This window comes from Micromonospora sp. WMMA1923 (assembly GCF_049179195.1).
In the GTDB taxonomy this organism is placed as follows: domain Bacteria; phylum Actinomycetota; class Actinomycetes; order Mycobacteriales; family Micromonosporaceae; genus Micromonospora; species Micromonospora yangpuensis.
Genome location: NZ_JBMHLZ010000001.1, coordinates 2,400,319 through 2,457,989 on the forward strand (window position 1 = coordinate 2,400,319; position 57,671 = coordinate 2,457,989).

General features: G+C 72.2%; 48 protein-coding genes and 4 CRISPR repeat arrays (2 of these 52 only partly in view). Of the genes, 31 read left to right on the forward strand and 17 right to left on the reverse strand.

What is annotated here, in order from left to right:
* Nucleotides 1-589, forward strand: partial view of a GntR family transcriptional regulator gene (locus tag ACN28G_RS10730; RefSeq protein WP_421479013.1) — the 3' portion only. It extends 203 nt beyond the left edge of the window; 589 of the gene's 792 nt are visible here — the last part of the coding sequence; the start codon falls outside the window, past its left edge; its stop codon occupies nt 587-589.
* Between the two features lie 289 nt (nt 590-878).
* A CRISPR array of direct repeats spans nt 879-1,700; the repeat unit is 28 nt; unit sequence GGATCACCCCCGCCTGCGCGGGGAGCAC.
* Between the two features lie 86 nt (nt 1,701-1,786).
* On the opposite strand, the gene ACN28G_RS10735 is transcribed toward ACN28G_RS10730, so the two are convergent.
* From ACN28G_RS10735 to istA, 3 genes are all read right to left on the reverse strand, one after another.
* Nucleotides 1,787-3,355 (reverse strand): ISL3 family transposase, encoded by a 1,569-nt coding sequence (locus tag ACN28G_RS10735; RefSeq protein ID WP_421479014.1) that lies wholly within the window; start codon nt 3,353-3,355, stop codon nt 1,787-1,789.
* A gap of 132 nt (nt 3,356-3,487) precedes the next feature.
* A CRISPR array of direct repeats spans nt 3,488-5,106; the repeat unit is 28 nt; unit sequence GGATCACCCCCGCCTGCGCGGGGAGCAC.
* Nucleotides 5,107-5,213: 107 nt separating this feature from the next.
* The gene (gene istB, locus ACN28G_RS10740; RefSeq protein ID WP_421478111.1) at nt 5,214-6,005 is read right to left on the reverse strand and encodes an IS21-like element helper ATPase IstB; all 792 of its coding nucleotides are present in this window, start codon (nt 6,003-6,005) and stop codon (nt 5,214-5,216) included.
* Complete coding sequence (gene istA, locus ACN28G_RS10745; RefSeq protein ID WP_421478112.1) at nt 6,002-7,501, reverse strand: IS21 family transposase; 1,500 nt, start codon at nt 7,499-7,501, stop codon at nt 6,002-6,004. Before istA ends, istB begins: the two co-directional genes overlap by 4 nt.
* A 176-nt stretch (nt 7,502-7,677) precedes the next feature.
* Nucleotides 7,678-8,437: a CRISPR direct-repeat array (repeat unit 28 nt; unit sequence GGATCACCCCCGCCTGCGCGGGGAGCAC).
* 324 nt (nt 8,438-8,761) lie between these two features.
* Here istA and ACN28G_RS10750 point away from each other — a divergent pair.
* The 8 genes from ACN28G_RS10750 (at nt 8,762) to cas2e (ending at nt 18,179) form a co-directional block, all read left to right on the forward strand.
* Nucleotides 8,762-11,650, forward strand: coding sequence for a CRISPR-associated endonuclease Cas3'' (locus ACN28G_RS10750; protein ID WP_421479015.1), 2,889 nt, complete (start codon nt 8,762-8,764; stop codon nt 11,648-11,650).
* A gap of 244 nt (nt 11,651-11,894) precedes the next feature.
* Nucleotides 11,895-13,571 carry a type I-E CRISPR-associated protein Cse1/CasA gene (gene casA, locus ACN28G_RS10755; RefSeq protein WP_421479016.1) on the forward strand — a complete coding sequence of 559 codons (1,677 nt, stop codon included), beginning with the start codon at nt 11,895-11,897 and terminating at the stop codon, nt 13,569-13,571.
* Nucleotides 13,568-14,263: a type I-E CRISPR-associated protein Cse2/CasB gene (gene casB / locus ACN28G_RS10760; protein WP_421479017.1), complete on the forward strand. Its 696-nt coding sequence runs from the start codon at nt 13,568-13,570 to the stop codon at nt 14,261-14,263. The genes casA and casB overlap by 4 nt, the downstream gene beginning before the upstream one ends.
* A 2-nt stretch (nt 14,264-14,265) precedes the next feature.
* Nucleotides 14,266-15,414: a type I-E CRISPR-associated protein Cas7/Cse4/CasC gene (cas7e, locus tag ACN28G_RS10765; protein WP_421479018.1), complete on the forward strand. Its 1,149-nt coding sequence runs from the start codon at nt 14,266-14,268 to the stop codon at nt 15,412-15,414.
* Entirely contained in the window at nt 15,411-16,127 is a 717-nt protein-coding gene (gene cas5e, locus ACN28G_RS10770; RefSeq protein WP_421479019.1) for a type I-E CRISPR-associated protein Cas5/CasD, read from the forward strand. Before cas7e ends, cas5e begins: the two co-directional genes overlap by 4 nt.
* An 8-nt stretch (nt 16,128-16,135) precedes the next feature.
* On the forward strand, nt 16,136-16,813 hold the full coding sequence (gene cas6e / locus ACN28G_RS10775) for a type I-E CRISPR-associated protein Cas6/Cse3/CasE (protein WP_421479020.1): 678 nt from the start codon (nt 16,136-16,138) through the stop codon (nt 16,811-16,813).
* On the forward strand, nt 16,810-17,778 hold the full coding sequence (gene cas1e / locus ACN28G_RS10780) for a type I-E CRISPR-associated endonuclease Cas1e (protein ID WP_421479021.1): 969 nt from the start codon (nt 16,810-16,812) through the stop codon (nt 17,776-17,778). Before cas6e ends, cas1e begins: the two co-directional genes overlap by 4 nt.
* A complete protein-coding gene (cas2e, locus tag ACN28G_RS10785; RefSeq protein ID WP_421479022.1) occupies nt 17,778-18,179 on the forward strand; it encodes a type I-E CRISPR-associated endoribonuclease Cas2e in 402 nt (133 codons plus the stop codon). The genes cas1e and cas2e overlap by 1 nt, the downstream gene beginning before the upstream one ends.
* A 25-nt stretch (nt 18,180-18,204) precedes the next feature.
* Nucleotides 18,205-19,635: direct repeats of the CRISPR family, unit length 28 nt; unit sequence CTGCTCCCCGCGCACGCGGGGGTGATCC.
* 145 nt (nt 19,636-19,780) lie between these two features.
* On the opposite strand, the gene ACN28G_RS10790 is transcribed toward cas2e, so the two are convergent.
* From ACN28G_RS10790 to ACN28G_RS10800, 3 genes are read right to left on the reverse strand one after another with little or no spacing between them, the layout of a single operon-like run.
* Nucleotides 19,781-20,866 carry a D-2-hydroxyacid dehydrogenase gene (locus tag ACN28G_RS10790; protein WP_421479023.1) on the reverse strand — a complete coding sequence of 362 codons (1,086 nt, stop codon included), beginning with the start codon at nt 20,864-20,866 and terminating at the stop codon, nt 19,781-19,783.
* Complete coding sequence (locus ACN28G_RS10795; RefSeq protein ID WP_421479024.1) at nt 20,863-21,756, reverse strand: isocitrate lyase/PEP mutase family protein; 894 nt, start codon at nt 21,754-21,756, stop codon at nt 20,863-20,865. The genes ACN28G_RS10790 and ACN28G_RS10795 overlap by 4 nt, the downstream gene beginning before the upstream one ends.
* A 4-nt stretch (nt 21,757-21,760) precedes the next feature.
* The gene (locus ACN28G_RS10800) at nt 21,761-23,491 is read right to left on the reverse strand and encodes a thiamine pyrophosphate-binding protein (RefSeq protein ID WP_139135679.1); all 1,731 of its coding nucleotides are present in this window, start codon (nt 23,489-23,491) and stop codon (nt 21,761-21,763) included.
* Nucleotides 23,492-23,593: 102 nt separating this feature from the next.
* Between ACN28G_RS10800 and ACN28G_RS10805 the strand changes: the two genes are divergently transcribed.
* The 5 genes from ACN28G_RS10805 (at nt 23,594) to ACN28G_RS10825 (ending at nt 28,994) form a co-directional block, all read left to right on the forward strand.
* Nucleotides 23,594-24,688, forward strand: a complete 1,095-nt coding sequence (locus tag ACN28G_RS10805; protein WP_421479025.1) for an amidohydrolase family protein — start codon at nt 23,594-23,596, stop codon at nt 24,686-24,688.
* 94 nt (nt 24,689-24,782) lie between these two features.
* Entirely contained in the window at nt 24,783-25,589 is an 807-nt protein-coding gene (locus ACN28G_RS10810) for an acetoacetate decarboxylase family protein (RefSeq protein WP_091438168.1), read from the forward strand.
* A complete protein-coding gene (locus tag ACN28G_RS10815) occupies nt 25,586-26,560 on the forward strand; it encodes an aminopeptidase (protein ID WP_421479026.1) in 975 nt (324 codons plus the stop codon). Before ACN28G_RS10810 ends, ACN28G_RS10815 begins: the two co-directional genes overlap by 4 nt.
* The gene (locus ACN28G_RS10820; protein WP_091438175.1) at nt 26,557-27,630 is read left to right on the forward strand and encodes an amidohydrolase family protein; all 1,074 of its coding nucleotides are present in this window, start codon (nt 26,557-26,559) and stop codon (nt 27,628-27,630) included. The genes ACN28G_RS10815 and ACN28G_RS10820 overlap by 4 nt, the downstream gene beginning before the upstream one ends.
* Nucleotides 27,627-28,994 carry an FAD-dependent oxidoreductase gene (locus tag ACN28G_RS10825; RefSeq protein WP_421479027.1) on the forward strand — a complete coding sequence of 456 codons (1,368 nt, stop codon included), beginning with the start codon at nt 27,627-27,629 and terminating at the stop codon, nt 28,992-28,994. The genes ACN28G_RS10820 and ACN28G_RS10825 overlap by 4 nt, the downstream gene beginning before the upstream one ends.
* Before the next feature lie 868 nt (nt 28,995-29,862).
* On the opposite strand, the gene ACN28G_RS10830 is transcribed toward ACN28G_RS10825, so the two are convergent.
* The 8 genes from ACN28G_RS10830 to ACN28G_RS10865 form a co-directional block, all read right to left on the reverse strand.
* Complete coding sequence (locus ACN28G_RS10830) at nt 29,863-31,329, reverse strand: dihydroorotase (RefSeq protein ID WP_091438178.1); 1,467 nt, start codon at nt 31,327-31,329, stop codon at nt 29,863-29,865.
* 97 nt (nt 31,330-31,426) lie between these two features.
* Nucleotides 31,427-32,272, reverse strand: a complete 846-nt coding sequence (locus tag ACN28G_RS10835) for an HpcH/HpaI aldolase/citrate lyase family protein (RefSeq protein ID WP_421479028.1) — start codon at nt 32,270-32,272, stop codon at nt 31,427-31,429.
* A gap of 77 nt (nt 32,273-32,349) precedes the next feature.
* Entirely contained in the window at nt 32,350-32,988 is a 639-nt protein-coding gene (locus ACN28G_RS10840; RefSeq protein ID WP_421479029.1) for a hypothetical protein, read from the reverse strand.
* Nucleotides 32,985-34,391: a selenium-binding family protein gene (locus ACN28G_RS10845; RefSeq protein ID WP_091438187.1), complete on the reverse strand. Its 1,407-nt coding sequence runs from the start codon at nt 34,389-34,391 to the stop codon at nt 32,985-32,987. Before ACN28G_RS10845 ends, ACN28G_RS10840 begins: the two co-directional genes overlap by 4 nt.
* Nucleotides 34,392-34,407: 16 nt before the next feature.
* Entirely contained in the window at nt 34,408-35,139 is a 732-nt protein-coding gene (locus ACN28G_RS10850; RefSeq protein ID WP_091438190.1) for an ABC transporter ATP-binding protein, read from the reverse strand.
* The gene (locus ACN28G_RS10855) at nt 35,112-35,948 is read right to left on the reverse strand and encodes an ABC transporter permease (RefSeq protein WP_091438193.1); all 837 of its coding nucleotides are present in this window, start codon (nt 35,946-35,948) and stop codon (nt 35,112-35,114) included. The genes ACN28G_RS10850 and ACN28G_RS10855 overlap by 28 nt, the downstream gene beginning before the upstream one ends.
* A complete protein-coding gene (locus ACN28G_RS10860; RefSeq protein WP_091438196.1) occupies nt 35,945-36,925 on the reverse strand; it encodes an aliphatic sulfonate ABC transporter substrate-binding protein in 981 nt (326 codons plus the stop codon). The genes ACN28G_RS10855 and ACN28G_RS10860 overlap by 4 nt, the downstream gene beginning before the upstream one ends.
* Nucleotides 36,926-37,047: 122 nt before the next feature.
* The gene (locus ACN28G_RS10865) at nt 37,048-37,938 is read right to left on the reverse strand and encodes a transglutaminase domain-containing protein (RefSeq protein WP_421479030.1); all 891 of its coding nucleotides are present in this window, start codon (nt 37,936-37,938) and stop codon (nt 37,048-37,050) included.
* Nucleotides 37,939-38,173: 235 nt separating this feature from the next.
* Here ACN28G_RS10865 and ACN28G_RS10870 point away from each other — a divergent pair, with 235 nt between their 5' ends.
* Complete coding sequence (locus ACN28G_RS10870) at nt 38,174-39,133, forward strand: hypothetical protein (RefSeq protein WP_091438202.1); 960 nt, start codon at nt 38,174-38,176, stop codon at nt 39,131-39,133.
* A 40-nt stretch (nt 39,134-39,173) separates the two neighbouring features.
* Here ACN28G_RS10870 and ACN28G_RS10875 read toward each other — a convergent pair whose 3' ends face one another.
* On the reverse strand, nt 39,174-40,067 hold the full coding sequence (locus ACN28G_RS10875) for a phosphotransferase family protein (protein WP_421479031.1): 894 nt from the start codon (nt 40,065-40,067) through the stop codon (nt 39,174-39,176).
* Between the two features lie 125 nt (nt 40,068-40,192).
* Between ACN28G_RS10875 and ACN28G_RS10880 the strand changes: the two genes are divergently transcribed.
* On the forward strand, nt 40,193-40,816 hold the full coding sequence (locus tag ACN28G_RS10880; protein WP_091438207.1) for a sigma-70 family RNA polymerase sigma factor: 624 nt from the start codon (nt 40,193-40,195) through the stop codon (nt 40,814-40,816).
* 78 nt (nt 40,817-40,894) lie between these two features.
* On the opposite strand, the gene ACN28G_RS10885 is transcribed toward ACN28G_RS10880, so the two are convergent.
* Nucleotides 40,895-41,704, reverse strand: coding sequence for a zf-HC2 domain-containing protein (locus ACN28G_RS10885; protein WP_091438210.1), 810 nt, complete (start codon nt 41,702-41,704; stop codon nt 40,895-40,897).
* Between the two features lie 246 nt (nt 41,705-41,950).
* Here ACN28G_RS10885 and ACN28G_RS10890 point away from each other — a divergent pair, with 246 nt between their 5' ends.
* The 7 genes from ACN28G_RS10890 to ACN28G_RS10920 all read left to right on the forward strand — a co-directional run bounded on the left by ACN28G_RS10890 (nt 41,951) and on the right by ACN28G_RS10920 (nt 47,733).
* Nucleotides 41,951-42,931 carry a zinc-dependent alcohol dehydrogenase gene (locus ACN28G_RS10890; RefSeq protein WP_421479032.1) on the forward strand — a complete coding sequence of 327 codons (981 nt, stop codon included), beginning with the start codon at nt 41,951-41,953 and terminating at the stop codon, nt 42,929-42,931.
* Nucleotides 42,932-42,935: 4 nt separating this feature from the next.
* Nucleotides 42,936-43,334: a 6-pyruvoyl trahydropterin synthase family protein gene (locus ACN28G_RS10895; RefSeq protein WP_091438216.1), complete on the forward strand. Its 399-nt coding sequence runs from the start codon at nt 42,936-42,938 to the stop codon at nt 43,332-43,334.
* Nucleotides 43,335-43,337: 3 nt separating this feature from the next.
* Nucleotides 43,338-44,411, forward strand: a complete 1,074-nt coding sequence (locus ACN28G_RS10900) for a glycosyltransferase family 4 protein (protein WP_421479033.1) — start codon at nt 43,338-43,340, stop codon at nt 44,409-44,411.
* Complete coding sequence (locus ACN28G_RS10905; RefSeq protein WP_091438218.1) at nt 44,408-45,256, forward strand: methyltransferase domain-containing protein; 849 nt, start codon at nt 44,408-44,410, stop codon at nt 45,254-45,256. Before ACN28G_RS10900 ends, ACN28G_RS10905 begins: the two co-directional genes overlap by 4 nt.
* A 59-nt stretch (nt 45,257-45,315) precedes the next feature.
* Nucleotides 45,316-46,275 carry a lysylphosphatidylglycerol synthase domain-containing protein gene (locus ACN28G_RS10910; RefSeq protein ID WP_091438221.1) on the forward strand — a complete coding sequence of 320 codons (960 nt, stop codon included), beginning with the start codon at nt 45,316-45,318 and terminating at the stop codon, nt 46,273-46,275.
* 69 nt (nt 46,276-46,344) lie between these two features.
* A complete protein-coding gene (locus ACN28G_RS10915; protein ID WP_373868349.1) occupies nt 46,345-46,986 on the forward strand; it encodes a GTP cyclohydrolase II in 642 nt (213 codons plus the stop codon).
* A 54-nt stretch (nt 46,987-47,040) separates the two neighbouring features.
* Nucleotides 47,041-47,733, forward strand: a complete 693-nt coding sequence (locus ACN28G_RS10920) for a RibD family protein (protein ID WP_091446459.1) — start codon at nt 47,041-47,043, stop codon at nt 47,731-47,733.
* Here ACN28G_RS10920 and ACN28G_RS10925 read toward each other — a convergent pair.
* A complete protein-coding gene (locus ACN28G_RS10925; RefSeq protein WP_421479034.1) occupies nt 47,700-48,875 on the reverse strand; it encodes an FUSC family protein in 1,176 nt (391 codons plus the stop codon). The genes ACN28G_RS10920 and ACN28G_RS10925 overlap by 34 nt on opposite strands.
* A 714-nt stretch (nt 48,876-49,589) precedes the next feature.
* On the opposite strand from ACN28G_RS10925, the gene ACN28G_RS10930 reads away from it, so the two are divergent.
* From ACN28G_RS10930 to ACN28G_RS10965, 8 genes are all read left to right on the forward strand, one after another.
* On the forward strand, nt 49,590-50,675 hold the full coding sequence (locus ACN28G_RS10930) for a hypothetical protein (RefSeq protein ID WP_091438230.1): 1,086 nt from the start codon (nt 49,590-49,592) through the stop codon (nt 50,673-50,675).
* Between the two features lie 68 nt (nt 50,676-50,743).
* Nucleotides 50,744-51,541, forward strand: coding sequence for a fumarylacetoacetate hydrolase family protein (locus ACN28G_RS10935; RefSeq protein ID WP_421479035.1), 798 nt, complete (start codon nt 50,744-50,746; stop codon nt 51,539-51,541).
* Nucleotides 51,538-52,314 carry an SDR family oxidoreductase gene (locus ACN28G_RS10940; RefSeq protein ID WP_421479036.1) on the forward strand — a complete coding sequence of 259 codons (777 nt, stop codon included), beginning with the start codon at nt 51,538-51,540 and terminating at the stop codon, nt 52,312-52,314. The genes ACN28G_RS10935 and ACN28G_RS10940 overlap by 4 nt, the downstream gene beginning before the upstream one ends.
* 60 nt (nt 52,315-52,374) lie before the next feature.
* Entirely contained in the window at nt 52,375-54,081 is a 1,707-nt protein-coding gene (locus ACN28G_RS10945; RefSeq protein WP_421479037.1) for a non-ribosomal peptide synthetase, read from the forward strand.
* Nucleotides 54,082-54,083: 2 nt separating this feature from the next.
* Nucleotides 54,084-55,859 (forward strand): asparagine synthase (glutamine-hydrolyzing), encoded by a 1,776-nt coding sequence (gene asnB / locus ACN28G_RS10950; protein ID WP_421479038.1) that lies wholly within the window; start codon nt 54,084-54,086, stop codon nt 55,857-55,859.
* A complete protein-coding gene (locus tag ACN28G_RS10955) occupies nt 55,856-57,268 on the forward strand; it encodes an AMP-binding protein (RefSeq protein ID WP_421479039.1) in 1,413 nt (470 codons plus the stop codon). Before asnB ends, ACN28G_RS10955 begins: the two co-directional genes overlap by 4 nt.
* 32 nt (nt 57,269-57,300) lie before the next feature.
* Complete coding sequence (locus ACN28G_RS10960) at nt 57,301-57,498, forward strand: acyl carrier protein (RefSeq protein WP_175440548.1); 198 nt, start codon at nt 57,301-57,303, stop codon at nt 57,496-57,498.
* Nucleotides 57,485-57,671, forward strand: partial view of a cytochrome P450 gene (locus tag ACN28G_RS10965; RefSeq protein ID WP_091438254.1) — the beginning only. Its footprint extends 1,046 nt past the window's final position; the window shows 187 of its 1,233 coding nt (coding positions 1-187); the start codon lies at nt 57,485-57,487; its stop codon lies off the right edge, out of view. The genes ACN28G_RS10960 and ACN28G_RS10965 overlap by 14 nt, the downstream gene beginning before the upstream one ends.

Here is a 57,671-nt window from a genome sequence, read left to right on the forward strand (position 1 = left end):
CAACTACGTCCGCACCCGGACCCAACTCATGCGCCGCGCCCACTCACGAGATATGCGCAAACGCCTCGGCAGCACGTCACCGTTCGCCCGGGACAGCGAAGCCGCAGGTAAGCGGCCGACCTGGGAATCGCACAGCGAGAAGATCCCCGCCACGTCCTCGCTCGCCGAACGGCTAGGCATCCAGCCCGGCGACCTGGTGATGTCCACCAAGTACCGCTACCTCGCTGACGGAACCCCCATCCAGCTCGCCCACTCGTATGAGCCCCTGGCCATCACCGCTGGCACGCCGGTCGAGCACCCGGAGCAGGGGCCGATCATCGGTGTGATCGCCCGCATGGACTCCATCAGCGTGCCCATCGACCGGTTCGTGGAAGAGGTCACCACCCGACCGGCGATGCCCGAAGAGGCCGATGCCCTCGAACTCGACCGCCGGGGTGGCATGTGGGTGATCGTGGTCGAGCGCACCTACTACGCCGGGCAGACCGCAGTGGAGACCGCCGACATCGTGTTTCCCGGTGACCGCTACCGACTCGTGTACGAGGTGCCCGTCGACCCCTGGTCGCCACCCGACGAGTCCGGAACTTCCTGATTGTTGCCGGCGAGCCCCTGGCGATCAGCAGCGGCCCTGCGCTGCTCACCTTCGAGGCGGACGCGGACGAGCTGCCAGGGCCAAAGCCGATCGGCAGGTGCAAGGAGAGAACACCCCGCCTGCGCGGGGAGCACGGCATGATCGTCCGCCGCAGGGCCACCCTGACCGGAGCACCCCGGCCTGCGCGGGGAGCAGCAGGAAACGCACGCCGGCTCCGGCGTTGACCGGATCACCCCCGCCGCGGGCGGGGAGCACCGACGGCGACGGCAAAGGACGCGGACCAGCCCTGGGATCACCCCTGCCTGCGCGGGAAGCACATCTTGAGCGGCACCTCGTACCGCTCGACCGTGGGTTCACCCCCGCCTGCGCGGGGAGCACCGCGATGCGCGTCGCCAGGGTGAGCGGCGTGGCGGATCACCCCCGCCTGCGCGGGGAGCACACTGGCACCCGCGTGGGGGTCGATCGCGTACCGGGATCACCCCCGCCTGCGCGGGGAGCACCGCTCGGCGACCAGCAGGGCGGCGTGGAGCGCGGGATCACCCCCGCCTGCGCGGGGAGCACGATCCGGTGCGCCAAATGTCCGAGCCGACCTCCGGATCACCCCCGCCTGCGCGGGGAGCACGTCCGCAGCGCGGAAGGCGTCGATGACGCGCTGGGATCACCCCCGCCTGCGCGGGGAGCACTCAGCGCCGCCGGTTGCCGCCGCTGCGCGCGAGGGATCACCCCCGCCTGCGCGGGGAGCACGCGGCCGAGACTGCCGCCAGCGCCATGACCCAGGGATCACCCCCGCCTGCGCGGGGAGCACCCGACCGGGGTCCGCCGATGTCCGGCCACACGCGGATCACCCCCGCCTGCGCGGGGAGCACGGCTCCGACATGCAGTTGGGCCAGATCTACGAGGGATCACCCCCCGCCTGCGCGGGGAGCACAAAGGCGAATACGACCTCGCCGTGATGGCCCACGGATCACCCCCGCCTGCGCGGGGAGCACTCGTGCATGAGGCAGCGCCGTACCTGCGGATCGGGATCACCCCCGCCTGCGCGGGGAGCACTTGGCCGGTGGCTTGGCCGGCGCGGGTGGCAGCGGATCACCCCCGCCTGCGCGGGGAGCACGGCCGGATGCTCAAGCACGACGGCCGTGTCAACGCCGCCCCAAACGGGGCTCTGGCGCAGATTCTGTGATTGATCTTGATTGCGGCTCACGAGTTGGTCAGGACGCGTTTGCGGAGGAGGTCGAGGTTCGCCCGGCCATACATCTGTCGCTTGATCGTCTTGATGCGGTTGACCTGGCCCTCGACCGGACCTGAACTCCAGGGCTGGGCGAGGCCGGCGACGACGGCGTCGCGGTCGCCGACAAGGCCGGCGGCGAAGCCGCGGATCTCGGGGTATCCGGCGCGGCGGGCGCGGTTGATCCAGGCGTCGAGGTGCTGCCCGGTGCCTTGGTGGCGGACCAGCGCGGCGAACCTGCGGGCGAGGTCGGCGACGGTGTCGAGGTCCGGGCAGCGGCGGCGGGCGTCGGCGAGATCGACGTGTTCGTCGTCGGTGAGTTTGTGGCCGGGTCGCATGATCCAGGCGGTGATCCGCCGGGCCGACGGCACCCGGACGGCGGTCGCAGGGGCAGGCCGGGCGCGGTTGATGGTGAGCCAGTCCCGCAGCACCCGCAGGCTGCCTTGGTAACCGCGGGCCAGGATCTCGCCGTGCAGTTCAGCGGTCTGATGGACGCCGTCGGTGAGGCGTTGCCGCAGGTAGGAGTGGAACGGGGCGAGGACGCTGGGGCGGCTGCTGGCGTTCGGGCCTATCAACGCCTCGGCGGTGGAGGCGTGGGCGTACTTGCGGGCGGTTCTGACGTTCATGTCGAGTCGGCGGGCGGTCGCGCTGATCGACAGCCCCTCGGCTCGCAGAGCGTGCACGGCCGCGTGGCGTTGACGCGTGTTCGTCGCCCGACGCCCCGTTTCGCCCGGCTCGTCGGTCGGCGTGACCAGGGCAGATGTTGGTTCGGCGTCGGTGCGTAGGCATCGGCGGTGCCCGCGGATGACTTTCTCGACGGTGTCGCTGAGGTTCTTCAGCAAGTGCCACCGGTCGGCGACCTGGACCGCGTCAGGCGCTCCTTTGCGGGCGCCGTCGGCATAGCTGCCGCCTCGGTCCCGGCAGATGATCTGAACACCGGGATGGTCGTGCAGCCAGGCAGCGAGGGTGTCGGCGGTGCGGTCGGGCAGAACGTCGATCGGCCGGCGGGTATGCATGTCGAGCAGCACGGTCGCGTATCGGTGCCCACGGCGGCGGGCGAAGTCGTCCACGCCCAGCACCGTCGGTGTCACCGGCGGCGGGTCGGGCATCCGGCGGATCATCCGGATCAACGTTGACCGGGAGACCGACACCGCCAACCGCTGCGCCAACCTGCTGCCCGGTCGACCGCCCAACGCCACCGCGACGGCCTCCACGTCACCGGCCGCCACGACGGTGTGACGGGCATGCCGACGAGTCAGGCCCGGGACCTGCTCAACGAAGGTCCGCCGCCCACATTCGGTGTTTACGCAGGTGAATCGGCGGACCGTCAACGCGACCAGCACCTCGTGACCACCCAACCTGACATCGGCCAGCCGCCGCACATAGCGACCATGCCTTGTGGTCGACCAGGTGCTGCAGGTGCCACACCGCGCCCGCACAGTCTGTGTCTCCGCATCGATCCTGACCCCGACGCCCCGGACCACCACCGCTTCCAACCGCAGGCCCGTCAGGTGCGGCAGCAACGCCGGAATGATCTCCATCCCGGCACCTAACCCGAACTACCGACGAGCGCGACTCACAAAATGTGTGCCAGAGCCAGTTTTCAGGCGGAGCCGACACCCCGCCTGCGCGGGGAGCACGCCACCTCCGGGGTCCACGGCCAGTGGTCACCGGGATCACCCCCGCCTGCGCGGGGAGCACGGCATAGTCACGCGCCGATGCGGCGCCCTCATCGGATCACCCCCGCCTGCGCGGGGAGCACCCGGCCAGTAGGTTCGTGCGGATGGCCTCCGCGGGATCACCCCCGCCTGCGCGGGGAGCACCGCGCCAAGCCGGCCTCGATCCGGGCCAACGTCGGATCACCCCCGCCTGCGCGGGGAGCACTCAAGCTGCTCGGCCTGGAGGCCGGCGAGGCCGGGGATCACCCCCGCCTGCGCGGGGAGCACCACTCGGTGGATTTGGCGGTGATGGGCGGTGCGGGATCACCCCCGCCTGCGCGGGGAGCACAGCCACTCCTTGGCCAGGTGCGTCGTGACGTCGGGATCACCCCCGCCTGCGCGGGGAGCACCAGGTCGCCGGCGGTCCAGACGCGCACCCAGCGGGATCACCCCCGCCTGCGCGGGGAGCACGTCGGGGCGTCGGCGGCCGGTGCTGGCTTGGCCGGATCACCCCCGCCTGCGCGGGGAGCACAAGAACAGGATCAGTCGCAGCGACCAGTGCACGGGATCACCCCCGCCTGCGCGGGGAGCACGCGTACAGGGCGGCGAAGACCGCGGCGAACTCGGGATCACCCCCGCCTGCGCGGGGAGCACACTCTCCCTCGGTTGTTCGCGTGTGATGTGAGACGGGATCACCCCCGCCTGCGCGGGGAGCACTCGTCGGCGTGCACCAACCCTGCCGGCGTGTACGGATCACCCCCGCCTGCGCGGGGAGCACAGGCCCCCACCAGCGCGGTGGGGGCCTCTTCCGGGATCACCCCCGCCTGCGCGGGGAGCACGGCGGCATCGGGTCCGGCAGCGAGCCGGTGGCGGGGATCACCCCCGCCTGCGCGGGGAGCACGCCGTGACCGCCCTGCTGGCCTTGGTGGTGGCGGGATCACCCCCGCCTGCGCGGGGAGCACCCCGGCATCACCACGTCGCCACCGTGGTCGACGGGATCACCCCCGCCTGCGCGGGGAGCACCTGGAGACCGCCGCCGCCAACAACCCCGGCGTGGGATCACCCCCGCCTGCGCGGGGAGCACGCCTTGACCCGGCGGAACAGCTCCATGGCCGTCGGATCACCCCCGCCTGCGCGGGGAGCACAACCGGTGGACCGCCCGCGAGAGGTGCTCGGGGGGATCACCCCCGCCTGCGCGGGGAGCACGTCCAGACGGATGCCGTCGAGCTGGGCGCGCAGGGATCACCCCCGCCTGCGCGGGGAGCACGTAGTCGGGGCGCATGGTGCCGTCCCAGGCGGCGGATCACCCCCGCCTGCGCGGGGAGCACCATCACGAGCCGCAGCTCGTCCATCAGCTCCCGGGATCACCCCCGCCTGCGCGGGGAGCACCACAGGCCAACCCCCGAAACCCCCGGAGGAACCGGATCACCCCCGCCTGCGCGGGGAGCACTCGGGTTCATGGCGTACGCCGACGCGACGTCCGGGATCACCCCCGCCTGCGCGGGGAGCACTCCTTACTCACGGCCCGCTCGGCGCGGACCAGGGGATCACCCCCGCCTGCGCGGGGAGCACGCTGGGTGGCCTCCTTGCTGTCGGTTGCTGTCTGGGATCACCCCCGCCTGCGCGGGTGTCAACGGCCAATCGGATTTCCCCGTAGGTGGCCAGTAGTTTTCCCCGCTGGCGGCCTTGGTTTCTCCCCAGCGGCGGCCAGATAGTTTCCCGCCGTGGGGTGGTGTTGGGGTCAGTGCAAGGTTTTGACGCCTTGTCCGGCGGTGGCTTGGTTGAATCGGTAGCTGTCACCCTGGGTGACGACGACGTGGGCGTGGTGCAGGAGTCGGTCGACGGTGGCGGTGGCGAGGGTTTTGGGCATGATCTCGTCGAAGCCGGAGGGGTGCAGGTTCGAGCTGACCGCGAGGCTGCGGCGTTCGTAGGCGGCGTCGACGAGGCGGTAGAACCCTTCGGCGGCGTCCGGGGAGACTGGTAGCAGGCCGATGTCGTCGATGATGATCAGGTCGGTGCGGATCAGTCGGGTCATGGCTCGGGTGACGGAGTCGTCGGGGCGGTGCCGGCGGACCATGACGCCGAGGTCTTCGATGGTGAACCAGGCGACGGTCATGCCGGCTTCGACGGCGGCTTGGCCGAGGGCTTCGCAGAAGTGGCTCTTGCCGGTGCCCGACGGGCCACAGATGGACAGGTTCTCCTTGCGGTGCACCCATTCCAGGCTGCGTAGCGCGTCCTGGGTCGGCCGTGGGATCGACGAGGCTGTCTCGTCCCAGTCGCCGAAGGTCTTGCCGGCGGGGAACGCGGCGCGTTTGCGGCGGGTGCGCAGGTTGGCCTGGTCCCGGCCGGCGGCTTCCTCGGCGAGGAGTACTCGCACGACCTCGGCGGGGTCCCAGCGTTGGGCTTTCGCGGTGGGGATGAGGTCGGCCATGGCTCGGCGCAGGTGCGGCAGTTTCAGGCGGCGGGTGAGCTCGATCGCTTCGGTCAGCGGGTCACCGGCCGTGCCGGTGACCCGCAACGGGGTGATGGTCACTGTTCTCCAGTCGTGCCGAAGGTTGACCAGGCGGAGGTGCCTGGTTGCAGGCTGTGGGTTTCGCTGGCCCGGGTGGGTGGGGTGTCGTCGTCGCGTTGGTGGGCGAGGATGCGGATCAGGTCGTTGTCGGTGAACCGGCCCGCCAAAGCGGCGGTGCCGAGGGCCCGGTCGACGTGGTCGACGCCGTGCAGCTTGGCCAGGGCGACGGCTTCGGCCATCTTGCGTCGGACTCCGCGGATGCCGGCGGCTGCGGCTTCGACCAGCCACGCGGCGGCGCCGGGGCCGAGGGCGAGGAACGCGGCTTCGTCGGCGGTGCGGGCCCGCGGCACCCGCTGCGCGGTGTCGGACTGGCGTGATCGGGGCGGGTAGTGCTCATCTCGGATCGACGGGCGGCCGGGCTGGGCCCGCTGGTGGCGGGCGACCTCGGCCGGACCGTCCTCGCTGACGGCGGTGACGATCAGTTCGTCGCCGTGGAACCGGGCCCAGACCCGGGTGTCGACCAGGTGGTGTGGGACCGAGTAGCGGACTCCGTCGACGGAGATGGTGCAGTCCCAGTTCACTCGGCGGGTGGTGCCGAACGCGACGGTGAACGCCCTTGCCGGCAACGGGTGCAGCCGTGTCCGTTCCTCCAGCAGGGCTTCGGCCGGGCGGCGGCGGGTGTCGCGGTGTAGACGGGCGTTGACCTCGTCGGTGAAGTCGCGGCAGGCCGCTTCGAGCTCTGCGAATGTGCGGTACTGGCCGAGCAGGTTCGCGTTGGTCGGGACCAGGTCCGCCTTGGCGATCTTCACCGTGTTCTCGGCGCCGCCCTTGGACTGCGGGTCCGCCGGCACGCAGGTGCGGATCGTCATCCCGTAATGCCGGGCCACCTGCACGATCTCCGGATTCCTGACCGCGATGTCCGCGACGTGCTCCACCGTGATCGTCTTCTCGTTGTCGGTCAACACATAAGCCGGCACCCCACCCAGGCGCCGCAGGGTGGCGTCCAGGCAGGCCACAACCGTCGGCAGGGTCTTGTCCAGCACCGGGATCACGACCCGGAACCTCGACCAGGGCAGCCACGCGCACCACAACGTGGTCCGCCGGCCGCCGATGCGTGGGCCTTCGCCCCAGTCGAACTGCAGCCACAAACCGGGCTCGGGGATCCACGGGCGGAACACCCGTCGCTGCCCTACCTGCCAGGACTTCTTCACCGCCGCGACCGCCCGGCGGGTGGTGCGTTCCCCGCCGGCGAAGCCCATCGTGGTGATCCGCCGGTGCACCACATCGGCGCGGACCCGGCCACCCGAGCGGGCCACCAACTCCTCGATCTTGTCCATGAACTCGTCGATCGGCCGAGCCCGCTGGGTCCGCTCCTCGGGACTGCGCCCCTCGGCCCGCAACTTCACATACCGGGCCACCGTGTGGTGATCACACCCGGCCAACTCAGCCGCCGCACGGTAACTACCCGTGAGGTCGTACGCCTCCAAGATTTCCACGATCTCCCTGCCGCGTTTCACGCCGCCGACCCTCGCCGACCAGCGTCTCGTCATGATCAGCGGGGAGGTATCTGGCCGTCCACGGGGAGAACCCCGGCCATCAGCGGGGCGGTAAATGGCCGCCTATGGGGATCTTTCACTGGCCGCGCACACGCGGGGAGCACGTCCTCGCCGGCGAGGTGATCGCCATCCCCGAGGGATCACCCCCGCCTGCGCGGGGAGCACCGCTTCGGCGCGGTCAACCCGTCCACCAACGCCGGATCACCCCCGCCTGCGCGGGGAGCACTCGGCCCCCAGCCAGGCGGCGAGTTCCTCACCGGGATCACCCCCGCCTGCGCGGGGAGCACCCGAGGATGGTCGCGACGAGCCACATCTTCCCGGGATCACCCCCGCCTGCGCGGGGAGCACCTGCACCTGCTCACCCCGCAGGACACCCCGTTCGGATCACCCCCGCCTGCGCGGGGAGCACATGGTGGCGGTCTCCGACTGCATGATCCCGCCGGGATCACCCCCGCCTGCGCGGGGAGCACTGCATCTGCCAGGAGGGCCCGGACAGCGATCTGGGATCACCCCCGCCTGCGCGGGGAGCACCTGGCCGCCATCGGCGCAGCGGCGTGCCTGTACGGATCACCCCCGCCTGCGCGGGGAGCACACGACCAGCAGCACAGGGGGGATGGACGACATGGGATCACCCCCGCCTGCGCGGGGAGCACCCACTGACGCCGGAGAGCGCAAATCTGACCACGGGATCACCCCCGCCTGCGCGGGGAGCACTCCCGGCTGCGGGAGGCGGTCACCGTGCTGCCGGGATCACCCCCGCCTGCGCGGGGAGCACCCCACTTGCCGGTTGGCCCGGTTCTCCGCCCCGGGATCACCCCCGCCTGCGCGGGGAGCACAGGAGCTGCCGCTTGGCGGCGGGCAGCCTGTCGGGATCACCCCCGCCTGCGCGGGGAGCACACTTCTTGACCTGGGGCGCTATAGATCAACTTCCTCGTTTTCATTCACTTTGGTGCTGAAGATCGTCACTCAGGCCCTCGCTGTCCAGCATGGATCTCCTGCTAATGGGTCCAGCGTACCGGCAGGCTCTCCGGCGCAGCCGTTGCCTCGTCGCGGTCGACTCGCTTGCGGCTCGACGAAGAGTTTTCGGCCGGGGCCGTGTCCTGGCGTACGTGATTCTCGTTCATGATGCTGCGGCCCGTTTGCCTGTGGATCGTGTACCGGCTGTGGCCATCGGAAAGGAAGCTGGTGAAAGTGTCGTACCCCTCTGGTTTGGTTCGTTCCGTGGTTGACCAGCATGGCCTTGGCGAGAGCGCCCGCCTCGTCTGGGGTAAGACGAACCGTGACCGGGGGTTCTGGCTTCCGCTCTACCGGCATCTCGCCGACAGCGCGGACGTCGCGGGGTTGTTGTGGGATGTGTGGCTGCCGGCCGCCATCCGTCAGCGCATCGAGGCGTCGTTGCCCGGTGGGGCCGACGACGGGCGCAGGTTGGTGCGGTGGCTCGCCGGGATCCACGACATCGGCAAGGCCACCCCCGCGTTCGCCTGGCAGGTGCGGCATCTTCGGCAGGCCATGCAGGACCACGGGTTCACCTTCGACAGGCGGGTGGAAGCGGACCGGCTGTGCGCGCCGCACGGTCCGGCCGGGCACCTGGCGCTGATCGACTGGCTGACCGCCGAGCGTGGTTGGACCCGGGGACAGGCCGGCGCGTACGCGGTGGTCGTCGGCGGTCATCACGGGGTGCCGCCGACCGACAGTGACCTTGATGAGATTCGCAAGCGGCCCTACCTGCTCGGGGTCGACGGGCTCTGGCCCGGGGTGCGCGACGAGTTGCTCCGTTGGATGAGCCGGCACACCGATGTCGTCGAGCGCCTGGCTGCCTGGCGGGACGTGGCGTTACCGCAGCCGGTGCAGGTGCTGTTGACCGCAGTTGTGATCGTCGCCGACTGGATCGCCAGCAACGACGAACTCTTCCCGTACGGCTACCGGCAGGAAGATGCTCCCGATCGGCTGGCCCGGGCGTGGGAGGAGTTGGATCTGCCCGTCCCATGGCAGGCGGTGGACGTCGACGGCCTCGACGCCGTGGCCCTGTTCTCTCGGCGTTTCGAGATGCCGGTCGGGGCGCAGCCCTATCCGGTGCAGGTGGCGGTGCTGGAGCAGGCCCGGAGCATGCCGCTGCCGGGACTGTTGATCGTCGAGGCACCGATGGGTGAGGGAAAGACCGAGGCCGCGTTGGCGGCGGTGGAGGTCCTCGCCCGCAATACCGGAGCGGGTGGTTGTTTCCTGGCCCTGCCCACCCGGGCGACCGGTGACGCGATGTTCAGCCGGGTGCTGACCTGGCTCAGTCGTCTCCCGGACGCCGACCTGGGCCGGGGTGCCAGGGACGCCGCGCTGGCGCACGGCAAGGCGATGTTGAACGACGAGTACTCCCGGCTCTACCGAGGGGGTCTGCCGAGCGCCATCGCCGAGGACCAGGGCGGGACGGAGACCGCCGTCCACGGCTGGCTGGCCGGGCGGAAGCGGAAAATGCTGTCCAGTTTCGTCGTCGGCACCGTCGACCAACTGCTCTTCGCCGCGTTGCAGGCCCGACATGTGGCGCTGCGGCATCTCGGTTTGGCCGGCAAGGTGGTCGTCATCGACGAGGCCCACGCCTATGACGTCTACATGAGTCGGTACCTCGACCGGGCTCTTGAGTGGCTGGCTGCCCACGGCGTACCCGTGGTCGTCCTGTCCGCGACGCTTCCGGCGGGCCGGCGGGTCGACATGATGCGGGCGTACGACGACGGCCGGCTCGGGGCGCGGCGTGCCGGGAACGGGCCTCGGCGGTGGTCGCCGGACGGTGGCCGCGACTCCGCCGTTGACGGGTACCGGTTGCTCCGTGACGACCTGCGGTATCCGCTGATCAGCGTCTCGGGGGTGGACCGGACGCCCGTGACGGTGGGGTGTGTGCCATCAGGCCGGAGTCTCGACGTGCGGCTGGAACGCCTCGACGACGACCTGGGCGTGCTCGCCGCCCGGCTTCGGGCCGAGCTTGTCGACGGCGGCTGTGTCCTCGTCGTGCGCAATACCGTCGCCCGGGTCCAGGAGACCGCTGCCGAACTGCGGCGGCAACTCGGGCCGTCGATTCCGGTGACGGTGGCGCATTCCCGATTCATGGCCGCCGACCGTGCGACGAAGGACAAGTGGCTGCGGGACACCTTCGGCTCGCCCGACCATCTGGCCAAGGCCGGACGGCGTCGGCCGGACTGCCACGTCGTCGTAGCCAGCCAGGTCGCCGAGCAGTCCCTGGACATCGACTTCGACCTCCTGGTGACCGATCTCGCACCGGTGGACCTGGTCCTGCAACGAGTCGGTCGCCTGCACCGACACCGCCGATCCGGGCGTCCCGTCCGGATGGCCGAGCCCCGGTGCCTGATGACCGGCGCGGACTGGGCGACGGCACCTCCCACCCCGGTGGCCGGCTCGGCCAAGGTGTACGAACGGTCGACGCTGTTACGGGCTGCCGCCGTCCTGCTGCCGTACCTCGACGGTGACCGGGTGCTGAGCCTGCCGCAGGACATCGCGCCGCTGGTCCAGGCCGCGTACGGCAGCGAACCGGTCGGCCCGCCGACGTGGCGGTCCGTGTTGGCCGAGGCCGAGACGGCGGCGACGAGACGTCGGGACGCCGCTGCCCGGCGCGCGGAGAGTTTCCGGATCAGATCGGTTCAGCAGCCAGGAAGGTCTTTGGTGGGCTGGCTCGCCGACAGCGTGGGCGACACCGAGACCGCCAGCGGCAACGAGCGGCGTGGGCGGGCCCACGTCCGTGACGACGGTGCCGAGGCCCTGGAGGTGCTGCTCCTGGTGAGACGGGGCGACGAGTTGATAACCCCGCCGTGGCTCGACGAGGGCGGTGAGGTGGTGGTGCCCACCGATTTCGAGCCACCTCGGAAGGTGGCCCGCACCATGCTGCGGTGTGCACTGCCGTTGCCGATGGCGGTCACCGCCAACGGCGGCACCGACCGGATCATCGCGGAGCTGGAACACCGCAACGCTTTCGGTGCCTGGGAGAAGGACCCGCTACTCGCCGGTGAACTGGTCCTCGACCTCGACGGGCAGGGACGCAGCCGGCTCACCGACTTCGTCCTGACCTACGACCGGCACACCGGCCTGCGGGTCGCCAAAGCCGACCCGTAACCAGGCTGATCGGTGCTGTCCGCTATCAGACAACACCGACGGAGCCGAACGTTCCGGCGGCAGCCAGGGGTGCTCCTGAACTGCCGAAACCCCTGCCCAGGCAGGGAACACCGTAAATATCGGTAGGGACAGCGGATCACCCCGCCGAGGGCGGGAGGGCGCTACAGTTCCACCCGCCATCCTATTGGTAGGGACAGGTTCTCCGACGCCTCCCTGCTGGTCGAAGGATTTGGAGAACCCTCACATGCCAGAAACCGTGCCCTCCTTCTCGCTTGTCAGTCAACCGTGGATCCCGGTCCTCGACCTGGACGGTCGCCGTCGACCGGTCTCGTTGACCGAGCTGTTCGCCCAGGCGTCGGAGTTGCGGGCCGTCGCTGGTGACCTACCGACCCAGACGGCCGCGATTCTTCGTCTGCTCCTCGCGATCCTGCACCGCGCGGTCGACGGGCCGGAGGACGAGAACGCGTGGCGGGACCTGTGGCGACGGTCCGACCTGCCGACCGCGGAGATCACCGCATACCTCGACGAGTTCCGGGAACGCTTCGATCTGCTGCACCCGGTCACACCGTTCTACCAGGTCGCCGACCTGCACACGCAGAAGCACGAGGAGTTCGGCCTGACCCGGCTCATCGCCGACGTGCCGAACAACGCCCCGTACCTGACCACCCGGCTCGGGCCCGGCCTGGAACGGCTGACGCCGGCCGAGGCCGCCGTCTGGTTGGTGCACTGCCAGGCGTACGACGCCTCCGGCATCAAGTCCGGGGCGGTCGGGGACGACCGGGTCAGCGGTGGGAAGGGCTACCCGATTGGCCCCGGCGCCGCCGGCTCGCTGGGCCTGGTCTACCTGGAAGGTCGCACGCTTCGTGAGACCCTGCTGCTCAACCTGGTGGCCTTGGACAATACCTATCTGCGACAGAACCCGGAACGCGACTCGCCGGTCTGGGAACGTGACCCGCACCGCCCCGCCGAGGAAGCCGAGCGGGACCGTGGCCCGCACGGCGTGCTGAACCTCTATACCTGGCAGTCTCGCCGGATTCGGCTCTTCGGCGACGTGGGTGGTATCACCGGCGCGCTGGTGGCGAACGGGGACCGGATCGCCTGGCCGAACCTGCACCTGCTGGAGCCGATGAGCCGCTGGCGGCGTAGCCCCAACCAGGAGAAGAAACTCAAACTCCCCACCGTCTACCTGCCCGCCCTGCACGACCACACCCGGTCCCTCTGGCGCGGGCTGGCCAGCCTGCTACCCACACCGGCCGGGAAACCAGGTGCCGACGCCCCCGCCTCGCGGCCACCCGGGATGAGCCAGTGGCTGGCCCGGCTGCGGGGGGAGGGGCTCGTCGACGACGGGTACCGGGTCACCACCCGCGCGGTCGGCGTCGTCTACGGCAACAACATGTCGGTGGTCGACGAGGTCTACCACGACGCGCTGACCATGACCGTGCAGGCGTTCGACCCGGCGGGTCCGCTCGCCGGCACCATCGTGGACAGCGCCGTCGACGCCGAGGCCGCCGTGAAGGCCCTGCGCGGGCTCGCGGCGAACCTGTGCCGGGCCGGTGGCGGGTATGGTGACCGGCCCGACGACCCTCCGGCCGTTGCCGCCGACCGGGCCGCCGAAGTCGCCTACGCCACGCTGGACGTCCTGTTCCGGCAGTGGTTGGCCGGGCTGGACCCGACCACCGACCCGACGCAGGCTCGCGTCGAATGGCAGACCCAAACGCAGGAGTGCGTCCGGAGACTCGGCAACGAACTGGTCCGGCTGTCGGGGCCGCAGGCGTGGGCCGGTCGCTACGTCGACCAGGAGAAGAAGAAGCACATGAGCAGTCCGCTGGCGGACACGTTCTTCCGCGCCGCCCTGCGCCGGGCCCTACCGCTGGCCGCCGAACCCCAGACCCCGTCCGTTCCCCAGGAGGTGCCGGCGTGACCACCGCAGCCCCAACCGACAACGACGCCCCGACCGCCATCGCCGTCAGGCACGCCCGTCGTCGGCGTTGCTTCGGTGGGTACGTCGCCACGAAGGTAACCGTCCTGCAGGACGGTTACCTGCGAGAGGCCGGGTTTGCCGTCGCCGCCCTGGCCCGGCTACGCAGGCTGGTAGACCAGGATCCCGGCGCGGACTACACCGTTCTGGAACAGACCCGGGTCGCGCAGGAGTACCTCGACGAGGAGTGGGTCAGCGACCGCGACTGCACCCACACCGAACAGGCCATGCACACCGCCCTCACCCTGTACGCGGTACACCAGCAGTCGATCCGCGACCGGTCCATGCACCAGGACGGCGTCGGTCTCGGCGCGGCGGTCAGCCTGCTCAGCAGGAAGGCCGCCAGTCCGGAGGCGGTGCATCGCCGGTTCGCCGCCCTCGGCACCGCCACCACGTACGCCTCCGTCACCACCCACCTGCGAAGCCTGGTCCGACTCCTGCGGGACAACCGGATTCCCCTCGACTACGGAGTGCTCGCCGAGGACCTTGTCGTGCTGCAGAAGCCGTGGGGGCCCGCCCAGATCCGTGGCGTGTGGGGTCGTGACTTCTACCGACAGCCCGAGGACCGCCCCGAGCCCGGCACCACCGACCCGAGCACCGACTTCGCGCCCGATCAGACCACCTCCGAGGAGTGACCATGACCCGTACCATCCTGGACGTTCACATCCTGCACACGCTGCCACCGAGCAACGTCAACCGGGACGACTCCGGATCCCCCAAGACCGCCACCTACGGCGGGGTGCGCCGGGCCCGCGTCTCCTCCCAGTCGTGGAAGCGGGCAGTGCGACTGGCGTTCGCCGACACCCTCGACGACTCCCAGCTCGGCGAGCGCACCAAGCGAGTCGGCGAGGCCGTCGCCGCCCGGATCGCCGACCTCGACCCGGAGCTGAAGGACAAGGCGTCCGCTCTCGCGACCGAGGTCCTCAAGGCCTCCGGCCTGGCGAAGAAGGAGGCCGCGGCCAAGAAGAGCAAGGGGGCGGCCCAGAGTCCCGACATCGAGGCCGGTTACCTGCTCTTCCTCAGCCACCGACAGCAGGAGAACCTGGCGCGGGCCGCGATCGACGCCGAACGGAACGGGACGAAGCTCGACACCAAGCACCTTCAGAAACTCGCCGACACCGACCACTCCATCGACATCGCCATGTTCGGCCGGATGGTCGCCGACGTGCCGGACCTCAACGTCGACGCCGCCGTCCAGGTCGCCCACGCCCTCAGCGTCCACGCCGTCGACAACGAGTTCGACTACTACACCGCTGTCGACGACCGCAAGCACGACAACCAGGAGACCGGTGCCGGCATGATCGGCACGATCGAGTTCAACTCCTCCACCCTCTACCGGTATGCCACCATCGACGTCGACCGGCTCCACGACACGCTGGGCGACCCCGCTGCCACCCGCCAGGCGGTGGAGGCGTTCCTACGCGCCTTCACCACCAGCATGCCCTCCGGTAAGCGGAACACCTTCGCCAACGGCACCCGCCCCGATGCGGTCATGGTGCGGTTGCGCGACACCCAGTCGATCAACCTCGTCGGTGCCTTCGAGGAGCCCGTCCGGGAACGGCAGTTCGGTGACCGGTCCGGCCTCGTCACCGCCGCCGCCGAGAAGCTGGCTCAGCACACCAACGAGGTCGAGCAGGCGTACGGTGACCCCGCCGTGGCCGCCTGGGTCACCCACGTCGGCACCCGTACCGCCGCCCTGGCCGCTCTCGGCGACGTGCTCGCCCTACCCGCGCTGGTCGACGCCGTGGGCACGACGGTCGCCGACCGCCTCGGTACGCCGGCATGAGCGTCCTGCTGCTGCGGCTGGCCGGCCCGCTCCAGTCCTGGGGGGCGACCAGCCGCTTCACCCGGCGGCACACCGAGGTCGCGCCCACCAAGAGCGGCGTCATCGGCATCCTCGCCGCAGCCCGCGGCCTGCGACGTACCGATCCGCTCACCGAACTCCTCAACCTCGACTTCGGGGTCCGGATCGACCAACCCGGCCAGCTCCTGCGGGACTTCCAGGTCGCCCGCACTCTCGACGGCCAGCACAGCATGCCGCTGACCCACCGCTACTACCTCTCCGACGCGGTGTTCCTCGCCGCCATCGGTGGTGACCGGACACTGCTCGACGGCCTGCACGAGGCGGTCCGCCGGCCCCGGTTCCCGCTCTACCTCGGCCGCAGATCCTGCCCCCCGGTCGCACCGGTCACCCTCGGCGTCCACCCCGGCACCGTCACCGAGGTCCTCGGGGACTGGGCCTGGCAGGCCTCGAAACGCCTGCGTGAGCGAGGTAATGCGACAGTTCCACTGGAGGTGCTCAGCGACGCCCCGCCCGGGGCGGAGGTCACCGAGACCCTCCCGGACCAGCCCATCAGCTTCGACCCCGCACACCGGCAGTACGGGTGGCGAGCGGTCACCCGTACCCGAGTCGTCGTACCCAACCCCGACAGCCGTCCTCCCGTGGCCACCGGCAGCGGCTCCGGGCCGGCCGACCACGAACCGTTCGCGGCGCTGTAAGGATGACGATGTACCTCACCCGATTCCGAGTGAACGCCGCACGGCGTGACGCACGGAAACTTCTCGCCTCCCCACAGGCGATGCACGCCGCCGTCCTGGCCGGCTTCCCTCGCCCCGAGGACCACACCCGCGAGGACGCCCGCACCCTCTGGCGTCTCGACCAGAACCGGAACCAGCAGGTCCTGCTCTACGTCGTCAGTCCGACCGCACCGGACCTCACCCACCTGGTCGAGCAGGCCGGCTGGCCCACCAGCGCCGAGTCCTGGGAAACCCGCCCGTACGACCGCCTCCTCGACTCCCTTGACAAGGGGCAACGGTGGTCCTTCCGGCTCACCGCGAACCCCGTCAGAAACGGACGGCGAAACAAGGACAGACCGTCGACGCAAAGGTTCGGACACGTCACACCCGCGCAGCAGACGGAGTGGCTGACCACGCGCGCCCAGCGAAACGGGTTCAACGTCGTCCGGCAGACCGACGGGGAACTGAACCTCGTCACGTACAACCACCAGGTCCACCGCTTCGCCCGGAACCAGGGACCGAAACCCGTCACCCTGGCCACCGTCACCTACGACGGTGTCCTCGAAGTCGAGGACCCGACCCTGCTCCGCGCGGTCCTCACCCGAGGCATCGGACACGCCCGTGCCTACGGCTGCGGACTGATGACCCTCGCGCCGGCGACCCCGTGAAGATCCCCGGCGTCCCACCGGCTGAACTGTCGGAACTCAACCGGGTTCAGGACCGGATCAGCTTCGTCTACCTGGAACGGTGCGTCATCCACCGGGACAGCAACGCGATCACCGCCACCGACGAGAAGGGGGTCGTCCACATGCCGGCGGCCACCCTCTCGGTCCTGATGCTCGGCCCCGGCACCAGCATCACGCAACAGGCGATGATGTTGATCGCCGACAACGGTGCCACCGTCGTCTGGGTCGGCGAACACGGCGTCAGGTACTACGCCCACGGCCGTACGCTTGCCCGATCCAGCCGGCTCCTCGTCGCCCAGGCCACCGCCGTCTCGCACCGCGACCGGCGGCTCCAAGTAGCCCGGGCGATGTACCGCATGCGATTTCCGGGCGAGGACACCAGCCGGCTCACGATGCAACAGTTGCGTGGCAAGGAAGGTGCCCGGGTCCGCCGCTGCTACCGCGAACACGCCCTGCGGACCGGGGTCGCGTGGAACAACCGGGAGTACGACCCTGACGACTTCACCGGCAGCGACCCCGTCAACCAGGCACTGTCGGCAGCACATGCCTGCCTGTACGGCGTCGTGCACGCCGTCATCGTCGCCATCGGTGCCTCACCCGGCCTTGGCTTCGTACACACCGGCCACGAACGGTCCTTCGTCTACGACATCGCGGACCTCTACAAGGCCGAGATCACCATCCCGGTGGCGTTCGATGTCGTGGCTGGCGAGTCGACGGACATCAGCGCGGACACCCGCCGAGCCGTCCGCAACCGGGTCCACGACGGCGCGCTTCTGAACCGGTGTGTACAGGACATCAGAAATCTCCTTCTCACCGACAGCACGGCGGGGCCGATCGACCACGAGCTGCTTGACGAGGACGCCGGTACCGACGTCGTACGGCTCTGGGACGACGAAGGCTACGAGCTTGCCGGCAGTCGCAACCACAGCGCGGACGTAGACTTCTGATGACCGTCATCATCCTCACCGCCTGTCCCGAGGGCCTTCGCGGTCACCTCACTCAATGGCTCCTGGAAATCTCCGCCGGCGTGTACGTCGGACACGTCAACAGCCGGATCCGGCAGCGCCTGTGGTCCAAGGTCGTGGAGATGGCCGGACAGGGACGCGCATTGCTCGTCTACCAGCAGCCGGGGGAGCAGCGCCTCACCTTCGAGGTGCACGACCACCACTGGGAACCAGCAGACTTCGACGGCATCACCCTGATGCGCCGTCCCAGCGCGCGGCGAAGCTACAACCCGGCCGCGCCCCAAGGTTGGAGCAAGGCATCAAAGCGCCGTCGATTCGGTCGTAGGACGGAAGGGCCACCCGACCCCAACCCGAATCAAAGTGAAGAAAAACGCGGTAGTTGATCTACACTGCCCCAGGTCAACAAGTCTGCTCCCCGCGCACGCGGGGGTGATCCCTCCACCGGCTCGCCGTCAAACTCCGCGACCACCTGCTCCCCGCGCACGCGGGGGTGATCCGGCAGTTCTGGGTCGGATGATGCATCCGGACGCCTGCTCCCCGCGCACGCGGGGGTGATCCGGTGCTGGAGCACCACTGGCCCGGGGTGCCCAACTGCTCCCCGCGCACGCGGGGGTGATCCGGTGTAGGTGAGGGGCATGGTTTCCTCCGAGGGCTGCTCCCCGCGCACGCGGGGGTGATCCCGCCCGCCGGGTGCCCTTCCATCGCTCCTGCGACTGCTCCCCGCGCACGCGGGGGTGATCCCCGGCAGCAGCGGCTGGCGAACATGGCCGCCGTCTGCTCCCCGCGCACGCGGGGGTGATCCGCAGCGGGACCGGGACGCCCGCCACCACGCGCACTGCTCCCCGCGCACGCGGGGGTGATCCCCACCCGATGTCCAGGGCGCTCGCGTCGATCGTCTGCTCCCCGCGCACGCGGGGGTGATCCGTGTCGGGTGCAGCGGGTGGTGCCGAGGACGACCTGCTCCCCGCGCACGCGGGGGTGATCCCCGGAAGTCGATGACCTCCCGCAGCTTGGTGGGCTGCTCCCCGCGCACGCGGGGGTGATCCGGGGTCTTGGATGCACGACAGCCCGGCGGACCCCTGCTCCCCGCGCACGCGGGGGTGATCCCAGCTCTGACGCGATGTGGCGCTTGCTGGGTCCCTGCTCCCCGCGCACGCGGGGGTGATCCTGGGGTGATGGCTGGACAGCCCGGCTGGCCGTACTGCTCCCCGCGCACGCGGGGGTGATCCCGCCGGCGACGAGGACGCGGCGACCTTCTGGAACTGCTCCCCGCGCACGCGGGGGTGATCCCCTCTCCACAGTGTTGGGTTCGGGGTCCATCCACTGCTCCCCGCGCACGCGGGGGTGATCCCCGGTGCCCCTGCTGCTCCGGACACACCCCGGACTGCTCCCCGCGCACGCGGGGGTGATCCCTCGGTTACCACCCCGACATCATCGACAGCTGGCTGCTCCCCGCGCATGCGGGGGTGATCCGTCCTTTTCGCGGCGGAGGCCAAGGCCAACGCCCTGCTCCCCGCGCACGCGGGGGTGATCCCGAGTCGACGTACATCGCCTGAGCCGGCGTGCCCTGCTCCCCGCGCACGCGGGGGTGATCCGCTGTGCCCGTAGGTCAGCGCGCCACGGTGCACCTGCTCCCCGCGCACGCGGGGGTGATCCCGTACGCCGCGTCGAGTGGGGCGCGATGGAGGGCTGCTCCCCGCGCACGCGGGGGTGATCCCCAGACGGAGGGGAGCACCAAGCCGGGCCGTCCCTGCTCCCCGCGCACGCGGGGGTGATCCCGTCGACCTGGCAGCCACATCATGAGCCCCGCCCTGCTCCCCGCGCACGCGGGGGTGACCCCGGCTGGATTCGTACCGGGATTTTCTGGTCGACCTGCTCCCCCGCGCGCGGGGTTGATCGACTCGGTTGGGTGGAAGTGGCGGTATCAACCTGCCTCGGACACCGCCATATCTGCCCAACCGAGTCGATCATCGGAAGGCTCGGGTCAGTAGCCCTTGGTGAGGTCGTACTCGCCGAGCAGGGGCTCCCCGGCACGCCAGTGGTGCAGGTTGGCGCAGAACTGGTCGACCACCCGTTCCGCCCGACGGGGCGAACCGCCGGCGATGTGCGGGGTGACCACCACGTTCGGCAGGTGCCAGAGTGGATCGTCGGCGGCCAGGGGTTCGTCGACCACCACGTCCAGGCCGGCACCGCCGAGCCGGCCGTCGACGAGTGCGTCCCGCAGCGCCGCCTCGTCGATCAGCCCGCCCCGACTGACGTTGACCACGATCGCGCCGGGTTTCATGGTGGCGATCCGGCGGGCGTCGAGCAGCTGTCGGGTGGCCGGGGTCAGCGGCACGGTGAGCACCACGACATCGGCGGTGGGCAGCACCTCGTCGAGGCGGTCCGGGGCGATCAGCTCGTCGACGTCGGGGCCCGGTTCGACGGACTCCGGTTCCACGGCGACGATCCGGGCGAACTCGAAGCCCCGGGCCCGTCGGGCGACCGCCCGGCCCGCGCCGCCGTACCCGACGACCAGCATGGTCCGGTCGGTGAACTCCCACTGCCGGGCCCGGATCTCGATGCGGTGCGGGTCGGTCCAGGCCGGTTCGCGCAGGCTCGCCGCGATGCCCCGGGTCAGGGCCAGCAGCAGGGCGAAGGCGTGTTCGGCCAGGTGCGCCCCGACGATGCCGCCCTTGGCCGAGACCAGCCGGACGTCCCGGTCGCCCAGGTGCCGGGCGATCCGGTCGACGCCGGCGCCTACCGACTGTACCCACCGCAGCTTCGGCGCGGCGTCGAGCACCTCCGGTTGGACGTCGCCGAAGAGCACCACCGCGTCGGGGGCGTACCGCAGCTGTTCGGCGCGGTCCCGGGCGACCAGCACCTCGTCGGGTGCGGCGGCGGCCCGGATCTGCGCGATCTGCGCGTCGTCCAACGGCGCGATCAACTCGTGCGCGGCCGCCAGCACCGGCCCACCGAACCCCGACCGCGCGCGGTCACCCGCCCGCGCCGCGCCATCCGGCGACCCACCGTGCCCGGCCCGCACCGCGCCGTCCGGCCGCCTACCGCGCCCCGGCTGCGTCGCGCTCATCCGGCGTCCCCACCGAGGTACGCGGTGCGCAGCCGCTCGACCTCGGCGTAGCCGATGGCCCGGGTGAACTCGCGCAGCGGAACCCCGTCGCGGGCCACCGCCGCCGGGTCGGTGAGCAGTCCGCTGTACGCCCCGGCGAGGGTACGGGCGGTGTGCAGCAGCCCCTGCAGGCCGTAGATGACCACGGCGATGCCCAGTTCGCGGGCGATCTCGTCGGTGAGTTCCCGCTCCAGCCAGCTGCCCGGGGCGACGGCTGCGGCCAGCGGCCGGCCGCCACCTGCCTCGCGGGCGGCCTGCCACGCCTCGAAGGGGAACGTCTCGTCGTGGCGCATCGGGAAGATGACGTCCGCCCCGGCCGTCGCGTACGCCTCGGCGCGGCGCAGCACCTCGTCGACGGTGTCGGCGTTGGTCCGGGCCACCACGGCGGTACGTGGGTCGTGCCGGGCGTCGACGCAGGCGCGTACCTTGGCGGCGGCCTGCGGCAGGGGTACCAGGGCGACGCCGGACTGTTCGCTGAGCGGGCCGGGTTTCGGCGATATCTGGTCCTCCAGCATCAGCGCCGCCGCGCCGGCCTGTTCGAAGTCGCGGGCGGCGTGGAAGGTGTTCACCGCGTTGCCCCAGCCGGTGTCCAGGTCGGCGATGACCGGCAGCCCGGAGGCGCGGGTGGCGACCTGGACGGCGCGGGTCATGTCGGCGCGGGTGTAGAGGTCGGCGTCGGGCAGGCCGAGTGAGGCCGAGACGGCGAAGCCGGAGGCGAACAGGCAGCGGAATCCGGCCTGGGCGGCCAGCGTGGCGCTGAGGCCGTCCCAGACTCCGGCGGCGTGCACCGGCAGGTCGGTGGCGGCCAGCACGGCGGCGAACCGGTCGGCGGGGGTGGGGGAGTCGGGCATGTCCTCAGCTCTCGGTCGCGACGGGCAGGTCGACGACCACGTCGACCAGGACGGGGTTGCCACCACGGACGGCCTTGACGGCCTCGGCGAGCACGCCGGGCAGCGCGGCGCGGTCCTCGACCGGGCCGAACGCCTCGACGCCCTGGGCGCGGGCCATCGCGGCGTGGTCGACGTGCGGGCCGGTCAGGTCCATGCCGTGGCGGGCCCGTTCCAGGTCGCCGCCGCGGGTGTCGACGACCCGTTTCTGGTGCAGCCAGTCGGCGCCGTAGCTGCGGTTGTCGACCACCACCATGAGGACCGGGATCTGGTGGTGGGCGGCGGTCCAGAGCGCCTGCGGGGTGTAGAGCAGGTCGCCGTCGGGTTGCAGCCCGACCACGACGGTGTCGTCGTCGCGGTGGTGCAGCGCCGCGCCGATCGTGCCGCCGGCGCCGAAGCCGAGCCCGCCGCCGCCGGAGCCGCCCAGGTGGCAGTTGTAGTCGACCATGTCCCAGGTACGCCGGGGCCAGCCCCGGAACATGTTGAAGCCGATCTGCCAGGGGCCGTCGCGGACCGCGTCGTAGGTGGCGGCGGCGAGTACCCCCTCGGAGATGCCGCCGGTGGGTGACTCCGGTGGTGCGCCGAGGGCGGCGCGCAGGCCGGCGGTGTGGCCGGTCAGCCACTTTCTGCGGGCGGCGACGGCGTCGCGGCGGGCGGCCACCCGCTCGTCGACCAGGTCGGCCAGGACCGGCAGGGCCACGGCGGTGTCGGCGAGCAGGTGCTCGTGGGCCCGGATCGGCGGTTCCAGGTCGAGGAAGCCGTTGTGCTTGAGGTCGTTGAGGGTGATCACCGCGAGCCGGGCGTCGGGGCGGGAGAGCATGTGGTGGCCGCGTTTGACGTTGTCGACCCGCGACAGCGCCCAGCGCACGTCGCGGCAGTCCAGGGCGAGGATCACGTCGGCCTCGGCGAGCCGGCCGGCCCGGTCGCCGGTGCAGTCGGCCCAGTGGCCGGTGGGGAAGTTGTGTCGCCCGCCCAGGTCGACCACGGGCGCGGCGAGGGTCTCGGCGAGCCGGCGCAGCGCGTCGAAGCCGGCCCGGCTGCGCCCGACGTGGTCGGCCAGGATCACCGGGGACTCCGCGCCGAGCAGCAGGTCGGCGACGGCTTCGAGGCGGTCCAGTGGCGCGGTGGGCGCGGCGATCGGGGCCGGTCCCCAGTCGCCGAGGTCGATCGGGGGCGCGGGGCGTTCCTGCAGCAGGGCGTCGAGGGCGACGTACGTCGGGCCCTGGGGTTGGGCCGCGGCCAGCTGGTGGGCGCGCAGCAGCAGGTCCGGCACGGCCTCGATGGAGGCCGGTTCGGCGTCCCACTTGACCACGTCACGGACCACCTGGCCCTGCTGGTTGGCGGTGTGCACCCAGTCGATCCAGGGGCGGCGGTGGGCCTGGTCGGCCGGTCCGGAGCCGCCGAGGACCAGGATCGGCGCGTGGTCGGCGTACGCGTTGAAGGTCGCCATCGTGGCGTTCTGCAGGCCTACCAGGTTGTGTACGGCGGCGGCCATCATCTCGCCGGAGGCCTTGGCGTAGCCGTGGGCGATGGCGATGGCCACGCCCTCGTGCAGCGCCGAGATCAGCTCGGGTTGGCCGGCGGTGGTCAACGAGTCGTGCAGGCCCCGGAAGGAGGCGCCCGGGTTGGCGGCCACGTAGCGGATTCCCAGGCGCTGGAGCAGCGCCACCATCACGTCGCTGCCGTAGGTGAAAGTCATGGTCACGTCTCCCGGTCGTCGTCTCGGCCCTGTCCCGACCCCGTCAGCTGCGCTACGTTATGAAACACCGTTTCGTCATACGGAACAAGAGGGGTGTTCGCAATGCATCGACCTGGTCAGGCCGTCGACCTGCACAGCCACTGGTGGCCCCGGGAGTTCGCCACCGCTGTCCGGGCGGGCCGTCGCTGGCACGCCTGGGACTCCGACCTGACCGCCGCCACGCCCCGGATCGTGGCCGGCGACCGCGACGCCCCGGCCCCGGTCGACCTGTTCCGCACCGACCTGACCGAGCGCCGCGAACGCCGGGCCGCCGAGGGCATCGTCCGCGAGGCGGCCATGGTCCCGGTCTTCCTCTGGGGGTACGAGCTGCCGGCCGCCGAGGCCGAGGCGTACTGCCGCGACGTCAACGCCGACCTGGCCGACGCCCAGGCCGCCTCCGGCGGGTCCTTCACCGGCCTGGGCCTGCTGCCGTTGCAGGACCACGACGCCGCGCTGCGGGTGCTCGACCACGCGGTCAAGGACCTCGGCCTGTACGCGTTCAGCATCGGCACCAACGTCGAGGACGCCAACCTCGACGACCCGAAGGTGGTCGGCATCCTGGAGCAGGTGCTGGCGGCCGGGGCGGCGATCGTCATCCACGCCAACTGGTACACCCGGGCCGGACGGGAGCGCACCTGCCGGCACATGTTCGACAACTCCGTCGGGGTGCCGCTGGAGGCCGGCCTGGCGCTGGCCTCGCTCATCTACTCCGGGCTGCTGGACAGGTACCCGCAGGCGCGGATCTGCTGCTCACACGGCGGCGGTTGGCTGCCCTACGGCATCGGCCGGCTCAACCTGCGCTACCTGCAGGGGCGCGACAGCGGGCTGCTGGCCGAGGCCCCGGACCGCTACCTGCGGCGGTTCCACTACGACTGCCTGGTGCACGACGAGCGCGCGTTGCAGCTGCTGGTGGAACGGGTCGGCACCGACCGGGTGGTGATCGGCACCGACCACCCGTACGGCGGGGACATCCCCGAGATCGGCGCGGTGCGCTGGATCGCCGAGCAGCCCTTCCTGACCAGCCGGGAGAAGGACATGGTCGTCCGGGAGAACGCCGCGGCCTTCCTGGACGGCGCGCGGAGTTCGGTCGCCGGTTCCGGCGACGGGCGGACTTCGGTCGCCGGTTCCGGCGACGCAGGCGGCTCGACTCTGGGCTGAAGGTGCTGGTGGCGGCGGTGGGCCGCCCTTGACAGGGTTCGACGATCACGCCTAGTTTTTCTGGAACGGCGTTTCGCTCAGCGGAAGGATAGACATGTCCACGCTCCGAGGGTTCGGCAATCCACTCTCCCCGACCGGCCGAGCGGCGCTCGTCGACCCGCCGCCGCACCACATCAGCGCCGATGCGATCCAGGTCGTCTACCGGGTCGACCCGGACAAGGCCCGGGCGTACCTGCCCGACGGGCTCGAACTGCACCCGGACGCGCTCGCCTACGCGTACGTGGCCGACATGGTCAAGGTCAGCGAGAGCCAGCCCGACCAGGCCTGGGTTGAGCCGCAGGCCTCCCAGTACCAGGAGGGCATCCTCGGCCTCTACTGCACCTACCAGGGGCAGCCCGGCCGGTTCAGCGCCTTCATCTGGGTCAGCGAGGACTGGTCGGTGGTCTTCGGCCACTACATGGGCTTCGCCAAGAAGCAGGGCCTGATCCACAAGACGAAGATCCAGCCGGCCAACCCGGCGCTCGGCCCGGTCGGGCCCGGTACCCGGCTGCGCGGCACCGTCGACCGGTTCAGTCACCGGATCTTCAACGTCGACATCCAGCTCACCGAGAAGATCGACGACGACGCGATCCCCTCGCACGGCCACCGCGTCTACACCTACCGGCACATCCCGTCGCCCAGCCCGGACGTGGCCGACCAGCGGCAGTTGTTCGCCCTCGACCTGGACCGGGCCACCACCATCGACGCCTGGCGGGGCACCGGCGGCGTGGAGATCAAGACCGACGCGTTCAACGAGGACCTCGACGGCTTCCAGCCGCTGGAGATCGTCGACGCGTTCACCTTCCAACGTGGCTGGACCACCAAGGCCGGCGCGACCCTGCTGCGAGAGGACCACGCATGACCGACTGGGCCGCACTCCAGGTCGCCAAGGCCGCCCGCAACGTCGTCGACACCTCCCTCGCGGTACGCCCCGGCGAGCAGGTGCTGATCGCCGCCGACCACAACTCCGACCAGGCGGTGGTGGACGCGCTGCTGGCCGCCGTCGCCTCCGCCGGGGCCGAGGGCACCCTGGTGGTGCAGCCGGCCCGGGTCCGCGCCGGCGAGCCGGCCAACACGGTGATGGCAGCCGCCCTGGCCGGCGCCGACGTGATCATCTCGCCGACCTCGACCGCGCTGAGCTTCACCCCGGAGCTGAAGCAGGCCCTCAACCGGGGCGCGCGGGCCATCGTGATGACCGGGGTGACCCGGGCCGAGCTGACCGGTGGGGCCGGGGTGGCCGACTACGAGGAGGTCTACCGGATCACCAAGCCACTCTCCGACGCGATCACCGCCGGCTCCCGGATGCGCATCACCTCCGCCCAGGGCTCCGACCTGACCGCCTCGCTGGAGGGGGTCACCTGCGGCGTCGGGGCGTCCTTCGCCCGGGAGCCCGGCCAGATCTCCAGCTACCCCAGCGGCGAGGCGTGGAGCGCGCCGGCCACCGGCACCGGGCAGGGCGTGCTGGTCGCCGACGGCTCGGCCCACCAGCTCGGCAAGCTGCGCGAGCCGATCCGGGTGCACTTCACCGACGGCCGGGCGGTCCGGATCGAGGGCGGCGCACAGGCCGACGAGCTGCGCCAGATGATCGACGGGGTGGAGAACGGCGACAACCTGGGCGAGCTGTCCATCGGCACCAACCCGGCGGCCCGGTTCCTCGGCAACATCACCGAGGACAAGAAGCAGGTAGGCACCGTCCACTTCGCCCTCGGCAACAGCGTCGTCGGCGGCACGGTCAAGGCCCCGATCCACGTCGACCTGCTGCTGCTCACCCCGACCGTCGAGGTGGACGGGGAGATCCTGGTCCAGGACGGCAAGATCGTGAAAACCGCATGAGCGTACCGGCGATCGACACGCACACCCACTTCTGGCCCCGGGGGCTGCTCGCGGCCGGTCGCGCCGGGCGGGACTGGTACGGCTGGCGGGCGCTGACCGAGGGCAACGGGAAACGGGCCTTCGCGTTGGGGCGTACCGTGCTGGCCTTCGACCCGCCGGAGGTCGACCTGGACGATCCGACGGCCCGGCTCGCCGGTCGGACCGCCGCCCAGGGCATCGCCTTCGAAGCGGTGCAGGTCGCCGGCTTCCTGTTCAACTACCACCTCGACGCGGCCCGGGGCGCGGCCTTCTGCCGGGAGCTCAACACCGAGCTGGCCGAGTTGCAGGCCGCCGCGCCGCAACGCTACCGGGGGCTGGCCCAGCTGCCCCTGCAGGACCGCGACGCCGCCCTGGCCACCCTGGACCACGCGGTCCGGGAACTGGGCCTGCGGCACTTCGTCATCACCCCGGCGGTCAACGGCCGCAACCTGGACGATCCGCAGATCCTGCCGGTGCTGGAGGCGATGGCCGAGGCCGGGGTCACGGTGAACGTGCACCCGGCCTTCTTCGACAAGCTCGGCGCGGGCGACCGGCTCAGCCGGTACTACTTCGAGAGTTCCTTCGCCGCGCCGGTGGAGGCCAGCATCGGGCTGATGTCGGTGATCCACTCCGGCCTGCTGGACCGCCATCCCGACCTGCGGATGTGCTTCACCCACGGCGGCGGCATCGCGATCCACTCGCTGGGCCGCTTCGACCACCGGTGGCACATGATCGGCGCGGCCCAGCGCAGCATGGCCCGGCCACCCAGCGAGTACCTGGCCGCCGGCAACCTCTTCTACGACGTGCTGGTGCACGACGTCCGGGCCCTGGAACTGGTCGTCGAACGGGTCGGGGTGGACCAGCTGACCATCGGCACCGACCACCCGTTCGCCTGGGACCACCCGGGCGGGGCGGCGAACTGGATCCGGGACGCCGACTTCCTCGACGCCGAGGCCCGGGAGAAGATCCTCTGGCGCAACGCCGCCCGCCTCTACGACCTGGACACCACCGTCGGTCCGTGGGGCGACCCCGCGTCGGCGGTGTCGGGGTGAGCGACTGTGACGTGGTGGTGGCCGGTGCCGGTGGCGCCGGCCTCGCCGCCGCGCTCGCCGCCGCCCAGGCCGGCCGGACGGTGGTGCTGGCCGAGGCGCGGGAGACCTTCCGGCAGGGCAGCAACACCGCGATGAGCACCTCGATGATCCCGGCCGCCGGCACCCGCTGGCAGGCCGAGGCGCAGGTCACCGACTCGCCGGCCCGGTTCCTCGACGACATCCGGGCCAAGACCCACGGCCAGGCCGACCCGGTGGTCGCGGTCGCGCTCACCACCGTCGCCGCCGAGCTGGTCGACTGGCTGGCCGACGCCTGCGGGGTACCGCTGGAACTGGTCACCGACTTCAGCTACCCCGGGCACTCGGCGTACCGGTGCCACAGCGTGCCGGACCGCTCCGGGGCGAGCCTGCACCGGGCGCTGCTGGACGCCGCGGCGAACCTGGACGACCTGCACCTGGTGGTACCGGCCCGGCTGGTCGACGTGCGCACCGACGAGCGCGGCGCGGTGCGCGCCGCCGTGCTGCAACGACCCGACGGCAGCCGGGAGGAGATCGACACGGCAGCCGTGGTGCTGGCCACCAACGGCTTCGCCGCCGACGCCGACCTGGTCGGCCGGCACCTGCCGGAGATCGCCGGCGGGGTCTACCACGGCGGGGAGGCCTCCCGGGGCGACGCGCTGCACCTGGCCGAGCGGCTGGGCCTGGACACCGGCTGCCTCGACGCGTACCAGGGTCACGGGTCGCTGGCCGTGCCGGAGTCGATCCTGCTCACCTGGGCGGTGGTCATGCACGGCGGCTGGTTGGCCGACGCCGCCGGCCGGCGCTTCGGCGACGAGACGGTCGGCTACTCCGAGTACGCCGTCAAGGTGCTGGCCCGCCCCGGCGGCCGGGCCTGGGCCGTCTACGACCAGCGGATCCACCAGGCCTGCCTGGCATTCAAGGACTACCTCGACGTGGTGGAGGCCGGTGCGGTGCGCTGGGCCGACGACCTGGCCCAACTGGCCGCCGCCACCGGGCTGCCGGTGGACGCGTTGACCGCCACCATGAACGAGGCGAACGCCGCCGCCTCCGGTGCCGGGGCCGACCGCTTCGGCCGTACCACGTGGGCGGGCCCGTTGCGGCCACCGTTCGCGGCGGTCCGGGTCACCGGCGCGCTCTTCCACACCCAGGGCGGGCTCCTGGTCGACCGGCACGCCCGGGTGCTACGCGGCGGGACCCCGTTGCCCGGCCTGTACGCCGCAGGTGGCGCCGCCGTCGGGATCTCCGGCCACGGTGCCGGCGGCTACCTGGCCGGCAACGGTCTGCTGGCCGCCCTCGGCCTGGGCTTCCTCGCCGGCCGCCACGCGGCGGATCACGGCAGCCGCTGACCCGCCGCTGCCCACCTCGGGCCGGTCAACGCCGGTGCCCCGACCTCGGGCCGGGTCGATGCTGGTGGCCTGGGCCCCGGGTGGGGTCGACGTTGGTGGCCCCGACCTCGGGCCGGGTCGATGCTGGTGGCCCCGACCTCGGGCCGGGTCGATGCTGGTGGCCCCGACCTCGGGTCGGGTCGATGCTGGTGGCCTGGGCCCCGGGTGGGGTCGACGCTGGTCTCGACTCGGGGTGGGTCAGCGCTGGTGGCCCCGACCTCGGGCCGCTGACGCAGCGCTCCTGCCCAGGGTGCCGCTGCGCGAGGGGCGGCAGCAATGAGCTGACCAAACAACCGCCCCACTTTGCACCCATTCCTCCCGTTCCTCGCCCACAACTGCCCACTCGCCCCACGCCCACCCACCGCTCGAAGCGGTCCCCGAGGTGAATCTTGGACACTTACCGTTCTATTTGGACGGTAAGTGTCCAAGATCTACCCCATTCGGGTACGGAGAGAGCGCGGCGCTCCGGTTGGGGCGGGGAGGGGCGGGGAGGTCGGGGGCCGGGAGGCGGGGCGATGGGGAGGCCGAGTTGGCCAGCCAGCCCGGTGGCTGGCCGCACAACCGAACCACCTTGCACCCGCTCGTCCCGGTTTCTCGTCTGCGAGGCGTCGACAGCAGGCGGGGGATCTTGGAAGAAAGCGGCCCCCGGAGGGGCACATTCCTTTCCAAGATATTTGCCGCCCCCACGCCCCGCCGCCCGATCAGCCTGCCACGCGCGCCGCCCAACTAGCCGTCCCCGACCAGCCGTCGCCCGCCGCTGGGCGGGTTGGGTGTCCAGGTGTGGTGCCGGTCCCGGCCGGTCGGGGTGGGCCGACCGGCCGGGACCGGGTCAGTCGCGGACCGGGCGGCGCAGGTAGCGGCCGGTCGGGGTGCCGACCACCGCGCCGTCGCGCAGGATCCGGTTGCCGCGCAGCCAGACCTCGTCGACCCGGGCGGTCAGCTCGAAACCCTCGAACGGGGTGTACTCCTGGGTGGAGTCGCTCTCCTGGGCCCGTACCGTCCAGGTCCGGTCCGGGTCGACGAGCACGATGTCGGCGTCGAAGCCCGGCGCGAGGTCGCCCTTGCGTGGCCAGAGCCCGTAGCGCTTGGCCGGGTTGGCGCTGAGCAGCTCGGCGACCCGGCCCAGCGGCAGGCCGTGCCGCCGGCCCTCGGTGATCAGACCCGGCAGCAGGTACTCGGCCCCGCCGAAGCCGGACTTGGCCAGGAACACGTCGTCGCGGTCGGTGCCGAACTTGGCCTCGTCGCGGCAGCAGGCGTGGTCGGAGACCACCCAGTCGACGTGCCCGTCCAGCACCGCCTGCCAGAGCGCCAGCCGGTCCGACTCGGCCCGCAGCGGCGGGTTGACCTTGCCGCCCAGCCCGGCGGCGGTGTCGTAGGTGGCCAGCAGGTGGCCGATGGTGACCTCGCGGCGGAAGTCCACGTGTGGGAAGGCCTGGGCCATCCGCAGCGCCGCGGACATCGCCTTCTCGCCGGACAGGTGCAGCAGGTTGATCGCCGGCAGGCCGGTCTCGTGGGCCAGGTACGAGGCCATGGTGATGGCCAGCCCCTCCGAGTGTGCCGGCCGTGACGCGCTGTATGCGGCCAGGCCCTTCAGATCGCCGGCCTCCTCGACCAGCTTGGTGTAGGCGGCCATGATCTCGGCCGTCTCGCAGTGCAGCGAGAGGCTGATCCCGTCGGCCAGCTCGGGCCGTTCGGCGCGGACCCGCTGCACGCCCCGCATGACGAACTCGAAGTGTGCCAGGTCGTAGCGCTCGCCGGGCGGGGTCATCAGGAACGACGACTGGTCGGCCGAGCGGCCGTGCAGCCCGTGTGAGCCGTAGAACATGAAGATCTTGAACGAGGAGACCCCGAAGTCGTCGACCAGTTGGCCCAGCTCGTCGATGTGCCCGGCCTGCATGGGGGCGAGGTGGAACGCGTAGTCGACGTACGAGCGGTCCTGGCTGAGCTTGAGCACCTCGGGGAAGAACTCGGCGTAGCTGCCGCCCCGGTTGAGGTAGTACTGGCCGGTGCGCATGTAGGTCAGGCCGGTGGTCACTCCGCCCTGTGCCGACGCCCGCGACTCGCTGTCGGTGTCGACGTCCAGCGGGTTGTAGATGCCCCAGTGCTGGTGGCCGTCGACGGCGCCGGGGAAGGCCAGCCGGCCTCGGGCGTCGACGACCTCCCGGGCGTCCTCGGGTCGCAGCTGCGGCCCGATCGCGGTGATGGTGCCACCGTCGACCGCGATGGCGGCCGGGACGGGATCCGCTGTCCCGGGTCGCACCACTCGCGCGTTGGTGATGAGCAGGTCATGGGTCATCGCACACCCCTCCTAGCGGCTGCGGCCCAGGCTAAGGCCCCCGGACCGCTGTGCGCAACACCGGTCCGCTGATCGGAACAGTGGGGATGTGTGGTGGTCAACGGCGGGCGCGGGCCAGCACCGCGCGGGCGGAGCGGGCCACCGCCTCGTCGACCATCGTGCCGGTACCGGCCACCGCCACCGCGCCGCCGTCGCCGGCCGCGTACGCCGCCAGTACCCGCTCGGCCGCCGCGACCTCGTCGGCCGAGGGGGTGAAGACCTCGTTGATCACCGGCAGTTGGGCCGGGTGGATGGCGGTCCGGCCACCGAAGCCCAGGTGCCGCAGGGTGGTCGTCTCGGCGCGCAGCCGGTCCAGGTCGCGGTAGTTCACCGAGGCCGGCCCGACCGGCGCGGCCAGCCCGGCGGCGGCGGAGGCGGCCACCACCTCGAAGCGTGCCGGCAGCAGCTCCAGCCCGTCCGGTCCCGGCCGCAGGCCCAGGTCGGCGACGAGGTCGGCCTCACCGAGGCCGAGCAGCAGCATCCGGGGGGCCGCCGCGATCGCGTCGATCCGGCGCAGCCCCCGGGCCGACTCGACCCGGGGGGACACCGCGATCCGCCCGACGGGCAACCCCCGCTCCTGCTCCAGCCGGGTCAGCGTGGCGTCCACCCGGTGCAGCAGTTCGGCGTCGTCGACCTTGGCCACCACGATCCCGTCGAGCCCGGGACGGACGACCGCGTCGAGGTCCTCGTCCAGCGCGCTCGGGCAGACGCGTACCCAGACCGCCGGCCCGTCGACCGGCCGGTCACCGAGCCAGCGGGTCAGCAACTCGCGGGCCTGTGGGCGTTCCGCCGCGGCGACACCGTCCTCCAGATCGGCGATGAGCGCGTCGGCGTCGCTGGTCAGGGCGCGGGCGAGCATCCGCTCGCGGTGGCCCGGGACGTAGAGCCAGGATCGGGGCAGCATGCGGCCTCCTAGAGTGGAACGTCGTTCCAGTCTAGGCCGGGCCGGGTGGTGGGCGGCACCGGGTGGTGGTCCGCGGGTCAGGCCCGCAACAGCGTGACCAGGCCCGCGGTCACCAGCACCCCGGCCCAGAGCCGGTCGACGTTGAACCAGGCGCGGCGCAGCATCCCCACCCCGAGCACCTCGTGTACCAGCAGGGCGACGACGAGGGCGACGCCGAACATGGCGACCGTGTGCACCCCGGCCGCGGCCAACCCTGGCAGCGCCCCGGCCCCGGCGGCGGCCAGGTGCCCGCCGTGCCCCGCTGCGTCACCTGCCGGCGGATGGGCCAGCAGCACCGGCAGCAGCATCAACCCGGCACCGTGCGCCGAGGACATCAGAAACGACCAGCCGACCAACTGGGTGGCCGACAACCGCATCCCGACCCACCGGAAGTGACGCTCGGAGAGCAACCGCCACAACCCGAAGCCGACCAGCAGCAGCCCACCGGCGACCGCCACGACGCTACCCGTGCTGACCGAACGGGTGGCGCTGACCAGCGCGGCGACCACACCGACCGAGGCCAGGTGACCCAGTGCGATCGGCGGCAGCGACCAGAGCAGCGCCGACCGGCGGCCCTCCTGCAGGCCCCGGGCCACCGCGAAGAGCCACCCCATGGCCGGGTTCAGTCCGTGCGCCGCGCCGAGGACGGCCAACACCACCCAGGTCGCCCCGGTCACGGGAAACAGTACGAGTCGGAGGAGGCGTCCCCGCCCTGCAACCGGGTCTGGTGCACGCGCAGCCCCCGGAAGTCCGCCCCGCGCGGAAAGAACCGCAGGTCCGGCCGCAGGCCACCGGCGTCGGTGTCGACGTCGAGTCTGGCCAGCCACGCGCCGACCCCGTCCGGGTAGAACTGGTCGTCCCAGGAGCCGTAGAGCGAGTTGGAGACGTACACCCGGCGACCGTCGCGGCTCACCTCGACCATCTGCGGGCCGCCCGCGAGAGGCTCGTCCGGCGCACCCGGATGAGGGGTACGCCGGACGATGCCGCCGAGGCGCACCGAACCGGTCAGCACCGGGTGGAACGGGTCGCTGACGTCGTACTGGCGCAGCTCACCCGTGCCCCAGCAGGAGACGTAGAGGAACCGGTCGTCCACCGACAGGTCGATGTCGGTGACCAGCGGCGGCACCGCACCGAACGGCGCGAGCAGGTCGGGCAGGTCGGCGGGGTCGGCCGGCTCGGCGGGTATGTCGATGACCTTGGTGACCGCCCAGCCGGCACCGTCGCGGTGCCAGAGCCAGACCGAGGCGGACAGGTCCTCGACGTTGATCACCACCCCGACGAACCCGTACGTGCGCGTCGGGTCGTGCGCCGGACGCAGCTCCAACGGCATCTGGTACGCGTCACCGAGGTCCAGCCGCTGCACGTGCCGGCGGCTGGCCAGATCCCAGACGTGGATCGCGTGCCCGTAGCGGCGGCCCAGCAGCAGCTCACCGACGATCCCATCCTCGATCATCGACGGGGTGCCCCATTCGCTGGTCACCAGCACGTCGTGGTTGAGGTGCCACCAGAAGTCGTACGCGAACTCCTGCGGCCCCCGGTCGGACTCCCACGCCCCGCGTACGTCGAAGCTGGTGTGGTCGAGCACCGCGATGCCGCCGGGGCCCTCGGCACCGTCGGCGCCGCCCAGCGCGGAGACGTAGATGCCGTCCGGGCCACAGTGCACGGTGTGCGGCCGGGAGTAACCGGCCCGCTCGGCCAGCTCCCGCGCGTCGATCACCTTGACCACCGTCGGCGTACGCGGGTCGGGCCGGGTGTCGACGACATGGATCCGGGACGACCGTAGGCCGGGCACGATCAGGTAACGCCGCTCCACGTGCGGGTGCGGGGCGGTCGGGCAGAGCGCACTGCTGCACGCGTTCCAGCCGAAGTGGTGGACCTCGTCGCCGGTGTACGGCAGGTCGGTCCAGCCGACCACCCGCCCGTAGTCGGGGGAGTCGGGGTCGGTGTCGAGCACCACGATCGCGTCGGGGCGCTGCGCGCTGCGGTCGAAGGCCGCCACGTAGGCGAGCTTCTCGGCAGGTGCGGTCGCCGCCAGCCGGGGGGAGGGGTAGAAGGTCGGGTCGGGGGTCCAGCGGGTCATCGGTCCTCCGGTCGGGTCAGGACGCGGGTACGCCCAGGCGGTCGAGCAGATGGCGACGTAGTACGCCGAAGGCCTCGGCATCGGGGGTGCGGGTGGTACCGAGCGCGACGGTCACCTCCTCGGCGATCACCCCGCCGTCGAGCAGCAGCACCCGGTCGGCCAGCAACAGCGCCTCCTCCACGTCGTGCGTGACCAGCAGCGCGGCGAAGCCGTGCTCGGCACGCAGCCGACGCAGCAGCGCCTGCATCCGCAGCCGGGTGAGCGCGTCGAGGGCGCCGAACGGCTCGTCGAGCAGGAGCAGGTCGGGCTCACGGACCAGCGCACGGGCCACGGCCACCCGCTGGGCCTGCCCGCCGGAGAGTTCGGCGGGCCAGGCCCGGTGCCGGTCGGCGAGCCCGACCTCGGCCAACGCCCGGTCGACCCGGCCGAGGACGTCCGGACCGGTCAGCCCGAGTGCGACGTTGGCGGCCACCCGCTTCCAGGGCAGCAGCCGGTGTTCCTGGAACACCACGGCGGCCGTACCGTGTACGGTGGTCTCACCGGTGGCCTCCCGGTCCAGCCCGGCGAGCACCCGCAGCAGGGTGCTCTTGCCCGAGCCGCTGCCGCCCAGCAGCGCGACCACCTCGCCGGGGGCGATCCGCAGCTCGACGCCGGCCAGCACCACGGTCGGCCCGAACGCCCGGCGTACCCGGTGGGCGGTCAGCACCGGCGCGGACCTGCTCAGCTCGCCCGTAGTCCGCGTCGCCACGAGAGCGTCCTCCTCTCGACCACCCGAAGGGCCAGGTCGGACGCCAGCCCGAGCAACGCGTAGACGAGCAGCCCGAGCACCACCACGTCGGTCTGGCTGAACTCACGGGCCTCCATCATCAGGAAGCCGATGCCGCTCTGGGCGTTCACCTGTTCACCGACGACCAGGCTGAGCCAGGCGGCCCCGATGGCCAGTCGCAGGCCGAGGAAGAGTGCCGGCAGCGCGCCGGGCAGGATGACGTGCCGCAACCGGGCGAGTTGCCCCAGCCCGCAGGTGCGGGCCGCCTCGACCAGTCGTTCGTCGATGTCCCGGATGCCCGCGTAGGTGTTGAAGTAGATCGGGAAGAACGCGCCCAGCGCGACCAGGGTGATCTTCAGGGGCTCGCCGATCCCGACCCAGATGATCAGCAGTGGGACGAGCCCGAGGTGGGGCAGCATCCGGGCCATCTGCACGGGTGGGTCGACCAGGTCGTCACCGAGTCGCAGCAGGCCGGCCAGGCCGCCCAGGAGCAGGGCGAGTCCGCCGCCGATCAGCAGGCCGAGACCGGCCCGGGCGAGCGAGTCGAACAGGTGGCCGGCCAGGGTGCCGTCGCGGGCCAGCCGCCATCCGGTGTGGAGCACGGTGCTCGCCGCCGGCAGCTTCTCCGCCGGCAGCAGACCGGAGCGGGCGGCCAGCTCCCAGCCGGCGAGCAGCAGCGCCGGACTGACGGCTCGCCGCCACCGCCGCCCCGACCGGGTCGGTCGGGCCGCCGGGGCTGCCACGGCGGCGGGGGTCGGCAGGGGCGACCGGGCCAGCGTCGTGCCGCTCACCCGAGCACCTCGGCGTACCGGTCGTCGAGGCGGGACCGCAGGTCGACCGGGCCGGGGATGAGGTCCAGGGCGACGAAACCGTCCGCGATGGCCTGTAGTTCGTCGCCGATCGCGGGGGTGAGCGGAGCCAGCGGCTGGGCGCTGCGCGCCAGGGCCCGGTGGGCGGTCTCCTCGGGGATCTTCAGCTCCGGCGCGAGGACCCGGGCGCGCTCGTCGGGGTGGGCGATGCCCCAGTCGGTGACCTCGCGGTAGGTGGCCAGGAAGGCGCGCAGGGCCTCCGCCCGGTCCTTGAGCACCCCGGGCGCGGCGAGCAGGTACTCGCGGTTGCTGGCCAGACCGGTGGCGTCGGCGAGTACCCGCACCTCGGGGCGCTCGGCCAGGGCGAAGTACGGGTCCCAGATGATCCAGGCGTCGACCTGCCCGTTGTCGAACGCCGGCCGCCCCTCGGCCGGCTTGAGGTACCGCACCTCGATGTCGGTCAGGGTCATCCCGTGGGCCGCCAACAGCTTCACCAGCAGCCAGTGCACATTGGAGCCCTTGTTCAGGGCGACCGTGCGTCCTTTGAGGTCGGCGAAGCTGCGGTACGGGCTGTCGGCCCTGACCAGCACCGCCTCGCCCCGGGGCACCGGCGCGGAGCTGCCGACGATCGAGAAGGGGATCTTCGCGGCGGCGGCGAAGACCGGTGGCGCCTCGCCGGTCTGCCCGAGGTCGATCGAACCGGCCTTGAGTGCCTCGGTCAACGCCGGACCACTCTCGAACAACGACCACTGCGCCTCCGGGGCGGCGTTTCGCGCCTTGACCAGGCTCAGACCGCCGAACCGCTGGTAGCCGATCCGCAGTGGCCGGTCACCAGCACCACCGGCGTCGGCGTCACCGCAACCGGTGAGGCCGACGGTCGCGGCCAGCGCCACGATGGTGAGCAGGGCCGTGACCAGGCGGTCTCGGCGGGCGGGGCGGCGGGTGGCGACGGTATGCATGGACGTGCTCCTCGGGTCGGCCGTGCCGAGTCGATCGCATCGACAGATGTCGGCGCGGAAGCGTACTCTACTAACCCGATAGGTTTTATGGGTAGCCCGTTTTCGGGCCGATCCCGCTGCGGTCAGTACCGCAGCGGCTCGGGGCGCTCCCGCAGCGAGTTGAAGACCTGCCCGGGTACGCGTACCCGGTCGTCGGTGTCGAAGAGCTCACGCAGCTCGGCGAAGGAGCTGTCCGGGTCGCGGCCGAGCGCGGCGAGCCGGTCGAAGAAGGCCAGCTGGTCGTCGTCGAGCCACTGGTCGGGCTGCGGCTGGGCGCCCCAGGCGTCCCACGGCAGCAGCTCCACCCTGTTCAGCGCGGCCAGATCACGGACCACGTTGCCGGCGACGTACCAGAGCCCGTGCAGGTCGACGAACCCCACGCCGAACCGGTCGGGGTCCTGCTCCTGCCTGCGGCACTGGATCCAGGCGTCGCCGGCGACCAGGAACTGGTCCCGGGGCATGTCCAGGATGTCGTGGTCGACACCGAGCGTCGCCCGCCACACCTCGTCGAGCTGCGGATCGGCCAGGGCCCACCGTTCCTCGGCCGCGTTCCAGTACTCGCAGACCCAGTGGTCCTCGAAGTGCGGCGGGTTGAAGTACGCCCCGAAGCCGCACCGGGCGCGCGCCGGGACGCCCCGGGAGCGCAGCAGCGACACCAGCAGCAGTACGTAGTGGTGGCACCGCCCGACCAGGCGCTGCGGCACCGGACGCGCCACGGCCAGCGGCCGGTCGTCCAGGGCCAGTACGGCGTCGAGCTTCTCCTCGGTGCTGCGCAGGTGGATCTCGTCGGCGCGGTGCGGGGGCACGTCGAAGCCGTAGAGGTCGGCAGCGGCCACGTCGTAGACCACCAGGTGCTGGACGATCCGGACCAGCCCGCCGACGTCGTCGGGCAGGCCGACGAAGCTCTGCGCGTGTCGGCCGGCCGGAACCGTCGCCGTGGGGCGGGCGTAGAACGAGAGAATGTCGCGATCCATGCCTGATCATGCTCCTTCGGTCCCCCGATGGGCGTTCGACCACCCTGGGTACTGATCGTCTCACCCCGCCGTGCTGGTGCCCGGTGGCCGGGCCGGACCCGGCAGAGCAACGACGAAGATGCCACCGCCGGACGTCGGCACCGATGATGGGCGTTGATGTCACCCGCCCAGCGCTGACATCGGTGGCCGATGAAGCGAGGTCGGACACCAGAGGTACCAACCGAGAGGAGAATCCATGTCCGTCATGGACCGTGACCGGGTGACCGGGGCCGTCGGGGAGCCCCGTCCGGCCCACCGGGGCCGGCTGATCGGCGTGAGCGTGGCGGCCGGGTTCGCGCTGGCCGTCCTCTGGTCCTTCGAGTTCGTGGACCACGTCATCGGCGACACCGTGGCCAACGCCCTGCTGGGTCACGACGCCAAGGCCACCGCCATCGGCGGCACGTTCGCCGGAATGTTCTTCGCGTTCGTCTCCGGACTGGCCGGCACCTTCACCGCCTGCAACATCGCGATGGCCGCCTCGATCGGGCCGATGAGCCACGCCGGTACCCGTCCCGGCGGGGAACCGAGCGGGGCGGTGCCGACCCGTACCGGCCTGCGGGTGCTGCTGCGGCCGCTGGGGTGGCTGGTGGTGGGCGCGGTGGTCGTCTCGGCGGCGTACGGCTTCGTCGGGGTGCTGCTCGGCGACCGGTTGCCCCAGCTGTCCAGCGCCACCGCCGGCGGTATGCCGGTCCGGCTCATCCAGTCCGCCGTGGTCTTCGGCCTCGTCGGCCTGGCCTTCACCTACCTGGGGCTGGCCGTGCTGGGTGTGCTGCCCGACCCGTTCGCCCGCCGACCGATGGCCCGGGTGGTCACCCTCGGCGCGTTGATCGGCGGGTTCCTGATCGGCCGCCCCTTCCCGCTGTTCCGCAAGCTGTTCGAGTGGGCGGTCGAGACCGGCAACCCGTTGTACGGTGCCGCCGCGTTCGTGTTGCAGTCGGTGGGCAACATCGTGTTCGTCGCGGCGCTGTTCGCCCTGCTCATCGTGGGCAGTCGGGGGCGGCTGCTGCGGTGGCTGGCCGGCTCGCCCACCCGGACCGCGGTGATCAGCGGGACCCTGCTGATCGCGCTCGGGGTGTTCACGGTGGTCTACTGGGACCTGCGCCTGCCGGCCCGGTTCGGCTTCGGGTGGTTCCCCACCCTGCCGTACAACAGTTGACCCCGTCGGCTACCGCCGCCGGTCGCCAAAGGGCTGCGGCTCACCCGTGCTCCGGTGGCGCACCGGTGAAGGTCCGGTGCAGTCGGGCGAGGGCGGCCGCGACGTACCGGTGGTCGCCCTCGGTCAGCCCGAAGTCCAGATCCTCGATCAGCGCGCAGCGGGCGTGGAAGGCGGCCCGCGCCACCAGGTCGCCGGCTCCGGTGCCGGTCAGGCGCGCGCCGGTCCGTGCGGCGGGGGACGGGCCGAGGTCCCGGTAGAGGCGACCGAGGTCCCTCGCCGGGTCGGTGCGGGCGGCGTCGGACCAGTCGAGCACCCCGGTCAGCCGGGTCCGGTCCGCCCCGGCCAGCAGGTGCTCGGCGCCCAGGTCGGCGTGGCAGAACACGGTCGCCGGTGGCTCCGGCGGGGGAGTACGGCTCAGGAAGTCCACCACCAGGCGGTGCTGGTCCGCCGAGAGCACCGGGGTGATCCGCGGCAGCGCCGCGACGGCCTCGGCGAGGTAGGCGGCCAGCGGCTGCTCGTCCGGTTCGCCGAGGCCGGCATCGAGGGAGTGCACGGCGTGCAGGAAGTCGGCGAGTTGACCGACCAGCCGACCGGGGGTCGGGCACGGCTGGTCCAGCAGGGACGTGCCGGCCAACCGGCGCACCACCAGCAGGCCGTCGTCGGGTGCGGCGGCCACGACCTCCGGCACCGGGATCGGCGACACCCGGGCGACGGCGTCGAGGACCCGGATCTCCCGCCGGATCGCCGCCGGCCCGTTCACTGCCGGCCCGTCCCCGGCCGGCCCGTCCGCCGCTTGCCGGTCGCGGCGGACCCGGAGCACGAACTCGCCGTCGACGTCGTACGCGAGGTGGTCGGTACCCGCGCCCAGCGGGGTGAGAACCCGTGTGCCACCTCCGCCGAGCAGTCGACCGACGACCGCGATCAGCTCCCGCATCAGCTCTCCCGTCCCGCCCACCGGCCCGGCTGCCGCGGGGCGACCTCCGGGCGGCGACGGTAACCGACGGTGACGACCGAGAACAAGCAGATCGGCGGGAACCCCACCGGGGCCGGCAGCGACCAATGGTCGGTGGCAACGGTCGACGGAGAGGTGGCACAGTGACCGGTCCAGAGTCGGCTGACGAAATCACCGGGTATGCCCTGGCCGCGGGGCGGGGTGATCACGCCGCCGCGGCGGCCCTGGTCCGGGCCACCCAGCACGACGTACGCCGGTTCCTGACCCACCTGTCCGAGGTACGCGAGGTCGACGACCTGGTGCAGGAGACGTACCTGCGGGCCTGGCGGAGCCTGCCCGGCTTCGCCGGCCGATCGTCCGCGCGGACCTGGTTGTTCGCCATCGCCCGGCGGGTGGCCGTCGACCACGTCCGGGCCGCCGTGACCCGTCCCCGGACCACCGGTGTGGCGGACTGGCACCGCTTCGCCGACGAGACCGGCGCCCCGGCGGCCTCCGGCCACGACGACGAGGTGACGTTGCGCAGCATCGTCGACGGGCTCTCCCCGGACCGGCGGGAGGCGTTCGTCGCCACCCAGATCCTCGGCCTGTCCTACGCCGAGGCGGCCCGGGTGTGCGGCTGCCCGGTGGGCACCATCCGGTCCCGGGTGGCCCGGGCCCGGGAGGACCTGGTCGCCGCGATGGCACCCCCGGTGGCCCGGCCGGTGCCGCTGTCCCGGCGCGGCACCGCCTGACCCACCCGCCGCCCGGTCCGCGGTGCCACCCGGCGGCCCGGGCGGGGTGCCACCACCCGGCCCGTCACCCCGGCCGCGTTACGCGGCGCGGCGCTCGCTGGCCTGGGCGGAGTACGGCGGGACCAGCCGCAGCGGTGCCGGCGGTGGTGGGGCGTCGTCGAGCTGGAGCCGCCAGCGTGATCCCGACGGTCGACGCTGCTGCGGCGGCGGCCCGTTCGGACGCAGCCCCGGACGCGACAGCAACACGGTGATCAGGTACCCCCCGACCAGAAACCCGTGACTGGCCAGCCGCTGCACGGCGACCTGGGAGGTGACCAGGTCGTTCACCGACAGCAGCAGCAGGGTGGCGACGAACGCGCTGAGCATCGGCAGCAGCCCGGCCGGCGGGGTCCGGCGCAGGGCGACGAAGACGAAACCCGCCCCGACGGCGACGTTCCAGGCGGCGGCCTCGTGCCACAGGTGCTGGCCGGTGGCGTGCACGTGGTCGGTTCCGCCCCGCGCGACCTGCACCAGACCGAGCACCAGCTGCACCGCGCCGAGCAGGCCGAGGGCGGCCCGCAGCAGCGTCACCACCCGGGGCCGCCAGCGGTCCCAGGCCAGACCCGACGCCCACCGGCCGGCCGCCGCGCCGGGCACCGGCAGCCAGGCCGGCAGCCGGCGGCGGGGCCGCACCGTCGGCGGCGCCGCCGCCAGGATCGCGTCGGTCAGGTCGGGAACCACCGGCACCACCCGGGTACGCGCCCGCCTGGTGACCCCCGCCGCCGCCTCCCACCAGCCCCGGCAGGCCGCGCAGCCGTCCAGATGCCCCTGGGCGGCGACCCGTTCGGCCGGCGTCTCCTCACCGTCCAACTGTGCCGACAGGATCTCCCGCCACTGCTCACACCCCATGAACCGATAGTCGCTCGCCGGGGCCCTCCGGTTCCACCGCCGCGCCGGTGGGATAGCCGACAGCGACGATCTTCCCCGCCGTGGGCCTACCACCGGGGCGGACGCGGGGTACGCGCGACGAGCCGGATGGTGACGGTGGCCACGGACAGTGTTCGAACCGGTGGCGCCCGTGCCACGTGACTATGATCGAAAACTCCGCCGACCGGGAGCGGGACGGCTCCGCCAGCGGCAGACGAGGAGACACCGGTGACACGTGAGGCTCGGGCCTTCTGGTTGCGCGCGCCCGGCGAGGGTGAGATCCGGCCGGTGTCGCTGCCGACGCCCGGCCCCGACGAGGTGCTGGTCCGCACCCTGCACACCGGGGTCAGCCGGGGCACCGAGACGCTTGTCTTCACCGGCCGGGTGCCGGCCGACCAGCACGCCACCATGCGCGCCCCGTTCCAGGAGGGCGACTTCCCGGCCCCGGTGAAGTACGGCTACCTCAACGTCGGCGTCGTCGAGGCCGGCCGCGCCGACCTGCTCGGCCGTACCGTCTTCTGCCTGTACCCGCACCAGAGCGCGTACGTGGTGCCCGCCGACGCGGTGGTGTGCGTACCCGACGGGGTGCCGGCGGCGCGGGCGGTGCTGGCCGGCACCGTGGAGACCGCCGTCAACGCGCTGTGGGACGCCCCACCGCTGGTCGGTGACCGGGTCACCGTGATCGGCGCCGGCATGGTCGGCTGTGGCGTGGCTGCCCTGCTCGCCCGCTTCCCCGGCGTCCGGGTGCAGCTGGTCGACACCGACGCGGGCCGGGCGGACGTCGCCGCCGCGCTCGGGGTGGACTTCGCCCACCCGGCCGACGCCGCGACCGGCCGGGACCTGGTGGTACACGCCAGCGCCAGCGCCGACGGGCTGCAACGCGGCCTGGAGCTGCTCGCCCCGGAGGGCACCGTGCTGGAGCTGAGCTGGTACGGCGACCGCCCGGTGACCCTGCACCTGGGCGGGGCCTTCCACTCCGGCCGGCTGACCGTGCGCAGCAGCCAGGTCGGCATGGTCGCGCCGGCCCGCCGTGCCAGCCGCCGCTACGCCGACCGGCTCGCCGTCGCCCTCGACCTGCTCGCCGACCCGGCGTTCGACGCCCTGATCACCGGCACGTCCGCCTTCGCGGACCTGCCCGAGGTGCTCGCCGACCTGTCCGCCGGGCGGCTGCCCGCGTTGTGCCACCTGATCAGCTACGACGGAGAGTGAGACCATGTTCAGCGTCACCGTTCGGGACCACATCATGATCGCCCACAGTTTCCAGGGCGAGGTGTTCGGCCCGGCCCAGAAGCTGCACGGCGCGACGTTCGTGGTGGACGCCACGCTGCGCCGGGCCGAGCTCGACGACAACGGCATCGTGGCCGACATCGGCCTGGTCACCGACGAGCTGAAGGCCGTCCTGGCGCAGCTCAACTACCGCAACCTCGACGACGAGCCCGACTTCGCCGGGCAGAACACCACCACCGAGGTCCTCGCCCGCACCATCGCCGACCGCCTCGCCGACCGGGCGCACGCCGGTGCCCTCGGCGAGTCGGCCCGCGACCTGGCCGGCATCACCGTCACCCTGCACGAGTCGCACGTGGCCTGGTGCAGCTACGAGCGGACCCTCTGACCCGTGCGCGGCACGGAGCCCGACGCCGGTCGAGGTCCCGTCGGGCCCCGCGTGGTGTACGTGGTGCTGCCGGGCGACATCGACGACCCGGGGACCCCCAGCGGCGGCAACCACTACGACCGGCGGGTCCTGTCCGGGCTCACCGCCGCCGGCTGGACGGTACGGGAACACGCCCTGGCGGGCGGTTGGCCGCACCCCGACGAGCCGGCCCGCAGCGCCCTGGACCGGGTGCTCGCCGGGCTGCCGGTGGGCGGCGTGGTGCTGCTGGACGGGCTGGTCGCCTCGACGGTGCCGGCGGTCCTCGCCGCGCACGCCGACCGGCTGCGCCTGGTCGTGCTGGTGCACATGCCGTTGCACGACGACGCCGAGGCCCGCGCCCTGGCCACGGCGGCGGCGGTGGTCACCACCAGCGGGTGGACCCGACGCGAACTGCTCGACCGGTACGCGCTGCCGGCCGACCGGGTCCGGGTCGCCCGCCCCGGGGTGGACCCCGCGCCGCCGGCCACCGGCAGCGACACCGGCTCGGCGCTGCTCTGTGTCGCCGCCCTGGCCCCGCACAAGGGGCAGGACGTGCTGGTCGAGGCCCTCGCCGCGCTCGACGACGACGGGTGGAGCTGCACCCTGGTCGGGTCGCTGACCGTCGATGCGGGCTTCGTCGACCGGGTCCGCGCGCTGATCCGGGCCCACCGGCTCGACGCCCGGATACACCTGGTCGGCCCGCGTACCGCAGGTGGGCTCGCCGCCGCGTACGCCGCCGCCGACCTGCTGGTGCTGCCCTCGCACGCCGAGACGTACGGGATGGTGGTCACCGAGGCGCTGGCCCGGGGCCTGCCGGTGCTGGCCAGCTCCGTCGGCGGGGTACCCGAGGCGCTGGGGGAGACCGCCGACGGGCAGCGGCCGGGCCTGCTGGTGCCAGCCGGGCAGCCGGCGGCGCTGGCCGAGGCGCTGCGCCGCTGGCTCGACGACGACACGCTACGGACCCGGTTGCGGCAGGCCGCCCACCGCCGCCGCGACACCCTCACCGACTGGTCGCACCCGTCGGCCGTCATCGCACAGGTTCTGGAAGAGGCGACATGACCGAGCACCTCACCTTCGCGGACTGGTTGGGGCTGCGGGAGGCCGCCGACGCGGCCGCCCGCGCGGCCGACCTCGTCGAGCCGCTGCGCACCCCGCCGGCCGGCGGGGCCATCCGGTCGGTCCACGACCTGGGCACCGGCACCGGCTCGATGGGGCGGTGGCTGGCCCCCCGGCTGGCCGGCCCGCAGCACTGGGTGCTCTACGACCGCGACGACGACCTGCTGGCCCGGGCCGCCGCCGGCATGGTGACCACGGCCGCCGACGGCGCACCGGTCACCGCCGAGCCCTGTCGGCGCGACATCTCCCGGCTCACCGCCGCCGACCTGGCCGCCGCCGACCTGGTCACCGCCTCCGCGCTGCTGGACATGCTCACCGCCGAGGAACTGGAGCGGATCGTCGCGGCCTGCGCCGGCGCCGGCGTTCCGGCACTGTTCATGGTCTCGGTCGTCGGCCGGGTGCGCATCGAGCCGGCTGATCCGCTCGACGACGAGTTCAACGCCGCGTTCAACGCCCACCAGCGGCGTACCGTGGATGGCCGGCGCCTGCTCGGGCCGGACGCGGTGGAGGCCTGCGTGGCGGCCTTCACCCGGCACGGGGTCGACGTCCAGGTCCGCTCCAGCGACTGGCTGCTCGGCGCGGACCAGGCGGCGCTGGCGGTGCGGTGGCTCACCGAGTGGCTGACCGCCGCCGTCGAGCAGCGGCCGGAGTTGGCCGCGGCGGCCGACGGGTACACGCGTCGGCGCCGGGCCGAGGCCGCCGACGGGCGGCTGCGGGTGGTGGTCGAGCACGCCGACCTGCTCGCCGGCGCCGCGGTGGGCTCCCCGTCCGGGCCGGCCGGCGGGTGAACCCTTCGGCCCCGGCCCGCGTACCTGCGGGTGAGGTTCATGATCTTCGGGAGGTTCGGGTGGCGGGCGGTGAGCGGTCGCGGACCTCCTCCCGTGGCGCGTGGCTGCGTACCGTCGGCGGCCTGGCCCTGCTCGGCCTGCTGGTCTGGCAGGTCGGCAGCGGCCCGGTCCTGGCCGGGCTGCGCCTGATCGACGCGCCGGTCCTCGCCGCGGCGCTCGGCCTCGGCGCGCTGACCACGCTGTGCTGCGCCTGGCGGTGGAGCCTGGTCGCCGGCGGCCTGGGCGTCCGGCTGCCGCTGGGCACCGCGGTGGCGCACTGCTACCGTGCCGTCTTCCTCAACGCCACGCTGCCCGGCGGGGTGCTCGGCGACGTGCACCGCGCGGTACGCCACGGCCGCGACGTCGGCGACCTCGGCCGGGGCGTGCGGGCCGTGGTGTGGGAACGCGTCGCCGGGCAGGTCGTCCTGGTCGCGGTCGCGGTGCTGGTGCTCGGCACCCTGCCGTCACCGGTGCGCCGGTTCCTGCCGGCGGCACTGGTGGTGTCGGCACTGGTCCTGCTCGGCCTGGTCCTGCTGGCCCGGTTGCTGCCCCGCTCCGGGCCGTCGCGGTGGGCCCGGGCGGTGCGGGCCTCGGTCGCCGACGTACGCGGTGGGCTGCTGGCCGGGCGGACCTGGCCCGGGGTGCTGGTGGCCTCGGTGCTGGCCGTCGCCGGCCACCTGGCCACCTTCCTGGTCGCGGCCCGGACCGTGGGTGCCGAGGCGCCACTGTCCCGGCTGGTGCCGCTGATCCTGCTGGCCCTGCTCGCCATGGGCCTGCCGCTGAACGTCGCCGGGTTCGGCCCCCGCGAGGGGGTGGCCGCGTGGGCGTTCGCCGCCGCCGGCCTGAGCGCCGCCGAGGGCGTGGCCACCGCGATGGTGTACGGGGCGCTGGTGCTGGTGTCCAGCCTGCCCGGTGCCGCCGTGCTGCTGGCCTGGCGGTTCCGGCGGCCTGTCCTGCGAGAACCCGTGACGGATGGTTGAGTATCCGTACACCGGTACGAAAGGTGTCGGCGTGGCCGGCAGCGTCTGACAAGGAGCCCCATGTACGAAATGCCTGTCGCAACGGTCCGTACCCAGGTCACCGTGCCGCTCTGCTTCCCCGACGGGTACGCCACCACCGCCCGCGTCTTCACCTTCGAGGCGCTGGTGGACGGTCGGGAGCACCTCGCGCTCGGTCTCGGTGACTGGGCCGGCGCCGTCGAACGTCAGGCGGCCGCGGACGGGCCACCGACACTGGTACGTCCGCACAGCGAGTGCCTGACCGGTGACGTGTTCGGCAGCCAGCGGTGCGACTGCGGCCCGCAGCTGCGGGAGGCGGTCGAACGCATCGCCGAGGTCGGCGGTTTCCTGCTCTACCTGCGGCAGGAGGGCCGGGGCATCGGCCTGTACGCCAAGCTCGACGCCTACGCGTTGCAGGACGCCGGACTGGACACCTACCAGGCCAACGTGGCGCTGGGCCGGGGCGAGGACGAGCGGGACTACACCGTCGCCGCCCAGATGCTGGCCACCCTCGGGGTGTCCCGGATCGACCTGCTGAGCAACAACCCGGACAAGGCCGAGCAGCTCGACAAGCTCGGCATCACGGTCAGCCAGGTGGTGCCGACCGGGGTGTTCCTCTCCCCGGCCAACGCGGAGTACCTGGCCGCCAAGGCCAGCCGGGCCCGTACCGCCGACCTGCCCTTCGTGGGTTGAACGGCGCGGCGGCCGGGTCCGGGATCAGCGGTGCCGGGCGGGGGAGCCGAGTCGGTGGGTGAGCGACCGTACGTACTGCTCAGCTGTGCGGCCTCGATCGACGGGTACATCGACGACGCCACCGAGGAGCGGTTGATGCTCTCCAACGACGAGGACCTGGACCGCATCGACGCGGTCCGGGCCAGTTGTGACGCGATCCTGGTAGGCGCGCAGACGGTCCGCCGGGACGATCCGCGGCTGCTGGTGCGCTCGGCCCGGCGGCGTCGCGCGCGGGTCGCCGCCGGGCGACCGGCCTCACCGGTACGGGTCACCGTGACCGGCCGGGGTGACCTGGACCCGCAGGCGCGGTTCTTCACCACCGGCGAGACCGACCGGATCGTCTACTGCGCGTCGTCGGCGGTGGCCAAGGCCCAGGAACGCCTCGGCCACCTGGCCAGCGTGGTGGAGATGGGTGACCCGGTGGACCTGGGGCGGACCCTGCGTGACCTGGCCGCCCGGGGGGTGCGTCGGCTGATGGTGGAGGGCGGCTCGTCGATGCACGCGCAGTTCCTCACCGCCGGCCTCGCCGACGAGCTGCACCTGGTGGTCGCGCCCTTCTTCGTCGGTGACCGCCGGGCGCCCCGGTTCGTCGGTGACGGCAGTTTCCCCTGGCACTCCGGCAGCCGGGCCCGGCTGGCCGAGGTCCGTCAACTCGGCGACGTGGTGCTGCTGCGCTACGCGTTGACCGACCGCTTCGACGGTTCCTGACCGCCCGGCCCTGCTTCCTGGCCGCCCGGCCGGTCGACGCCGGTCAGGCCCAGCGCCTCGTCCACCCGGTCCAGCACCCCGCCGGCGTCCTGACCCACCCCGCGCATCAGGTCGATGGCGGTGGCCCGGATCTGGCCGACGATCATGGTCACCGGCAGCGGTTGGTCCGAGTCGAGCAGCCCGGCGGCCAGCCGTACCGCCCGCAGGGCCGCCGTGTCGGCCTGTTCGGCGTGCCGGTCGGCGTCGGCGCGGCCGGCCAGGTCGGTGGCGAGTGCCTCGCCCGCGGCGTGGACGGCCTCGGCGAGTGCCCGGATCGCGTCGCCCAGCTCCGGTGGGGTGGCGGTGTGCTGCCGGGCCAGGGTCGCCCCGGCGCGGGCCAGCACCCGGATGTTGCGGGCCGCGTAGTCGAGCTGCCGGGCCGAGGCCTGCACCTGGCGTACCTGGTCGATCCGGCGGCGGTGCCGCAGCCCCAGCCGCAGCGACTCGGCCGCGGCCGACACGGCGGTCTGTAGCCGCTCCACGCAGCCGTCCACCTCCCGGGCCCGCTCCAGCGCCGCCTGGGCGGCCGGTTCGTCGCACCGCTGCAGGGATCCGTTGATCTCGTGCAGCACCTCGTGCAGGTCGGCGAAGGACTGCCGTACCTGCGTGACCAGCTCGTCCAGGGGGCTGCGGACGGCCAGCAACTGGGCCACGGCCAGCGCCACCGCACCGCCGACCATCGCGTCGACGAACCGGAACGGCACGAGGTTGCCCGCCGGCGCGGCCACCGCGACCAGGTAGAGGGCCGAGACCGCGGCCTGCACGACCAGGGTGCTGCTCGCCCCGATGGCGGTCATCAGACCGATGGTCAGGGCAAGCACGGTGAAGACGGCAACCGGGCCCGAGCCGAGCGCCTGCACGGCCAGTTCGGCCACCAGCACCCCGGCCGCCACCCCGAGGATGATCTCGACGCTCTGCCGGATCCGCTTGCCCCGCGCCTCGCCCAGGACGACCAGCGCGGCCGTCGGGGCGAAGAACGGGTCCGGGTGCCCGATCAGTCGGGCGGCGACGAACCAGGCGATGGTGGCGGCCACCGCCGCCTCGACCACCCGCATCCAGTCCTGCCGCAACCGTCGGCCGGCCGACCTCCACCAGTGGCGCATCTGTTCGGTCCTCTTTCCGCTCCGACCGGTACCACCCGGTGTCGATCACCGGGCGGGCCGGTTCGGTGCTCGGCACTACCCCCGGACAGTCGCCGGTCAAACGGCTGCCGACGGCGGTTGGTTCGACGCTGACCTGGGATTTCGCCTGGACGTGGGCGGGGTCACGCCAGTGGTGGCGGCGCCGTCCACCCGCGTGGTCATCGACAGAACCGGGCCCGGTACCCAGATTTCCGGGCGGTAAACGGTCAGCTATCGACATTCTGCGGAAACGGTCGCAGTTCTCGGTCGGGGCTTCGTCCACAGTCGAGTGCACCGTTCGGCGTCCGGCGGTCGGTCACATTCGCGCACGTCACACGCTGTCTCGTCGGGCTAAACCAGAAGTCTGGAGGACGGTTGTGCAGAACGCGCCATTCCCACGGGGAGCGGAGTCTTGCGGGCATCGACGGCGGGCCATAATCTCGCTTACAGCAATAGAGATTGACCGAACCAAAGGCGGGGACGAAACTTTCGAGCTTTGCCGAGGCGCTGTCGAGGCGCAGCTGAATCCTGCCCGAAAGAAGTCGCCCCAAAGAGGAGGTCGGTCCGCGAAAACGTAAATCGGGCAAAGTGGCAGATTGGCATACGTCATTGCTGCTGTGCCGATCCAATCATCAGTCAGTACGTCAAACGGGCCCGCGGTGTGGCGGGCGACGTTTCGATCGAGGGGTGCACGGAATGTTGTTGGCAAGTGGTCTGCTCGCAGACAAGTCGGGCGTCGAGCTGCTCGACTGCACACTGCGCGAAGGTTCGTACGCCGTCGACTTCAATTTCGACGAGGGCTTCGTGTCCCATCTTCTCGCCAATCTGAACGAGAGCCGAATACCGCGGGTCGAGATCGGCCACGGGATCGGGCTGGAGGCGGAGCGGGCCGGGGCCAAGGCCGGCAGCATCAACCACCACCGCTGGTGCGAACTTGCCAACTCGACCCTGACGAACAAACCGTGGGGCATGTTCGCCCAACCCGAGTTCACCCGGCTGGAGACCATCGCCGAGATGACCTACCGGGGCATGTCGTTCGTCCGGGTCGGCCTGGAGCCCGACCGGGTCGGGCAGCACCTGGACTACCTCAACCGCGCCACCGACCTGTGCGGACAGGTCTACCTGAACCTGATGAAGACCAGCGCCACCCCGGTCGACCAGCTCGTCGACATGCTCGACGGGGTGAGCCCGGCGGTGGCCGGGGTCTACGTGGTCGACTCCTACGGCGCGATGCTCCCCTCCGACGTGCAGCGGTACGTCGCCGCGGTCAAGCAGCGCTTCCCGGTCGTGGGTTTCCACGGCCACGACAACCTCGGCATGGCCAACGTCAACACCATGGTCGCCATCGAGGCCGGCGCCACCATGGTGGACGGCACCCTCAACGGCGTCGGTCGGGGCTCGGGCAACGCGGCCATCGAGGCGCTGGCCGGCATCATCAAACTCTCCCAGGACGACCTGTTCGACTACCGGGAACTGGCCAGGCTGGCCGAGTACTGCCGGGCCAACATGGACGTCATTCCCGAGGACCGCACCATGCAGGTGCTCGGTGGGGTCATCGGCATCCACTCCGGTTTCTTCCCGCTGATCGCGGAGCTGGCCGCCCAGTGCGACACCGACCCCGCGTGCCTGATGGAGGCGGCGGTCCGGATCGCCAGGCAGAGCGCCCGCAAGGCCGACTTCTACGCCGCGGCCAACAGTTTCACCACCGCCCCGAGCCCCTTCACCACCACGTCCAGCAGCTTCCCGAACGGGGCCGTGCTGCTGGACAAGATCGCCGCCTAGCCGACGTGACACGGGAGAAGACAGTGCGACTGGCCAGAGTGGGAGAGTCCGGAGCGACGGAGATCGTCGTGGGGCGTCACGACGCCTGGTTCCGGCTGACGAGCATTTCCGGATACGAGAGCGTCACCCGCATCGCCGACATCGTGGGCGTACCCCAGCTGCGCGCGATCGCCGCCGCCGTCGACGACCAGGTCGACCGGCTGGAGACCGTCGAGGTCGACCTGGCGGTGGCCGGGGCGATCGCCGACGCCGACGCCGACATCTGGGGCGCCGGGCTCAACTACCGGCACCACTCCGAGGACCTGAACACCTCCCAGCCCGCCTCCGGTCCCGGTTCGTACCTGCGGCCCAGCGGCACCCTGGTGGGCAACGGTGGCACCATCGAGCTGCCCCGACAGTCCACCAGGGTGACCGCCGAGGCGGAACTGGGTCTGGTCGTCGGTCGCACCGCCAAGAACGTCTCCCGCGAGGACTGGCGCTCCGTGGTGGCCGGGGTCACCGCCGTGGTCGACATGACCGCCGAGGACGTGATCCGGGAGAACCCCCGCTACATCCCGTGGGCCAAGGGCTTCGACACCTTCTGCAGTCTGGGACCGGTGCTGGTCGGCCTGGACGAGTTCGGCGACGACCTCCTGCAGTCCCTGCAGATCACCACGGTGCGCAACGGGGAGAAGATCGCCTCGGCCACCCCGGCGGACATGAAGTACGACCTGGGCTACCTGGTGGAGTACTTCAGCGCCGGACGGACGCTGCGTCCCGGCACGGTCATCTGCACCGGCACGCCCGGCGCCGCCGTGATCAACCCCGGCGACACGGTCCAGGCCGTGGTGGAACACGTCGGCACGCTCACCCACCCGGTCCGGTGAGCGCTCAGGTGGACGGCTCGGCGGGGCGACGTGCCCTGGTGCTCTGCGGCACCCGGGGGATCGGTCTCGGGGTGGCGCGCTGCCTGGCCCGCGACGGTCACTCGGTGACCGTGCAGGGCACCGATCCGGCGCGGGCCGGCGAGACGGCCGGTGGCCTGCCCGGCACCGGGCACTCCTCGTTCGCCTGCGACTTCGCCCGACCCGACGAGGTCGGCAAGCGGGTCGCCGAGACCGGGCCGTACGACGTCGTGCTGCTCAACTCGCCGGGCGCCGCGGCCGGCACGGTCGAGGGCCTCTCCACCGCACAGCTGCGGCAGGCGGTCGACCTGATGCTCCTGTCGCTGCACAGCGCGGTCGAGGCGGTGCTCCCGACGATGCGGGACAACCGGTGGGGGCGGCTGGTCGCGGTCACCTCCAGCTCGCTGGCCACGCCGATCACCGGCCTGGCCGCCTCCTCGGTGGTCCGGGCCGCGGTGCAGTCCTACCTGAAACTGCTGGCCGAGAGCGTGGGCCGGTTCGGCATCACGGTCAACCACGTCATCCCCGGCAAGATCGACACCGATCGGCTCCGGTCGGTCGAGGCCGCCGGCGCCGCCCGCGCCGGCAGCGACCCCGACGCGGTACGCACCGCGACGCTGGCCGCCATCCCGGTGGGCCGGTACGGAACCCCGCAGGACGTGGGGGAGTTGGTGTCCTTCCTGGCCAGTGACCGGGCGGCGTACCTGACCGGCGTGGGGATCCCCTGCGACGGCGGTTACGTCCGGTCGATCTGAACGACAGCTCCAGACGCCCGCGCGCGGCGCGTCCGCCAACCGAGAGGAAGCCGAGGCGAGATGGAAACCCTGCAGATGTCCGTCGTCGACGGAGTCGCCCGCGCCGTGCGCGACCATCCGGACCGCGACGCCCTGCGCACCGTGGACACCACCATCAGCTACCGCAGGTTCGGTGAGCTCGTCGAGGACGTCGCGCACCGGATCGAGGCCGGTACCGTGCCCGGCGAGTTCGTCGGCATCCAGGCCGACCGGGGCGCCGGCGCGATCGTGGCCATGGTCGGGGCGATGCGCGCCGGCCGGCCGTTCGTCTTCGTCGACCGCCGCGACAGCGAGGCGTCGAACTCCGAGAAGCTGCGCCTGCTCGGCGTCCGGGTGCTGGCGCGTCCGGGTGCGGGCGACGACCCGGTACGGCTGACCGAGGTGCCGGACCGGTGGCGCTGTGCCGACGCGGCCCCGACGGACCTCCCGTTCGCCGCCGGTGAACTGTGCTACGCCATCCAGACCTCGGGCTCGACCGGGAAACCGAAGTGCGTCCTGGTCCGCACCGCCCCGCTGGCGGCGGTGATACGCGACCACGTCGACCGGCTGGGCATCGGCCCCGGCGACACGACCCTGCAGTTCGCCCGGCTGACCTTCGACGGCTGCATCACCGAGATCCTCTGGACGCTGACCGCGGGGGCGCGCCTGGTGGTGCTGGACGAGGCGTACCTCGCGCCCGGACCGGTGCTGCAGAACACCCTGGAGCGCTTCGGCGTCACCCACCTCAAGACCACCCCGTTCGCGCTCACCGTTACCGAACCCACCACGGCGATGAGCCTCAAGCACGTGATCAACGGCGGCGGCGCGTGCCGGCCGGCCGTGCTGCGCCGGTGGTCGGCGGTGGCGAGCTTCCACAACGCGTACGGGCTGACCGAGACAACGGTGTGCAACCTGCTTACCGACCCGCTCGACGCCGACGACTGCGCCGAGTCGGTGCCGCTGGGCGAGCTGGTGGGCGACTGCGACTACCAGATCCGCGACCTCGACGACCCGGCCGCCACGGCCACCCGGGGCGAGCTGGTGATCACCGGCAACAGTGTGGCCGCCGGCTACCTCACCGAACGGGGCGTACAGCCCTTCGGCACGCCCGGGGAGACGGCCGCCTACCACACCGGCGACGTCGTGGAGGCCCGCGCGGGCCGGCTGTACTACGTGGAACGACGCGACCGCCAGGTCAAGGTACGCGGCTACCGGCTCGATCCCGGTGAGATCGAGAGCGCCGTGTGCCGGCTGCCCGAGGTACGCGACGCGGTGGTGGTGGCCGAGACCCACGACGGCGCGGACGCCGCCGACCTGGCCGCCCTGGTCTGCTACTACCAGGGCGACGCCGACGCCCGCGCGGTCCGCCGGCACCTGGAGGGCCAGCTCGACCCGTACAAGATCCCCTCGGTCTTCACCCGGGTGGAGGTCTTCCCGCACACCCGCAACGGCAAGGTCGACCGGGACGCGCTGCAGGCGGGCCGGCTGGCCGCCGCCGAGGCGGGCGGACCCACCGCCCCGGCCACCGACGCCGGCCAGGAGGTGCTGCGCCTGGTGCGGACCCTCACCGGCGTGGAGGACGTCGGGCCGAACGACAACTTCTTCGACGTCGGCGGCGACTCCGCCTCGGCCGTCGTCCTGGTCACCCGGCTCAAGGAGCTGGGCTGGGTCGACGTCGGGGTCCGTGACGTGCTGCGCGCCGAGGACCTGCGGGCCCTGACCGACCGGCTGCCGGAACGGAGCGTGTGACGATGTGCGGTCTGTGCGGGACCTTCGCTCCCGACGGCACCCTCGACCGGGGCGTCACCGCGGCGATGCAGTCGCGGCTGGTCCACCGGGGACCGGACGAGACGTACTCGTTCAACACCCCGATCCTGTCCATGAAGCTCGGCCGGCTCGGCATGACCGCGCTCGCCGACGGCTGGCAGCCCACCGAGGACCGCAGCGGGCGGTACGTGGCGATGACCAACGGCGAGGTGTTCAACGAGCCGGAGCTGCGCACCCGGCTCGGCGGTCCCCGTCCGGCGAACCGGGTCGACGTGGCGGTCGTACCGGAGCTGTTCGCCCGCTACGGCCCGGACGGGCTCGCGCTCATCGACGGGCAGTTCGCCACGGCCATCTTCGACCGGGCGGAGAACCAGCTCTACCTCGGCCGGGACCGGTTCGGCGTCTGCCCGCTGTACTACGCCGACGTCGACGGCCTCACGCACTTCTGCTCGGAGCTGAAACCTCTGGTCAGCAGCGTTCCCGTGCAGTGGCAGCTCGACGTCGGCGCGGTCGACCAGTACCTGTCGCTGGGCAACGTGGTGGCCCCCCGGACCCTGGTGCGCGGCGTGCGCGCGGTGCCACCGGGCTGCCTGGTCCGCTTCGGCGCGCACGCCCCGACGACCCTGCGGTACTGGCGCTACGGCGAGTTCGCCGTCGCCGACCAGCCGGCCTCGGCCGAGGAGATCCGGGACACCGTGCAGCGGGCGGTGGCCGACCGGCTGCGCGCCGACGTGGAGATCGGCGCCTACCTCAGCGGCGGCTTCGACTCCACCACGCTGGTCATGGAGGCCGCCCGACTGCAGGAGAAACCGCCGCGTACCTTCTCGGTTCTCTTCGACGACGCCGCGTTGGACGAGGGCCGGTTCCAGCGTGAGGTGGCCGACGCGGTGGGCAGCGAACACCACCAGATCCGGTGCAGCCCCGCACACGTCGCCGCGGAGTTCGAGCAGATGGTGCGGCACTGCTGCTATCCGCAGCGGGAGACCTACAACGTGGCCGCCCTGATGCTCTCGCGGCAGGTCCGGCTCACCGGGCTCAAGGGGGTGATCTCCGGCGAGGGCGCCGACGAGCTGTTCTTCGGCTACGACTCGTACGCCTTCGACGGGGCCCGTCGCCGCACCCGCGATCCGCGCGCTGAGAACGAGCAGGCCTGGGGTCGGGCAGACTTCGCCTGGGAGGTCGACTGGCGCAAGGTCGAACGCCGACGGGAGCTCTGCCTCGCCCCGGGCACCACCGCCGCCCTGGCCGGCCAGGAGTTCTGGCGGGACCGGCTGATCCCCTTCGACGACCACGAGCTGGGCGAGCTGACCCCGATGCAGCTGCGCTCGATCGCCGACGTGTACGTCCAGCTCGGCGGGCACCTGCTCGGCGACCACGGGGACACCATGCTGATGGCCAACTCGGTCGAGGGCCGCTACCCGTTCCTCGGCAACTCCGTGGTGGACCTGGGGCTGCGTACCGCCGACACGCAGAAGGTCGTCGACTTCGAGGGCAAGGCGTGCCTCAAGCAGGCCTACGACGGGATCGTCCCGCAGCCCGTGCTGCACCGGGCGAAACAGGGCTTCACCGCGTACGGCCTGTCGGCGATCGCCGACCAACCCACCCTGGCGGCCTGGCGGGAACTGGTCGCCGACAGCGGCGTGTTCCGGCCGGACGCGCTCGACGCGTTGGTCGCGGCACAGACACCTGACAAGTGGGACGTCCGGCTGAGCGTGATCAGCATCAGCATGGTCATCGACGAACTGGGGTTGCGACTGTGACCGACGAGTGGCACGACCTGCTCCACGGCGACCGCTGGCGGTCGACCGGGACGCTCTGGGTCGAGGACGGTACCGAGTACACCTGGGAGCAGGTCGACGCGCTGGCCGCGACGATCGAGGAGCGCATCACCTCGGCCGGTCCGGTCCGGGTGGTGCGGGTCTGCTCCCCGGCGAAGCTGGGCTGCTTCGCGGGTCAGCTGGCGGCCTGGCGGACCGGCTGCGTGGCGATCGCCGACGACGGCACGCTCGGCCCGGCCGAGCTGGACCTGGTCCGGCCCGAGCTCACCCTCGCGGTGACCGTCGCGCCGCGACCGACCGTCGACGAACGGGAACGCGCGGCCGAGTCGTTGCCGCCGCAGCGGATCCCCGCCGAGGTCGTGGCGGTCAACTTCACCTCCGGCAGCACCGGCAGCCGCAAGGCCGTCGCGGTGACCCGGGGCAACCTGGTGGCGTTGTTCGGCTGCCGGGGCCTGGACGTGCCGGTGACCGACCGGCTGACCGCCGGCAGTTTCGCCCTGTCGGCGTACGACGGGTGGTGGTTCGACACCTGGAAGGCGGTCGCGGTCGGCGGACGGGTGGTCTGCCTGCCGAACGTCAACGAGGACGTCTTCGCCTGGCCGGAACTGGTCGAGAAGTACGCCGTCGACCGGGTGCTGCTGCCGGCCGCCGTCGTCGCCACGCTGGTCGAGGCGATGCCGGAGTGCCTGGCGGGCATCGGGTGGATCTTCAGCGGCGGTGAGCAGTTCCGGGCCACCACCTACCGGCAGGCCCGCCGGGCCGGCCTGACCAACCGGTTCGTCAACCTGTACGGCCCCACCGAGGCGACCTTCGCCACCCACCGCTACGACCTGCCGGAGACCCTGCCGTCGGCGACGATCCCCATCGGTCGGGCGTTGGACGGCTGCGAGCAGACCCTGCGCGATCTCGACGAGCCCGGTACCGACCGGCCCGAACTGGTCGTCGGCGGTCCGCTGGTCTGCCTGGGCTACCTGCGCGACGGTACGGTCAGCCGCCGGTTCACCGACCCCGGGGGCCGGCCGTCGTACCGCACCGGTGACCTGGTCGACGACCAGGACGGCGACCTGGTCTACGCCGGCCGCCGCGACAGCCAGATCAAGGTCAACGGGGTACGGGTCGACGCCGCCGCCCTGGAGCACCGGGTGACCGGCCTGGCCGGCGTGCTCGACTGTCGGGTCGTCCAGGACGAGCGGCTGACGGTCGCCTTCGTCCGCACCGCCGACACCCCGGGTGACCGCGACGTGCAGGTCGGCGTCGAGTCCGTGGTCCGGCAGTTCTCACCGGCGATCAGGGTGCACCTGATCGAGCGTTTCCCCACCAAGACCGGCGGCAAGGTCGACACCGCCGCCCTGATCAGCCTCCACCGGGAAGAAAGGGACGGACCGAAGTGAGCGGGATTTCGGTAGAAATGATCATCGATTGCGTGCGGAAGGTGGCCGACAAGGAGGTCGCGCCGGACACCGACATCTTCTCCGCCGGTGTCGACTCTTTGTCGGTGCTGCGCTGCCGGGCGATGCTGCGCCAGCAGACCGGCGTCCAGGTGCCCGGACACGTGTTCTTCGGCGGGCGTACCCCGGCGGGCATCGTCGAGCTGATCGGAGCGCAGCATGTTGGTCGTTGAGGACAGTCCGCTGTACTCGGCGCGGTTCTTCGCCGAGGACGACCCGTACGCCTATCTGGCCGACCTGCGCGAGAACGCCCCGGTGTCGCTGCACCGCCGTTCCGACGGATACGCGTTCTACGCGTTGACCCGCTACGCCGACGTGTACACCGCCTACGTCGACCACGTCCGGC

Coding starts and splice junctions, on each gene's coding strand:
- ACN28G_RS10735 (WP_421479014.1), bottom strand. CDS start 3,355: ATGGAGATCATTCCGGCGTTGCTGCCGCACCTGACGGGCCTGCGGTTG.
- casA (WP_421479016.1), top strand. CDS start 11,895: ATGCCAGAAACCGTGCCCTCCTTCTCGCTTGTCAGTCAACCGTGGATC.
- cas7e (WP_421479018.1), top strand. CDS start 14,266: ATGACCCGTACCATCCTGGACGTTCACATCCTGCACACGCTGCCACCG.
- cas5e (WP_421479019.1), top strand. CDS start 15,411: ATGAGCGTCCTGCTGCTGCGGCTGGCCGGCCCGCTCCAGTCCTGGGGG.
- cas6e (WP_421479020.1), top strand. CDS start 16,136: ATGTACCTCACCCGATTCCGAGTGAACGCCGCACGGCGTGACGCACGG.
- cas2e (WP_421479022.1), top strand. CDS start 17,778: ATGACCGTCATCATCCTCACCGCCTGTCCCGAGGGCCTTCGCGGTCAC.
- ACN28G_RS10790 (WP_421479023.1), bottom strand. CDS start 20,866: ATGAGCGCGACGCAGCCGGGGCGCGGTAGGCGGCCGGACGGCGCGGTG.
- ACN28G_RS10795 (WP_421479024.1), bottom strand. CDS start 21,756: ATGCCCGACTCCCCCACCCCCGCCGACCGGTTCGCCGCCGTGCTGGCC.
- ACN28G_RS10800 (WP_139135679.1), bottom strand. CDS start 23,491: ATGACTTTCACCTACGGCAGCGACGTGATGGTGGCGCTGCTCCAGCGC.
- ACN28G_RS10805 (WP_421479025.1), top strand. CDS start 23,594: ATGCATCGACCTGGTCAGGCCGTCGACCTGCACAGCCACTGGTGGCCC.
- ACN28G_RS10810 (WP_091438168.1), top strand. CDS start 24,783: ATGTCCACGCTCCGAGGGTTCGGCAATCCACTCTCCCCGACCGGCCGA.
- ACN28G_RS10815 (WP_421479026.1), top strand. CDS start 25,586: ATGACCGACTGGGCCGCACTCCAGGTCGCCAAGGCCGCCCGCAACGTC.
- ACN28G_RS10820 (WP_091438175.1), top strand. CDS start 26,557: ATGAGCGTACCGGCGATCGACACGCACACCCACTTCTGGCCCCGGGGG.
- ACN28G_RS10830 (WP_091438178.1), bottom strand. CDS start 31,329: ATGACCCATGACCTGCTCATCACCAACGCGCGAGTGGTGCGACCCGGG.
- ACN28G_RS10835 (WP_421479028.1), bottom strand. CDS start 32,272: ATGCTGCCCCGATCCTGGCTCTACGTCCCGGGCCACCGCGAGCGGATG.
- ACN28G_RS10845 (WP_091438187.1), bottom strand. CDS start 34,391: ATGACCCGCTGGACCCCCGACCCGACCTTCTACCCCTCCCCCCGGCTG.
- ACN28G_RS10860 (WP_091438196.1), bottom strand. CDS start 36,925: ATGCATACCGTCGCCACCCGCCGCCCCGCCCGCCGAGACCGCCTGGTC.
- ACN28G_RS10865 (WP_421479030.1), bottom strand. CDS start 37,938: ATGGATCGCGACATTCTCTCGTTCTACGCCCGCCCCACGGCGACGGTT.
- ACN28G_RS10870 (WP_091438202.1), top strand. CDS start 38,174: ATGTCCGTCATGGACCGTGACCGGGTGACCGGGGCCGTCGGGGAGCCC.
- ACN28G_RS10875 (WP_421479031.1), bottom strand. CDS start 40,067: ATGCGGGAGCTGATCGCGGTCGTCGGTCGACTGCTCGGCGGAGGTGGC.
- ACN28G_RS10880 (WP_091438207.1), top strand. CDS start 40,193: ATGGTCGGTGGCAACGGTCGACGGAGAGGTGGCACAGTGACCGGTCCA.
- ACN28G_RS10885 (WP_091438210.1), bottom strand. CDS start 41,704: ATGGGGTGTGAGCAGTGGCGGGAGATCCTGTCGGCACAGTTGGACGGT.
- ACN28G_RS10895 (WP_091438216.1), top strand. CDS start 42,936: ATGTTCAGCGTCACCGTTCGGGACCACATCATGATCGCCCACAGTTTC.
- ACN28G_RS10905 (WP_091438218.1), top strand. CDS start 44,408: ATGACCGAGCACCTCACCTTCGCGGACTGGTTGGGGCTGCGGGAGGCC.
- ACN28G_RS10915 (WP_373868349.1), top strand. CDS start 46,345: ATGCCTGTCGCAACGGTCCGTACCCAGGTCACCGTGCCGCTCTGCTTC.
- ACN28G_RS10925 (WP_421479034.1), bottom strand. CDS start 48,875: ATGCGCCACTGGTGGAGGTCGGCCGGCCGACGGTTGCGGCAGGACTGG.
- ACN28G_RS10930 (WP_091438230.1), top strand. CDS start 49,590: ATGTTGTTGGCAAGTGGTCTGCTCGCAGACAAGTCGGGCGTCGAGCTG.
- ACN28G_RS10945 (WP_421479037.1), top strand. CDS start 52,375: ATGGAAACCCTGCAGATGTCCGTCGTCGACGGAGTCGCCCGCGCCGTG.
- asnB (WP_421479038.1), top strand. CDS start 54,084: ATGTGCGGTCTGTGCGGGACCTTCGCTCCCGACGGCACCCTCGACCGG.